General features: G+C 43.2%; 50 protein-coding genes (1 of these 50 running past the window's edge). 35 read left to right on the top strand and 15 right to left on the bottom strand.

Annotated elements, in window-relative coordinates; translation table 11 throughout:
- The 4 genes from hemF to ABWV45_RS14605 form a co-directional block, all read right to left on the bottom strand.
- On the bottom strand, nucleotides 1-557 hold the 5' portion of the coding sequence (gene hemF, locus ABWV45_RS14620; protein ID WP_502914686.1) for an oxygen-dependent coproporphyrinogen-III oxidase. It extends 349 nt beyond the left edge of the window; 557 of the gene's 906 nt are visible here — the first part of the coding sequence; the start codon lies at nucleotides 555-557; the stop codon falls past the left edge of the window.
- A 2-nt stretch (nucleotides 558-559) separates the two neighbouring features.
- On the bottom strand, nucleotides 560-1,168 hold the full coding sequence (tsaC, locus tag ABWV45_RS14615; RefSeq protein ID WP_353352462.1) for an L-threonylcarbamoyladenylate synthase type 1 TsaC: 609 nt from the start codon (nucleotides 1,166-1,168) through the stop codon (nucleotides 560-562).
- A gap of 8 nt (nucleotides 1,169-1,176) precedes the next feature.
- A complete protein-coding gene (gene dprA / locus ABWV45_RS14610) occupies nucleotides 1,177-2,298 on the bottom strand; it encodes a DNA-processing protein DprA (protein ID WP_353352461.1) in 1,122 nt (373 codons plus the stop codon).
- Nucleotides 2,299-2,388: 90 nt separating this feature from the next.
- Complete coding sequence (locus tag ABWV45_RS14605) at nucleotides 2,389-3,438, bottom strand: LysM peptidoglycan-binding domain-containing protein (RefSeq protein WP_353352460.1); 1,050 nt, start codon at nucleotides 3,436-3,438, stop codon at nucleotides 2,389-2,391.
- Between the two features lie 371 nt (nucleotides 3,439-3,809).
- On the opposite strand from ABWV45_RS14605, the gene def reads away from it, so the two are divergent.
- The 6 genes from def (at nucleotide 3,810) to ABWV45_RS14575 (ending at nucleotide 10,305) form a co-directional block, all read left to right on the top strand.
- Nucleotides 3,810-4,325, top strand: coding sequence for a peptide deformylase (gene def / locus ABWV45_RS14600; protein WP_353352459.1), 516 nt, complete (start codon nucleotides 3,810-3,812; stop codon nucleotides 4,323-4,325).
- Between the two features lie 51 nt (nucleotides 4,326-4,376).
- Entirely contained in the window at nucleotides 4,377-5,318 is a 942-nt protein-coding gene (gene fmt, locus ABWV45_RS14595) for a methionyl-tRNA formyltransferase (protein WP_353352458.1), read from the top strand.
- Nucleotides 5,319-5,324: 6 nt separating this feature from the next.
- Nucleotides 5,325-6,626, top strand: coding sequence for a 16S rRNA (cytosine(967)-C(5))-methyltransferase RsmB (rsmB, locus tag ABWV45_RS14590; protein WP_353352457.1), 1,302 nt, complete (start codon nucleotides 5,325-5,327; stop codon nucleotides 6,624-6,626).
- A gap of 2 nt (nucleotides 6,627-6,628) precedes the next feature.
- Nucleotides 6,629-7,237 (top strand): hypothetical protein, encoded by a 609-nt coding sequence (locus ABWV45_RS14585; RefSeq protein WP_353352456.1) that lies wholly within the window; start codon nucleotides 6,629-6,631, stop codon nucleotides 7,235-7,237.
- A 182-nt stretch (nucleotides 7,238-7,419) separates the two neighbouring features.
- The gene (gene trkA, locus ABWV45_RS14580) at nucleotides 7,420-8,799 is read left to right on the top strand and encodes a Trk system potassium transporter TrkA (RefSeq protein ID WP_353352455.1); all 1,380 of its coding nucleotides are present in this window, start codon (nucleotides 7,420-7,422) and stop codon (nucleotides 8,797-8,799) included.
- 57 nt (nucleotides 8,800-8,856) lie between these two features.
- Nucleotides 8,857-10,305, top strand: coding sequence for a TrkH family potassium uptake protein (locus ABWV45_RS14575; RefSeq protein WP_353352454.1), 1,449 nt, complete (start codon nucleotides 8,857-8,859; stop codon nucleotides 10,303-10,305).
- Nucleotides 10,306-10,361: 56 nt separating this feature from the next.
- On the opposite strand, the gene ABWV45_RS14570 is transcribed toward ABWV45_RS14575, so the two are convergent.
- Nucleotides 10,362-11,252 carry a lysophospholipid acyltransferase family protein gene (locus ABWV45_RS14570; RefSeq protein WP_353352453.1) on the bottom strand — a complete coding sequence of 297 codons (891 nt, stop codon included), beginning with the start codon at nucleotides 11,250-11,252 and terminating at the stop codon, nucleotides 10,362-10,364.
- 118 nt (nucleotides 11,253-11,370) lie between these two features.
- Between ABWV45_RS14570 and ABWV45_RS14565 the strand changes: the two genes are divergently transcribed.
- The 5 genes from ABWV45_RS14565 (at nucleotide 11,371) to gmhB (ending at nucleotide 17,488) form a co-directional block, all read left to right on the top strand.
- A complete protein-coding gene (locus ABWV45_RS14565) occupies nucleotides 11,371-13,005 on the top strand; it encodes a response regulator (protein ID WP_353352452.1) in 1,635 nt (544 codons plus the stop codon).
- A gap of 7 nt (nucleotides 13,006-13,012) precedes the next feature.
- The gene (locus ABWV45_RS14560) at nucleotides 13,013-13,666 is read left to right on the top strand and encodes a sensor histidine kinase (protein ID WP_353352451.1); all 654 of its coding nucleotides are present in this window, start codon (nucleotides 13,013-13,015) and stop codon (nucleotides 13,664-13,666) included.
- 116 nt (nucleotides 13,667-13,782) lie between these two features.
- A complete protein-coding gene (glyQ, locus tag ABWV45_RS14555; RefSeq protein WP_353352450.1) occupies nucleotides 13,783-14,793 on the top strand; it encodes a glycine--tRNA ligase subunit alpha in 1,011 nt (336 codons plus the stop codon).
- 1 nt (nucleotide 14,794) lies between these two features.
- Nucleotides 14,795-16,864: a glycine--tRNA ligase subunit beta gene (gene glyS / locus ABWV45_RS14550; protein ID WP_353352449.1), complete on the top strand. Its 2,070-nt coding sequence runs from the start codon at nucleotides 14,795-14,797 to the stop codon at nucleotides 16,862-16,864.
- 75 nt (nucleotides 16,865-16,939) lie between these two features.
- On the top strand, nucleotides 16,940-17,488 hold the full coding sequence (gene gmhB, locus ABWV45_RS14545; RefSeq protein WP_353352448.1) for a D-glycero-beta-D-manno-heptose 1,7-bisphosphate 7-phosphatase: 549 nt from the start codon (nucleotides 16,940-16,942) through the stop codon (nucleotides 17,486-17,488).
- Nucleotides 17,489-17,502: 14 nt separating this feature from the next.
- Here gmhB and ABWV45_RS14540 read toward each other — a convergent pair whose 3' ends face one another.
- Complete coding sequence (locus ABWV45_RS14540; protein ID WP_353352447.1) at nucleotides 17,503-17,703, bottom strand: YegP family protein; 201 nt, start codon at nucleotides 17,701-17,703, stop codon at nucleotides 17,503-17,505.
- Between the two features lie 341 nt (nucleotides 17,704-18,044).
- On the opposite strand from ABWV45_RS14540, the gene ABWV45_RS14535 reads away from it, so the two are divergent.
- Entirely contained in the window at nucleotides 18,045-22,013 is a 3,969-nt protein-coding gene (locus ABWV45_RS14535; RefSeq protein ID WP_353352446.1) for a hypothetical protein, read from the top strand.
- A gap of 70 nt (nucleotides 22,014-22,083) precedes the next feature.
- Here the strand turns inward: ABWV45_RS14535 and gyrB are convergent, their stop codons facing one another.
- From gyrB to dnaA, 4 genes are all read right to left on the bottom strand, one after another.
- Nucleotides 22,084-24,513, bottom strand: a complete 2,430-nt coding sequence (gene gyrB / locus ABWV45_RS14530) for a DNA topoisomerase (ATP-hydrolyzing) subunit B (RefSeq protein ID WP_353352445.1) — start codon at nucleotides 24,511-24,513, stop codon at nucleotides 22,084-22,086.
- A 26-nt stretch (nucleotides 24,514-24,539) separates the two neighbouring features.
- The gene (gene recF / locus ABWV45_RS14525) at nucleotides 24,540-25,631 is read right to left on the bottom strand and encodes a DNA replication/repair protein RecF (RefSeq protein ID WP_353352444.1); all 1,092 of its coding nucleotides are present in this window, start codon (nucleotides 25,629-25,631) and stop codon (nucleotides 24,540-24,542) included.
- Nucleotides 25,632-25,898: 267 nt separating this feature from the next.
- Nucleotides 25,899-27,002, bottom strand: coding sequence for a DNA polymerase III subunit beta (dnaN, locus tag ABWV45_RS14520; RefSeq protein ID WP_353352443.1), 1,104 nt, complete (start codon nucleotides 27,000-27,002; stop codon nucleotides 25,899-25,901).
- A 13-nt stretch (nucleotides 27,003-27,015) separates the two neighbouring features.
- Nucleotides 27,016-28,449, bottom strand: coding sequence for a chromosomal replication initiator protein DnaA (gene dnaA, locus ABWV45_RS14515; RefSeq protein WP_353352442.1), 1,434 nt, complete (start codon nucleotides 28,447-28,449; stop codon nucleotides 27,016-27,018).
- Between the two features lie 478 nt (nucleotides 28,450-28,927).
- Here dnaA and rpmH point away from each other — a divergent pair, with 478 nt between their 5' ends.
- The 5 genes from rpmH (at nucleotide 28,928) to mnmE (ending at nucleotide 32,824) form a co-directional block, all read left to right on the top strand.
- Nucleotides 28,928-29,062, top strand: a complete 135-nt coding sequence (rpmH, locus tag ABWV45_RS14510) for a 50S ribosomal protein L34 (protein ID WP_353352441.1) — start codon at nucleotides 28,928-28,930, stop codon at nucleotides 29,060-29,062.
- Between the two features lie 6 nt (nucleotides 29,063-29,068).
- Nucleotides 29,069-29,458: a ribonuclease P protein component gene (rnpA, locus tag ABWV45_RS14505; protein WP_353352440.1), complete on the top strand. Its 390-nt coding sequence runs from the start codon at nucleotides 29,069-29,071 to the stop codon at nucleotides 29,456-29,458.
- Nucleotides 29,421-29,699, top strand: coding sequence for a membrane protein insertion efficiency factor YidD (gene yidD / locus ABWV45_RS14500; RefSeq protein ID WP_353352439.1), 279 nt, complete (start codon nucleotides 29,421-29,423; stop codon nucleotides 29,697-29,699). Before rnpA ends, yidD begins: the two co-directional genes overlap by 38 nt.
- Nucleotides 29,700-29,705: 6 nt before the next feature.
- Nucleotides 29,706-31,367 (top strand): membrane protein insertase YidC, encoded by a 1,662-nt coding sequence (yidC, locus tag ABWV45_RS14495; protein ID WP_353352438.1) that lies wholly within the window; start codon nucleotides 29,706-29,708, stop codon nucleotides 31,365-31,367.
- 95 nt (nucleotides 31,368-31,462) lie between these two features.
- Nucleotides 31,463-32,824 (top strand): tRNA uridine-5-carboxymethylaminomethyl(34) synthesis GTPase MnmE, encoded by a 1,362-nt coding sequence (mnmE, locus tag ABWV45_RS14490; RefSeq protein ID WP_353352437.1) that lies wholly within the window; start codon nucleotides 31,463-31,465, stop codon nucleotides 32,822-32,824.
- Nucleotides 32,825-32,902: 78 nt separating this feature from the next.
- Here the strand turns inward: mnmE and ABWV45_RS14485 are convergent, their stop codons facing one another.
- Both ABWV45_RS14485 and ABWV45_RS14480 read right to left on the bottom strand, forming a co-directional pair.
- Complete coding sequence (locus ABWV45_RS14485) at nucleotides 32,903-33,730, bottom strand: N-acyl homoserine lactonase family protein (protein ID WP_353352436.1); 828 nt, start codon at nucleotides 33,728-33,730, stop codon at nucleotides 32,903-32,905.
- A gap of 406 nt (nucleotides 33,731-34,136) precedes the next feature.
- Complete coding sequence (locus ABWV45_RS14480) at nucleotides 34,137-34,481, bottom strand: tRNA modification GTPase (RefSeq protein WP_353352435.1); 345 nt, start codon at nucleotides 34,479-34,481, stop codon at nucleotides 34,137-34,139.
- Nucleotides 34,482-34,689: 208 nt separating this feature from the next.
- On the opposite strand from ABWV45_RS14480, the gene mnmG reads away from it, so the two are divergent.
- From mnmG to ABWV45_RS14415, 13 genes are all read left to right on the top strand, one after another.
- Nucleotides 34,690-36,576, top strand: coding sequence for a tRNA uridine-5-carboxymethylaminomethyl(34) synthesis enzyme MnmG (mnmG, locus tag ABWV45_RS14475; RefSeq protein ID WP_353352434.1), 1,887 nt, complete (start codon nucleotides 34,690-34,692; stop codon nucleotides 36,574-36,576).
- A gap of 137 nt (nucleotides 36,577-36,713) precedes the next feature.
- A complete protein-coding gene (gene rsmG / locus ABWV45_RS14470; protein WP_353352433.1) occupies nucleotides 36,714-37,331 on the top strand; it encodes a 16S rRNA (guanine(527)-N(7))-methyltransferase RsmG in 618 nt (205 codons plus the stop codon).
- A 146-nt stretch (nucleotides 37,332-37,477) separates the two neighbouring features.
- On the top strand, nucleotides 37,478-38,251 hold the full coding sequence (locus tag ABWV45_RS14465; protein ID WP_353352432.1) for a ParA family protein: 774 nt from the start codon (nucleotides 37,478-37,480) through the stop codon (nucleotides 38,249-38,251).
- A 27-nt stretch (nucleotides 38,252-38,278) separates the two neighbouring features.
- Nucleotides 38,279-39,187, top strand: a complete 909-nt coding sequence (locus ABWV45_RS14460) for a ParB/RepB/Spo0J family partition protein (protein WP_353352431.1) — start codon at nucleotides 38,279-38,281, stop codon at nucleotides 39,185-39,187.
- 264 nt (nucleotides 39,188-39,451) lie between these two features.
- Nucleotides 39,452-39,823 carry an ATP synthase subunit I gene (locus tag ABWV45_RS14455; RefSeq protein ID WP_353352430.1) on the top strand — a complete coding sequence of 124 codons (372 nt, stop codon included), beginning with the start codon at nucleotides 39,452-39,454 and terminating at the stop codon, nucleotides 39,821-39,823.
- Nucleotides 39,824-39,845: 22 nt separating this feature from the next.
- On the top strand, nucleotides 39,846-40,757 hold the full coding sequence (gene atpB, locus ABWV45_RS14450; protein ID WP_353352429.1) for a F0F1 ATP synthase subunit A: 912 nt from the start codon (nucleotides 39,846-39,848) through the stop codon (nucleotides 40,755-40,757).
- 65 nt (nucleotides 40,758-40,822) lie between these two features.
- Complete coding sequence (gene atpE / locus ABWV45_RS14445) at nucleotides 40,823-41,050, top strand: F0F1 ATP synthase subunit C (RefSeq protein WP_353352428.1); 228 nt, start codon at nucleotides 40,823-40,825, stop codon at nucleotides 41,048-41,050.
- 44 nt (nucleotides 41,051-41,094) lie between these two features.
- A complete protein-coding gene (locus tag ABWV45_RS14440) occupies nucleotides 41,095-41,565 on the top strand; it encodes a F0F1 ATP synthase subunit B (RefSeq protein ID WP_353352427.1) in 471 nt (156 codons plus the stop codon).
- A 12-nt stretch (nucleotides 41,566-41,577) separates the two neighbouring features.
- Nucleotides 41,578-42,114, top strand: coding sequence for a F0F1 ATP synthase subunit delta (locus tag ABWV45_RS14435; RefSeq protein ID WP_353352426.1), 537 nt, complete (start codon nucleotides 41,578-41,580; stop codon nucleotides 42,112-42,114).
- 16 nt (nucleotides 42,115-42,130) lie between these two features.
- Nucleotides 42,131-43,675: a F0F1 ATP synthase subunit alpha gene (gene atpA, locus ABWV45_RS14430; RefSeq protein ID WP_353352425.1), complete on the top strand. Its 1,545-nt coding sequence runs from the start codon at nucleotides 42,131-42,133 to the stop codon at nucleotides 43,673-43,675.
- A 45-nt stretch (nucleotides 43,676-43,720) separates the two neighbouring features.
- The gene (gene atpG, locus ABWV45_RS14425; protein WP_353352424.1) at nucleotides 43,721-44,581 is read left to right on the top strand and encodes a F0F1 ATP synthase subunit gamma; all 861 of its coding nucleotides are present in this window, start codon (nucleotides 43,721-43,723) and stop codon (nucleotides 44,579-44,581) included.
- Nucleotides 44,582-44,616: 35 nt separating this feature from the next.
- Nucleotides 44,617-46,014, top strand: a complete 1,398-nt coding sequence (gene atpD / locus ABWV45_RS14420; RefSeq protein WP_353352423.1) for a F0F1 ATP synthase subunit beta — start codon at nucleotides 44,617-44,619, stop codon at nucleotides 46,012-46,014.
- Between the two features lie 14 nt (nucleotides 46,015-46,028).
- Nucleotides 46,029-46,457, top strand: a complete 429-nt coding sequence (locus ABWV45_RS14415) for a F0F1 ATP synthase subunit epsilon (RefSeq protein ID WP_353352422.1) — start codon at nucleotides 46,029-46,031, stop codon at nucleotides 46,455-46,457.
- Between the two features lie 417 nt (nucleotides 46,458-46,874).
- Here ABWV45_RS14415 and ABWV45_RS14410 read toward each other — a convergent pair whose 3' ends face one another.
- Together ABWV45_RS14410 and ABWV45_RS14405 are read right to left on the bottom strand one after the other, a co-directional pair.
- Nucleotides 46,875-47,495 carry a hypothetical protein gene (locus tag ABWV45_RS14410; RefSeq protein WP_353352421.1) on the bottom strand — a complete coding sequence of 207 codons (621 nt, stop codon included), beginning with the start codon at nucleotides 47,493-47,495 and terminating at the stop codon, nucleotides 46,875-46,877.
- 444 nt (nucleotides 47,496-47,939) lie between these two features.
- Nucleotides 47,940-48,680, bottom strand: a complete 741-nt coding sequence (locus ABWV45_RS14405; protein ID WP_353352420.1) for a hypothetical protein — start codon at nucleotides 48,678-48,680, stop codon at nucleotides 47,940-47,942.
- 489 nt (nucleotides 48,681-49,169) lie between these two features.
- On the opposite strand from ABWV45_RS14405, the gene ABWV45_RS14400 reads away from it, so the two are divergent.
- From ABWV45_RS14400 to ABWV45_RS14390, 3 genes are all read left to right on the top strand, one after another.
- Nucleotides 49,170-49,838, top strand: a complete 669-nt coding sequence (locus tag ABWV45_RS14400; protein WP_353352419.1) for an SGNH/GDSL hydrolase family protein — start codon at nucleotides 49,170-49,172, stop codon at nucleotides 49,836-49,838.
- Nucleotides 49,839-49,929: 91 nt separating this feature from the next.
- Entirely contained in the window at nucleotides 49,930-50,697 is a 768-nt protein-coding gene (locus tag ABWV45_RS14395; protein WP_353352418.1) for a formylglycine-generating enzyme family protein, read from the top strand.
- A gap of 687 nt (nucleotides 50,698-51,384) precedes the next feature.
- On the top strand, nucleotides 51,385-52,986 hold the full coding sequence (locus tag ABWV45_RS14390) for a phosphoethanolamine transferase (RefSeq protein WP_353352417.1): 1,602 nt from the start codon (nucleotides 51,385-51,387) through the stop codon (nucleotides 52,984-52,986).
- A gap of 151 nt (nucleotides 52,987-53,137) precedes the next feature.
- Here ABWV45_RS14390 and ABWV45_RS14385 read toward each other — a convergent pair whose 3' ends face one another.
- Complete coding sequence (locus ABWV45_RS14385; RefSeq protein ID WP_353352416.1) at nucleotides 53,138-53,872, bottom strand: TrmB family transcriptional regulator; 735 nt, start codon at nucleotides 53,870-53,872, stop codon at nucleotides 53,138-53,140.
- A gap of 157 nt (nucleotides 53,873-54,029) precedes the next feature.
- Here ABWV45_RS14385 and glmU point away from each other — a divergent pair, with 157 nt between their 5' ends.
- The gene (glmU, locus tag ABWV45_RS14380) at nucleotides 54,030-55,400 is read left to right on the top strand and encodes a bifunctional UDP-N-acetylglucosamine diphosphorylase/glucosamine-1-phosphate N-acetyltransferase GlmU (protein WP_353352415.1); all 1,371 of its coding nucleotides are present in this window, start codon (nucleotides 54,030-54,032) and stop codon (nucleotides 55,398-55,400) included.
- Nucleotides 55,401-55,550: 150 nt separating this feature from the next.
- The gene (gene glmS / locus ABWV45_RS14375) at nucleotides 55,551-57,383 is read left to right on the top strand and encodes a glutamine--fructose-6-phosphate transaminase (isomerizing) (RefSeq protein ID WP_353352414.1); all 1,833 of its coding nucleotides are present in this window, start codon (nucleotides 55,551-55,553) and stop codon (nucleotides 57,381-57,383) included.
- Nucleotides 57,384-57,671 lie beyond the last annotated feature (288 nt).

Here is a 57,671-nt window from a genome sequence, read left to right as displayed (position 1 = left end):
AATAAACCGCCCACACCACGGGGTTCATCCCGGTGTTTTAAATGAAAGTAATCGTCGCACCAGTTTTTGTATTTTTCATACACCCCTGCACCAAATGGATCGCAGGCATCTTTAGCGGTTTGATGCCAAGCTTGTACATCTTCTTCAAAACCGTAATACGGAGTTAAATCAAATCCGCCGCCAAACCACCAAACCGGTTCTTCCCCTTCTTTTTCTGCTACAAAAAAGCGCACATTTGCGTGACTGGTTGGCACATATGGATTGTACGGGTGAATCACTAGACTCACACCCATGGCTTGGAAACTACGACCGGCTAATTCAGGGCGATTTGCCGTGGCACTGGCAGGCAATTGGGTTCCAAACACATGAGAAAAGTTTACGCCGCCTTTTTCAATGACTTTTCCGTTTGCCATAACCCGTGTGCGACCTCCACCCCCTTGCTCGCGAGTCCAGTTTTCTTCAACAAATTCTGCCCCGCCATCTTCTGCGGCTAATTGCTGACAAATGTCATCTTGTAGAGCCAATAAATAGGTTTTTACGGCTTCAATATTGATCATGATTATCCTCGAATAACGCGCCCAGAGCGTAAATCAATAATACGACTAGGAGCATTTGCCAAACCCACTGGGCCTTGCAATATAAAATCTAAATAAGGGCCTAATACGGCTCTGGCTTGAACGGCACATCTAACGGTTGGTTTACCAGAAAAATTGGCCGATGTAGAAACTATGGGGCCACCAAATTCAGTACACAGTTGTTGCACCAAAGGGTGGGAACTTACTCTAATGGCCACGGTATCAAATTGCCCGTGCACCAATTGCGGGACACGATGTTGATGGGGCACAAGCCATGTGACCGCGCCGGGCCAGCTGTCGGACATTTTTTGAATATCTTCAGCACAACAAGTAGATAACAAAAATTCAAACTGTTTGATGTCGGCGGCCACTAGGATTAAACCCTTGTGGGCATCGCGGCGTTTTATTTGAATGATGCGCTCTAACGCTTCAATATTAAATGGGTCACAGCCAAGCCCCCACACGGTTTCAGTTGGGTAGGCGATTACCCCTGAGGCTTTTAAAATATGACTTGCTTGATAGATTGGCCAGCGCATGTTGATTGTTTTATACAAAAGAGTGCGCAAGGTACTGCAGCTTTCCTTTTCTTGCAAGTATACACCTAGCTCTTCATGTACATGCCTTGCTCTTGATTCAATAAACCAGCTAACTCCATTTCCATTAGCACCATACTCAATTCACTGACGTTCAACTGGGTCTTACTTACCAAGCTATCCATATCTAGGCCGTCATAATCCAGCGCATTGAACACTTTTAGCTGATCACCTTGCAGGTTAGATTGCACACTATTAAATTGCTCTATTGATTTACTCCCCTTGGAACCCCCGTCATGACTGACCATGGGGTTGAGTTCTTCTAAAACTTGCTCGGAAGTTTCAATTAATCGTGCCCCTTGGCGAATTAAATAATGACACCCAGCTTTTTGCGGATTGTGAATGGCACCGGGTACCGCCATCACCTCTCGGTTTTGCTCAAGTGCCTGCCTTGCTGTGATCAACGAGCCGCTTTTAAGCGTAGCCTCGATCACTAATACTCCTAAACTCATACCACTAACAATTCGGTTACGCCTAGGAAAGTGCCCCTTCATGGCAGGAGCTCCTAATGGAAATTCGCTGACCAACGCGCCATTTTGAGCAATATCTTCAGCTAAACGGGCATGGGATTTTGGGTATATTTTGTCGATGCCTGTTCCTAACACCGCGATGGTAGCCCCTTGTGCATCTAACGCCCCTTGATGGGCTAATGCGTCCACCCCTTTTGCTAAACCACTGGTGATCACCAGTCCCGCTGTAGCTAATTCGTTGGCAAAATCATAAGCCTGTTGTCCTCCACTGGAAGTTGGGTAACGGCTGCCCACCAATGCTACTTGCTCCAAAGAGAGAATATCTATATTTCCTTTTACAAATAACAAAGGCGGTACTGAAGCAATTTGTTTTAATTTCTCTGGATAAGCTTCGTCTTCCGACGTCAGTAAATATTGATTTGCTTGCAGCTGCCAATTAAGTGCTTGCTCAACTGCTTTGGCGGGTTTATTGGGTGGGTGCTGTAACAAGAACTCCCGACAGGACTTATTAATACCCAACTCGGTCTGCTGCTCTTGAGTGTATTGGTAAACCATTTGCGCCGTGACATTTTGCTCAAACAGTTTTTGAAAGAATTTGGGGCCTAAACCGGGCACCAAGGCTAGGTTGATCCAAGCCTCTTTTTGCGTTGTTCTATCCATGAACTGACCGCTTCATTTTCTTGAGTAATAAAAAAAGCCTTTGGTTACTTTAACCAAAGGCTTTCAACGGGACATCAGAAAATGGTCTGATTATTGAGGGCTACGCACCTCATCACCCACACTTAACGCCACTTTGGCACGCAAAATTAAACCATAACTCACTTTATCAAAAACTCTGAACAGCATCATTAGGCCTGCGCGCTCAGACGGCAGCTTCACTTTTTGACGGGTCACGCGGTCAATAATAGTGTCGCCTTCCTTATAAATTGCTAATACATTACCCTCGGTTACACCATCGCGCTTCCCTTGGTTAACCACCACCACTTGATACTGACCAATTTGGCTCACACCATTCATCACTGCAATCATGCGACCATAGATATTGTCAGGTGGAGAGCTAGGCACAAAGTTAGCAATCACTTGGCGATCATCAGTGGCGAGTAAACGGTCACCAGATAATACCTCTTCACGGGTTGAACCTAATGACAATGTAGCCACATCACCATCCCAAGCTTGTACCCGACCTACACCCACTTCACGGGCTTCAAGGCCCAGTACTTCAGATGTATCTGGGTCTACAAAAAATTGGCCTTTACGATAAATACCGTAGGCGTTTTCTGGTTTTTCATTTTTATCAAATCCACGGGCATAAACCTTGCCACCGCCACCGGCTAAAATACGGTTATCATCGCCAGCTACCACATAAGGGGCTTTTTGCAGTTGTTTGCTTTTTACAATACGGCTGTTGCTCATGAAGCTTGATATGGCTGTCATGGGAATGGGGGGAATAGCACTGGCTAACGCACTGACGCGGGCAGAAGGAGTCAATTTAATCACCCCATTTGATGCCGCCGAGCGCTCTTTTACCGTCACTTTAACTTTTTTCCCTTTGTATACCAAACCAATGGTGTCACCTGGATAAATGAGGTGAGGATTGTTAATTTGCTCATTAACTTGCCAGATTTCTGGCCACAACCAAGCATCATCAAGGAATTTTTGCGATAGATCCCACAGGGTATCGCCCTCTTTGACCACGTATTCCACCGGATGACCGGGCTTTAAATCAACAGCGTGGGCAAAGCTTAAACATCCCGCAGCGAAAAAAGCCAAGGTGATACGTTGCAGCAAGGGTTTGAACATGGATTAATCCCTTATTTTTATTGTTAGTGGTCGGATTTGAGACATTCGGCCACCACATTGGATATAATAGTAGTAGGAATCACTGATTAACTCGGTGCCCACTCTGGGCTATAAGAAAAATCTGAATCGCGAAAGCCTATTGAAGACATAACGGGTTATGTGAATACAGGCTGACAAAAAGTCAGGTTTTTCTTATAGCCCCCAAAGGGCGGAGGTTTTCAAACAACATAGCGGCGCAGTCAACTTCGCCATACCCTACGTTGCCTGCCTTTCTCTGTATGCTCAAACACACATGTGTAGAGCTAGTCAGGGTTCCTACCGTAATATTAGCAGGGCCTATACCCTGATGACTACTAAGGCTTCACAAGTTTATGGCTATATTAGAAATTTTAGAGTTTCCTGACCCTCGATTGCGCAAAATTGCCAAGCCAGTTGAGACTGTTACCGATGAACATCGCCAATTAATTAAAGACATGTTTGAAACCATGTACGACGCCCCGGGTATTGGACTTGCGGCAACTCAGATAGATGTTCACGAGCAAATTATCGTAATGGACTTAAGTGAAGACAAGTCCGAACCCCGAGTATTTATTAATCCAAGCCTGACCATCCTTGAAGGCAACAAAGAAAAAATGCAAGAAGGCTGCTTAAGTGTGCCGGGCTTTTATGAAGACATTGAACGAGTGGAGCACTGCTTGATCAACGCTACCGATGAAAACGGCAAAGCATATGAATTAGAAGCCGAAGGTCTATTAGCTGTGTGCATTCAACACGAGATGGATCACCTTAACGGTAAGCTGTTTGTGGACTACCTATCCAATATGAAGCGTGATCGCATTCGCAAAAAACTAGAAAAACAACACCGCATCGCGGCTAAAAACGCTTAATTAACAGGCCGGATATATTCGGCCTGTATGCTCTATCTAAAGGACAACCCCTTGAGAATTGTATTTGCTGGCACCCCAGATTTTGCCGCCCGCCACTTAGAAGCCTTACTGAAAACCTCAGCCAACATTGTTGGGGTATATACACAACCGGATCGCCCAGCTGGTCGAGGCAAAAAACTGCAACCTAGTGCTGTGAAAAAAGTGGCCTTAGAGCATGGTATCGAGGTGTATCAGCCGTTAAATTTTAAAGACCCTGCCGATATTGAACAGCTCGCCCAATTAAAACCCGACTTATTCATCGTCGTAGCCTATGGCTTATTGTTACCACAAGCTGTTTTAGATATTCCCACACTTGCTTGTATTAATAGCCACGCCTCATTATTGCCAAGATGGCGTGGTGCCGCCCCCATTCAGCGCGCTATTGAAGCCGGCGACGCACAATCCGGTGTTACCGTCATGCAAATGGAACTGGGGCTAGACACTGGCCCAATGCTGCATAAAGTTGAAACTCCCATTATGCCCAACGACACTGGGGGCAGCTTACATGACCGCCTTGCCAAATTAGGCAGCCAAGCCATTGTGGATGTGGTCGCCAAATATCAAACAGGGCCGGTATTAGGAGAGGTGCAAGACGATACCCTTACCACTTATGCTCACAAACTTTCTAAAAATGAAGCCTTAATCGACTGGCGCTTAGATGCTCAAGAGGTAGTCCAAAAAATACGGGCATTTAACCCTGCACCCATGTGTTACACCTTATTAGGTGATAATCGTATTCGCGTGTTACAAGCTCAGGTTTACCCAAAAGTCCATACAGCCATTGCAGGCACTGTATTATCAGTAAATGAAATGGGCATCATCATCGCTTGTGGCAATATGGCAGTGGCCTTAGAGCAAGTTCAATTACCGGGGAAAAAGCCCCAATTAGTATCCGACATTCTTAATGGTAAACACCCATTCAACGAACATTATGTATTGGCCAGCGAGCTATAAAACCCTATGCAATTAAATAGCCGTGCCCTAGCTGCCCTAGCTTTATTAGATGTAGTGGATGAACAAAAAAGCTTAACTTCTGCGTTGGCGTATTTCTCCAAACAGGTGGCCGAGCAAGACAAAGGGTTGCTGCAGCACATTTGTTTTGGCTGCTGCCGACACTTTTTCTCTATCAATGCATTGAGCAAAATATTATTGGACAAACCCTTGCCAGAATCCGCGCGCCCAGTTCAGGCATTATTATGGGTAGGCCTTTACCAATTAGCTCACAGTGACATTTCAGAACACGCGGCCATTAATGAAACCGTACAAGCCTGCGAACAGCTCAAATTGGGTAAATTCAAAGGGGTACTTAACGCCATATTAAGACGCTTTCAGCGAGAAAAAGGCGAGCTACTGGCCAACCTTGAAAACAGTGAAGTACCCCACTATGAACACCCAAAATGGTTCATTAAATTGCTTAAAAAAAGCTGGCCACAATCATGGCAAAGTATATGTGCGCAAGGCAACCTTCAGGCCCCTATGTGCCTGCGTAACAATCAGCAACTTCAAGATACTAGCAAGTACTTACAAACCCTTTCTTGCAGTGATATAGATGCTATAAAAGGTAAGTCAGCGCTTACATCCATCTATTTGGATAAACCTTGCGACGTAAATCTTTTACCCGATTTTCAACAAGGCAGTTGCAGCGTACAAGACGAAGCCGCACAGTTAGCGGCAGCCCTTTTAGACCCGCAAGCCGGTGATAATATCCTTGATGCCTGTAGTGCCCCCGGTGGTAAAACCTGCCATTTACTCGAGCACTCAAATAACCAAGCCAACGTCACCGCCTTAGACGCAGACGCCAAGCGCTTAACCCGAGTGACAGAAAACTTAGAGCGTCTAAAGCTCAATGCCAACGTGTTACAAGGGGAAGCGCAACACCCAGACACATGGTGGAATGGTATCCTCTATGATCGAATTTTATTAGACGTGCCTTGCAGCGCCACAGGTGTAATAAGACGCCACCCAGACATTAAGTTGCTGCGCAAAAAAGAAGATATTGATAACCTTGCCCAATTACAGGGTGAAATACTCAGAAAAGCATGGGCTTTATTAAAACCCGGCGGCACATTGCTCTATGCCACCTGCTCTATATTACCCATAGAAAACAGCAATAATATTGAAGCTTTTTTACTAGAATATACCGATGCCAACTTAGCGCCTATGAACCTTAACACCGGCATAAATACGGGTTTTGGCTGGCAGCTGTTTCCTCAGCAAAACAGCCACGATGGCTTTTTTTATGCACTGTTGAGAAAACAATAATTATGGCGACATTACTAAGAGGCGAAGAGAGTCTTGCTACTGCATTTTGGTTGGTTGGACTTGCTTATATCCTAGTTGCAGTGGGGTTAGTGGCCCTAGGAATACTATCTCAAAGTATTTTTTTTCTAATTTTATGTTTCGTGTGTATTTTGGCGTTTTTTATTTTCTATCAGGTTTCGATATGGAAATGTGCTAATAATACATCTTGGATTGGCTGGACGAATCTAGCGAGAACTATCGTTATTTTGAGAGCTTTAGTATTCCCAATTTCATTTTTTATTAAATTTTTTATTTCAACAGATTTAGGTAACACCATTGATTTATTTGCTTTAGGGGTTGAAGCAGTATTGGCAATAACTACTCTGCTTATTTTTGCAGCAAAGAAGTTAAATAAATCTGAGTTATCGCAACCTTTAACATTAAAAAGCAATCAAAATCTTGATAATGAAAGCTTTTTAAAAGATGCAAAAACTAAATTTTTATCGGGTGATTACGATGGCGCATTGGTTTTATTTAGAACTGCGGAATCAATTCAGCCATTGGATGAAAACTCAAATAGCTTTAAAACAATGTGCATGAGACGCTTAGCGAAAGCAAAACCTTTAAGCTAAGAAATTATTCGTTTTCAAATATACTTTATGACTGCCCTGAACCGTTTTCGAGGCAGGCAAGACAAGGCGAAAAGAGACATTTAGTGAGGCGCATAGCTGGCCTATGTAACGAACTCAATGTCTCTTTTCAACGCAGTATTGGCAACGCAGATAGGTTCCACACTAATAGGTTCCAAAACTAAATGAAGATAATAATACTAGGTGCAGGTCAAGTAGGCGGCACCCTCGCCGAGCACCTCGTCACCGAAGGCAACGACATCACGGTTGTGGATACCGATGCTGAGCGTTTGAAAGAACTGCAAAATCGCTTGGATATTCGTACTGTGCGTGGCAAGGCTTCTTACCCCCATATTCTTGAACAAGCTGGTGGCGATGATGCCGACATGCTTGTGGCTGTCACCAACAGTGATGAAGTGAATATGGTGGCCTGTCAGGTGGCGCATTCATTATTTAAAACTCCCACTAAAATCAGCCGAATTCGTGCACAAGAATACAGCCAAACTGAAGAGCTCTTTGGCAACCACGGGGTGCCCATTGATGTATTTATCAGCCCAGAGCAAGTGGTTACCAACTACATTAAACGCTTGCTGGAATTCCCCGGAGCCCTTCAAGTACTGGACTTTGCAGATAACCGAGTGAAGTTAGTGGGCACTAAGGCCTATTATGGCGGCCCATTGGTTGGGCAAGAGTTGCGTTACTTGCGTGAACATTTAAAAAGCGGCATTGATACACGAGTCGCGGCCATTTATCGTAAAGGCCAAGCCATCTTACCAGTGGCTAATACCGTGATTGAAGTGGACGACGAAGTATTCTTCATTGCCGCCACTAAAGATATTCGTATAGTCATGGCGGAAATGCGTCGCAGTGAGCAAGCCTATAAACGCATTATTATTGCCGGTGGTGGTAATATCGGCGCGCGTTTAGCCCAAGCATTAGAACCCCATTACAACGTAAAATTGATCGATCACAACCGCAGCCGCTGCGAACGCCTAAGCGAAAAAGTCAAAAGCAAAACCATCATCATGAACGGCAGTGCCACCGATAAAGAGTTACTGCTAGAGTCCAATATCGAAAACTGCGATGTATTTTGCGCCCTGACCAATGACGATGAAGTTAACGTCATGTCCTCTATGCTGGCTAAGCAATTAGGTGCGCGTAAGGTGATGACCCTTATCAACAAAGCTCAATATGTAGATTTAGTTCAAGGACAAAACATCGATATTGCCATTAGCCCAAGTCAAACCACCATTGGCAGTTTGCTTACCCATGTTCGTCGTGGCGATGTAGCTAATGTACACAGCTTACGTCGCGGTGCTGCCGAAGCCATTGAAGCCATTGCCCATGGTGATAAAAGTACATCTAAAGTTGTAGGGCGTCGTTTGGACCAAATTGATTTACCTGAAGGTTCAACCATTGGTGCCATAGTGCGAAATGAATTGGTATTAATTGCCCACGGGGATGTGGTGATTGAAAGTGAAGACCATGTAATTCTTTTTGTGCTGGATAAAAAACGTATTCCTGAAATTGAGCGTTTATTCCAAGTGGAACTGGGTTTCTTTTAAAGCAAAATAATAAAGTCGGCCTTTGCCATCAGGTCAACACAAAGAGTTTATGACAATATGCATTTAGCCATCATTTTTCGTATTTTGGGCATTTTGCTCATGGTGTTCAGCATTGCCTTGCTGCCTCCTATGGTGGTCAGTGTCATCTATCAAGATGGTGCCTTAATTGCGTTTGCCAGTGCATTAGGTATTAACTTTGGTGTTGGTGCCGCATGTTGGCTGCCAGTTCGAAACCAGCATAAAGATTTAAAAACCCGTGATGGTTTCGTGGTAACGGTTTTATTCTGGCTGGTGCTAGGGGTTTCTGGGGCACTGCCTTTAATGCTGGCAGAAAGTCCGGGGTTGAGTTTTACCGATGCTTTTTTTGAGTCGCTCTCCGGTTGGACCACCACAGGTGCCACCGTCATGACAGGCATTGACCACCTGCCGCAGTCCATTTTATTTTATCGTCAATCCTTACAATGGCTTGGCGGTATGGGGATCATTGTATTAGCGGTGGCTATTCTGCCTATGCTGGGTATCGGGGGCATGCAGCTCTATCGCACCGAAACCCCTGGACCCATGAAAGACAGCAAGCTAACCCCGCGCATTACTGAAACCGCCAAAACCCTTTGGTACATCTATTTGGCCCTAACCATTGCTTGCGGCCTAGGGTTTTACATATCTGGAATGAATGCATTTGATGCCATTTGCCATGCCTTTAGTACCGTCGCCATTGGCGGCTTTAGTACCCATGATGACAGTATCGGATTTTTTGATAGCCCACTTATAGAAGGGGTGGCCATCTTCTTTATGATCATCAGTGCGTTTAATTTTGCTCTGCATTTTTATGCTTGGCGATTTAAATCCATTAGCCATTACTTCCAAGACTCTGAGGTAAAAGTACTGCTTACGGTATTGGCGCTTGCCGCCCTTGTGACGTTTACCACCTTGGTGGCCAGTGAGAGTTACAACCCTAACGAAGCCCTACGCTTTGGTTTGTTTGAACTTGTGAGTATTGCCACTACCACAGGCTTTGCCACCGCAGACTTTTCATTATGGCCTGCTTTTTTACCTTTCTTTTTATTCTTTTTAGCCTTTATGGGTGGCTGTGCGGGAAGTACTGGCGGCGGCTTAAAGGTTATTCGCGTATTGCTGATATATAAACAAGGCTCGCGAGAAATGAAACGCCTGATTCACCCTAACGCTATTATTCCTATTCGCATCGGTGGCCGTCCCATTGATGACCGTGTAGTAGAAGCGGTATGGGGATTTTTCAGCGTTTACTTAATGCTATATATCATCATGACGTTATTGCTACTGGCCACAGGCATGGACTTTGTATCGGCGTTTTCAGCAGTTGGAGCATGTATTAATAACCTCGGTCCGGGTTTAGGTGAAGTTGCCGCTAACTATGAAAATATCAGTGACTTTGCCAAATGGGTGTTAAGTTTTGCCATGTTGTTAGGCCGCTTAGAGATTTTCACCTTATTGGTGTTGTTTACCCCTACGTTTTGGCGACAGTAAGCCAGACGGGAGACGCAGTGAAATTTTTCACTGCGTTTTGGTCAGTAGTTTTTCCTTCACAGCCCTTTGTAATACTTTGCAGGGTGCTGTTTAAAGCGTTTGTAATCCCACTGATATTGGGCTGGCGCATCTGCAATGCATTCTTCGATACCTTTATTCATGGCTTGAGCACTAATGTTTACATCTTCATTGTAAATATCATCAGACAACCCTCTAAAGATCAATTCAAAGCCGTTTTTGGTACGAATCACATAAGCAAATAATACGGTACCTTGTGGATTCTTTTTAATCATAGAGTGCACTACTTTTGGTGTTAACGTGCTAACACCAAAGAAGTCGGCCCACACCCCTGATTTAGGCGCAGGCTCTTGGTCAGGCAAAATCATAATGACTTTTTTATTTTTATAGTGATCAAACAAACCTTTTACGCCTCGGGCAGTACCTGCAACTAAGGTAGCACCACTGTCTTCCCTTGCCTTGAGCATGGCTTTTTCGAATCCGGGCATTTTCGCGGTTTTATAAAGCGCCATTAAATCGCAGCGCTGCGGCAACCACGAAGAGATAAATTCCCAGTTACCAAGATGAGGGGTTAGAATCATGATGCCATCCCCTTTGGCTAAGGCTTCATCAAATAAGTCTTGGTTACGCACATGTTCAATCATGGCGGCATTGCGGGCGAACTTTTCTTTGCTTCCTCCCCACGCAATACCAATCTCAGTAATGGCCTTAGTGGTTTCTTTGACACTTTGCTTAACCAGTGATTGCTGCCCAGCCTTAGGTAAATCTGGGTAACATAGCTCAATATTCCTTTGCGTTACCTTATACATACGGGAATGAGTCAAGCACAATAAAGAACCTATGGCGCTACCCATGGCCCTAGCCCCTTTCAAATTAAGCGCACCAAGTGAGTGAATTAAACCAAGAGCGATTGCCGATTTGATATCCATAAACAATATTTACTGCTGTTAAGAAAAAACGGGACTTTGCACTATTTAGATAATTTTCTCTAGCCCAAGCGAAAGTTTCATCTTTGTCTATTCTGTAATAAGGGATAAAGGATGATTTATGGCAAATATCGAAGCCATGCTGGCAGGCAAGCGGATTCTCGCAGTGGATGATTTGGTCGAATCGCGCAGTGCCATGAAAAAAATGCTCATCATTTTAGGCGCCACTAACGTGGATATCGCCATGGATGGTGATGAAGCCACTGAGTATATTCTCAATAACGATTACGATATCGTCATCAGTGATTATAATCTTGGCCGTGGTCGTGATGGTCAACAGATCCTTGAAGAAGCACGCTTTATTCGCCGTTTAAAAGCCACCTCTACCTTTATCATGCTCACCGGTGAAAATGCCATGGATATGGTAATGGGTGCCATTGAGTACGAGCCCGACGACTACGTCACTAAGCCATTTACTATTGATATTATGCGCCAACGATTAACCCGCATTTTGACCACCAAAGAACAACTTAAGCCCATTAATCAAGCCATAGATCGACAAGCGAAAAAAGAAGTTCTTCAGCTATGTAAACACTACATAGAACATAAACCCCGCCTAAAAATACGGGTAGAGCGCATTATGGGTCGCACTCTTATGTCTATGAAGCGCAATGAAGAGGCCTTAGCCTTGTATGACAGCATTCTTGCCGACAGGGAAATTAACTGGGCGCTCTTGGGTAAAGCCACCTGTTTGTTTCACTTAGGTAATATTGATGAATCAAAAAAACTGCTGGAATACACCATAAAAATGCACCCAAAGTATGTCCAATGTTATGACTTACTTTGCAAAATTCATATAAAAAACAAAGACTTAAAATCAGCACAAAATGTACTTTTACAGGGCACTAATGTCTCCCCCAAACAAGTATTAAGACAAATGGAACTAGGTCGAATTGCCTTTGCCAATAAAGATATGGAAGTAGCAGAAGGGGCATTTAGGCAATCGGTGAAACTGGCTCGTCACAGCTGTTATTGCTCAGCAAAAAACTACTTATACTTTGCAAAATCATTACAACGTAAAATCTCTACCAATAATAATCGTGAAGCCCGTTCAGGCAGTGGCGATGCCTTAAAAGCCATAGATGAAGTGAAAACTATCTATTCCGATACCCCTGAATACCTGCTAGAAGCCAATCTAATAGAAAGCACCACCTATACCAACTTAGGCAAAGAAGCCGATGCAAAAGTAGCTGCCGAAAAAGCAGAAAACCTTTTAGACACTATAAATAAACCCAGTAATAACCAGCTGTTATCCATGGTTAATGTATTTATTGCCACTAAGCAACACGCTAAAGCTCAGGATTTATTAGGCACAGTATCCGCCAAAGATGACCTTACTCGCTCTGAAATGAAAGAGCTTGAGCGCACTAAAGGGGAAATCAACGAACATGTGGTGCGTCAGTACACTACCGATATTAACGACAAAGCCATCAGCTTTTTTGAGCAAGGTCAATTATCTCAAGCCATTGAGTTACTTGATCAAGCCACGTCTTATAAAGAAGCTGGTTTGGCGGTGCTGCTCAATGCCATTCAAGTTAAAATTACTTATATGGATCAGCGCGAAGTCTCTCGCAAATTAGTAGATGAAGTGAATGATTTATTACGCCGCGTAGGGGACATTCCTTCTAACGATGAACGCCACCAGCGTTGGCAATTGTTGAAAAAAAGCCAAGAACGCTTAGTGCGTATGTTGTAGGGATATTATGGCATTTGATATTAACACTCTATTAAGCGCCCAATTGCATGATCTAAAAAACCAGATGCAATCCTTATTTGGTGCTCAATCTGAACTAGAAGAGGCGCTGGAGCTCAACCCAGAACAACAAACTCTGCTAAACAACCTACAAAATCACAGCAACGCCCTAAGTCTTCGTTTGGTTGAGTTGCTTTCGGTACTTAAACTTCAAAATCAATCGTTTCAGCCAAATATTGATGAAGGCTGGCTTATGGATACCCTAAGTCCAATCGCCCATGAATTCCATGAACTTCACGGCATGGTCATTTCGTTAGATTTTGACGAGGACTTTAATCAGTTCTATGACGAGCAATTACTCACCATTGCGGCCCACAATGCTTGTTTAAACGCTTATCAAGCCGGTGCTAATACCATCGCTTTTACCGTCATCGAACACGAAAAAGGCCGCTGGCAACTTGATATTACGGATAACGGCCCTGGCTTTGACAACGACCTCCTCAACGACAAAAATACGTTTTCACCCAGCGGGGTTCAAAATGGCCTTGGCTTATATTTAATAGACCAAGCTCTCAAGGCCCACAAAAGAAATAACCTTACGGGCAAAGTTGAGATCAGAAATAACCTAAATTGTGGCGCGCAAATTAGTCTCATTTTCCCTTAATCCATGTACAAATAAACCCATAATATCCCGGCTAAACTAAGGCCCATCCCTAGTAACGAGGGGCCTAGGCCCGTATAATCTTGTCCTTTTTCTGTATCCAGACTCGGTAGGCCACAGTGTCCGACAATAATTACGACGTAAAAACCTTTCAGGGGCTCATTGCAACCCTGCAAAACTTTTGGTCACAGCAAGGCTGTGTGATTAACCAACCGATCGATTTAGAAGTGGGTGCAGGCACCTTTCATACCTCCACTTTCTTACGTGCCGTAGGCCCAGAGACGTGGAACGCAGCCTACGTGCAGCCATGTCGTCGCCCAACTGACGGCCGCTATGGTGAAAACCCAAACCGCTTACAGCATTATTACCAGTTCCAAGTGGTGATGAAACCTTCACCATTGGACATTCAAGACAAATACCTTCAAAGCCTTAAAATGATCGGAATCGACACCGACATCCATGACGTACGCTTTGTTGAAGACAACTGGGAAAGCCCAACCCTAGGTGCTTGGGGTCTTGGTTGGGAAGTTTGGTTAAACGGCATGGAGGTCACTCAATTTACTTACTTTCAACAAGTGGGTGGCCTTGAATGCTATCCCGTTACTGGCGAAATTACTTACGGCCTTGAGCGTATCGCCATGTATCTGCAAGACGTCGACAGCATTTTTGATTTGGTTTGGTGTTACGGCCCAGACGGCTCTAAAGTCACTTACGGTGATGTGTTCCATCAAAACGAAGTAGAGCAATCCGCTTACAACTTCGAACACGCCGATGTGGACTTTTTATTCCAAGCGTTCAACCAACACGAAAAAGACTGCGCCCGTTTAATTGAAGCGGGCCTTGCCTTGCCGGCTTACGAGCAAGTATTAAAAGCCTCCCATGCATTCAACATGTTAGATGCTCGTCATGCTATTTCGGTTACCGAACGTCAGGGTTATATCTTGCGTGTGCGTACCTTGGCGCGCTCTGTGGCTGAGGCGTATTTTCAGTCTCGCCGTAAACTCGAGTTTCCTCTGGCCCCTGCTGCCCTTCGTGATGAAGTGTTAGCCAATGTCGCAGCAGAAGAAAAAGCCGCTGCCGATGCCGCCGCTAAAAAAGCTGCAAAAGCCGCCAAAAAGGGAGCCAAATAATATGAGCACACATGATTTTCTAGTTGAAATTGGCACCGAAGAGCTGCCACCAAAAGCATTAAAAAGTTTAGCCGCCGCCTTTCAACAAGGTATTGAAGCACACCTAAACGCCAAAGAAATTGGCTTTGCTTCAAGTAAACTATTTGCTGCGCCACGCCGCTTAGCGTTACGCATTGAAGGCTTACAAGCCCAAGGCAAAGACAGCAAAGTTGAAAAATTTGGCCCTTATGTGAATGTCGCCATTGGAAGCGATGGCAAACCGACAAAAGCCGCTGAAGGATTTGCCCGTTCTAACGGCATTGAGTTTGATGAAGTCGGTCGCATCACAGATGAAAAAGGCGAACGCCTGTATTTTGCACAAGACATCGCCGGTGCCACTGCCACCGACGAATTACCCGTGGCCATTCAAAGCTCACTGAATAAATTACCTATTCCAAAGCGCATGCGTTGGGGTTCAAGCCGCATTGAATTTGTGCGCCCTGTGCATTGGATTATTATGCTGCTGGATAACAAGGTTATCGAAGCGGATATTCTGGGTGTGAAGTCTAATTACTTTACCAAGGGCCACCGTTTTCACGCCAATCGTGAAATCGCTATCACCAGCCCAGCCGCTTACGAAAGCATCTTAAAAGAGCAAGGCAAGGTTCTAGCCGATTACGAAGAGCGTAAAGCCATGATTCGCACCCAAGTTGAAGCCGAAGGCACAAAACTGGGCGGCACCGCGGTGATTGATGAAGACCTGCTAGACGAAGTGGCTTCTCTTAATGAATGGCCTACCGCCCTTGCGGGTAAATTCGATACGGAATTTTTACAAGTCCCTGCCGAAGCCTTGGTTAGCTCCATGAAAGAGCACCAAAAATATTTCCATGTGGTAGATAAAGCAGGCAAATTAATGCCGAACTTCATCACCGTTTGTAATATTGAATCGAAAGATCCACAGCAAGTAATCGAAGGTAACGAAAAAGTTATTCGTCCGCGCTTAAGTGATGCGAAATTCTTCTGGGATACCGACCGCAAGAAAACCCTAGAAAGCCGTTTTGAAAAACTCGACACGGTTTTATGGGTACAAAAACTGGGCACACTTAAAGATAAATCTGAGCGCCTAATGAAACTGGCCGCACAAATTGCCAGTGCTATGGGTGGCGATGTAACACTGGCCGAACGTGCTGCCAAGCTCGCCAAAACCGATTTACTCTCTGACATGGTATACGAATTCACCGACCTACAAGGTCTAGCGGGTTCATACTATGCACAACACGACGGCGAGCACGCTGAAGTGTGCGCCGCCATGAACGAGCAATACATGCCAGCGTTTTCAGGTGATGATTTACCCACAACCGTTACTGGTACCGCCCTTGCCTTGGCCGATCGCTTAGACAGCCTTGTGGGTTTATTTGGCATTGGCCAAATCCCAACGGGTGGTAAAGACCCATTCGCTTTGCGTCGTGCCTCTTTAGGTGTGCTGCGCTTATTGGTCGAAAAACAAATTAACATCGATTTATCCGACTTAATCGATTGGGCCATTGATAATAACTGGCCCACGGAATTAAAAACCGAGAGCAAATCGAAACTGGTTGAATACATGCTGGATCGCTTTAGTGCCATGTATCAAGACCAAAACATTCCAACGGTTGTCTTCCAAGCAGTACGTGCCAAAGGGATTACTCAACCATTGGATGTAAATAAGCGCGTACAAGCGGTTTATGAATTCTCTAAACTGGACAGCGCCGAAGCCTTAGCCGCGGCCAACAAACGTGTATCGAATATTCTTGCGAAAAACGATGCCTTCATTGATGCACCGCAAATAAACGAAGCGTTGTTACAAGAAGACGCCGAAAAAGAATTGGCCAATGCTTTAAGTGAAAAAGCCAAAGAAGCAACGCCATTGTTTGAACAAGGCCAGTACGCTGAATACCTCACCAGCCTAACCACTTTACGTGGCTGCATCGATAATTTCTTCGATAACGTCATGGTCATGGCCGACGACGAAGCAGTAAAACAAAACCGTTTAGCGCTGCTGAATCAATTGCGTAATGTGTTCTTAAAGGTCGCGGATATTTCAACACTTTAATAACGGAACAGTTAGAAAGGAGAAGCTTGCTTCTCCTTTTTTTTGCCTAAAACAATTTTAACTTTGGAACATGCCATGGCAGAAAAACTCATCATTCTCGATCGCGATGGCGTCATCAACTACGACAGCGACGACTACATTAAAACCGTGGACGAATGGCAACCTCTGCCCGGCTCCATGGAAGCCATTGGCAAGCTCACACAAGCGGGTTACACCATTGCCGTGGCCACTAATCAATCTGGCATTGCCCGCGGCTATTTCAGTGTTGATACCCTTAATGCCATGCATGAGAAAATGATCAAACTGGCTGCGGAACACGGTGGCAAGTTTGCCCACATCGCCTACTGCCCCCACGGCCCAGACGACCACTGTGATTGCCGCAAACCTTTACCGGGTTTAATCCATCAAATCGAAAGCGCATTAAATGTCAGCGCTAAAGACTGCTACATGGTAGGTGATAGTTATCGGGACTTAGAAGCCGGCATAGCTGCAGGTATGAAACCTGTATTGGTGCGTACTGGCAAAGGGAAACGGACCATTGAAAAGCACCCTGAATTAAAAGAAGGGTTGGTGTTTAAGAATTTAGATTCTTTTGTCTTATCTAATTTTAAATCTCTTTATTGATAAACCCACTTAGATCAGAGCTTAAGCAAACTTTTTATTTGTATATAAAATTTCGCTAAATCATACAAGCTTGATATTAATCCATTAGCCTTCACCGACTTCTTTTCTTTATTGATGTCTTGTTTTGAATGGTACATCTGGCTGGTACCAATCACTTCGTGATTATCAGCACACAATACAAAATTATAGTGTTCGTCTTTAGAGGTTTTATCCATATAGTCGCCATCAAACTGGCTGTTCACTCTAACTAATTCAATAGCTTTTTCTGCATTATGTTTTTGTAAAATGATTTCACCATTAGCCTCATTTAAATAAAAATATCTCGTGCCTCCCTGACATAACACACCCTTTTAATATCATTGGTATTTCACAGAAAACTAACTCCGTTACGCTAACGTTACAATCACCCTTACTATCAAATCATCGCTTCATACAAGTATATTGTATAAATTAAAGCCAAATAGATTCATATAGCGACTAGTATCTTGATATTAATTCGTTGAGCAATAATGCCCCAGCCGATACAATCCATGGTAAAAATTACAAGGACTTAGTCATGGATCTAAGGAAAGCGCTGATTAGCAGTCTGCTAATCAGCTCACCCGCGTTTGCAGCTGTTGAAAATAATATTATTCAATCAGAAGAGGCTGTTTCAACAACGCTCGCAGGGCGTATTGGTGAAGCCGCTATCTTTGCGGTACAAGCAGATGATGACGACACCGCGGAAATTTTTGCCACAGCGTCCAGTAACATAGATGAACTAAACGATCATTGGTTATTGCTTAATTGGACAGGTAGCGACTACGAAGTGGTTGAACGTGGTAACTTACAGTCCAGTAGCCAACAATATACCTCTGCTTATCAAGTTGACTTCAGCAAAATTATCTTAGGCCATGAACAAGGCATTATAACCACCATTGAATTTACAGATGACGCCAGTGCCAGTGATCACATCATTACTGAAACCAGTGTGTCTTTAACCGACTTACCAAATAATGTCGATATTGATTTAATCCATAATATTAAAGCCATTGTTCCTTTACAGGGAACAGATACTAACGACTACATTGCCATTTGTACGGTTGCTTACATACACATTTTAGAAGGTAACGCCCTTATCGCCTCGGAGAATGTAGGCGGTTATTGCCAAAGCGGTAATATTGACTATGAAACATTGGCCAGTGATCCAAACACCTATGATCAAGAATTAGTCACCCAGGATGGTTTATATTTTAACTTTGATGGCGTTAACTGGGTTCAAAAGTTCTTAGTATCATCTGAATTAGGCGACAACTTTAAGTTAGCCAATATTGATGATGACGATGCCGATGAAATTTTGTCTCAGTTAGTTGGTCAAATTCAGGTGTTTTCACCATTAACGGTTGGCTCTTGGTTGTATATCTCGGCGTTAACCAACGCCAATTTAATGTTTAATACCTTTGATATTGATTCTGATGGCATTGATGAAATATTTTTTGATTATCAGGATACCAATGCGATCCCAGTTCAACGTTATTTAAACCAAGTTCAATGGAATACCGTGGCCGACACCCATAGAAGAGTAGCCTCACTTAATGTCGATTACGCCTTAACGAACGCTCATTATTTACCAACCAGCCTTGCAGCTGGTACGGCTTCAGCTTATCAAGTATTTTTCTCCAATAATGCAGAAACAGACCCTCAACAGGCTATCTTACATACCGCTGATCCAAGTACGTTAGCCACTACATGGTCCGGCCTAACCGCTACCGCTCAACGCAGTGCAGAAACACTGGTTAAAACCGCAAGTTCGAATACCATTAACGATTATAAAATCGCGCAATTAGAGCAAGACGAATTTGATCATTTATTTTTAATTAAATATTTCGACTCAATTAATCTTCAACTTGAATCCAGTTTAATCCCAGATTTTGCTGATGATGAAATAAACGAAATTTCCTCCATTAGTGCTTATGACTTCTCAGATGACGGTATTGATGAATTACATTTTGGTGGTAGTGCTAACTACACCGTCTCTTTAGGTGTTGTGTTGTCGTCAAATCTAGATGGCACAGATTACGCCCGTTTAGATACGCCTTTCATTACCGAAGTATCGTCGTTGTTTGCTGGAAACATCAATAATTCAGGGTCAGCCGATATTATGGCTACCGGCCCAGATGTGAATGGTAATGGTATTGGCTTTCACTCCCAACTTGATTCAGCCGCTGAACGTGATTTCTGGTTTGCACCAGGATCCGGTGATATCAACTTTAATTACATGATCGCCGCGAATATTAAAGGCACTGATGAACCTGAGATTCTCGGCCTTCATACTCAATTAGCTTCAGTTGATTTAAATGCCGGTTTTCTTGATTCACTTGTTTATAACCTAAGTAATTTAGCGTTTGATCACTTCACGACCATTTCGCTGCATGACCGGGATTACGACTACGCTTTCACCGCAGATAGCACAGGCACCCTTTACTTTATTGAACCCAAAGACTTTGACATTCTAGCCACCAATGACGTTTGTAATGGCTCGATTAATGGTTTACACACATTAACCCTCAATAATAATTTAAATGCTATTGCAGCTATATGCGATCAAACCTTAATGAGTTGGATTTTAGAATACGAAACTGACAACCTTGATCACGGTTATAGCCTTTACCCATTAGCAAGCTATGACTTAGGCAACTTGGATACATCCGAAACTCAGTTAATTTCAAAGACCACCGATGATGACAACTTACACCTATTTTTATTGGCAAAAAATCAATATAAGCGCTTCTTGATAGATAAAACTATCAGCGAGGATAGTGACTCCGATGGCTATGTTAATTATAAAGATGCGTTTCCTGCTGTTATATCACAATGGGAAGATCTTGATTTAGACGGCTTAGGTGATAACCAAGCTGGGGATAATCCAGACCCATCTTTAAATGATATAGATAATGACGGTATCCTCGATGAAGTTGACGTCGATAACCAGCCAGAAAATGATTTAGACCCCTCTAACGATTCCGACCAAGGTAATCCAAGTTTCGTCGGTTCACTAGCAGTTGTCACTGCTTCATCTATCAGCGAAGAAACCCTAGTAAGCCTTGCAAGGCCAGATGTAGCCGACGTATTTGATGACTATTATGGACATGGCCCACTAACAGTTAATGGCTCTGTGAATAACACCCCACTAGTTGTGAATGATGATGAATTTGAAGCAACTTTAACCCCGGGAGCCCACTCTGTTATTTGGAACGTAACCGATTTAGCAGGTAACTCTGCGTTTACAACTCAGTCTGTTCAGGTTTACCCACAAATTCAATTTAGCCAAACCACAACCACAATTGGTGAAACACAAACAGCCGTGATTGAGGTTTCATTATCTGGCGAATCACCTGTTTATCCATTTGATGTTCAGGTTGAGGTGACAGCAGGAAGTGCCGTGAATTCAGACATTGCAGAGAATATAAACACACCAATAACCGTGACATTTGAGTCAGGTCAAACCGAGCAATTAATTCAATTAACCGCAATTAATGATAATGTGGAAGAGTCTGATGAGACCCTATCATTATCCTTTATTGATGCATTTGATGCGGATACTTGGACAATAAACCCTGAACAAGATAACCACACCCTTCAAATTATCGACGTGAACCAAGCCCCTACTATCAGCTTTACAGTTGAACAAGGCGGTGTGATTAACAGCACCCCTACCAATATCGGTGGCGCTATTAACTTAAATGCTAGCATTTCAGATGTTAATAACTCAGACACGCACACCTATAGTTGGAACCTTACAACTCTGGGGCTTGGCACAAGTTTATTGGAAGATGTTCAGTTTAACCCTGCGGATATTGAACCTGCCTTATATGCCGTTACCCTGACCGTTACTGACAACGGCCTACCTAATTTAGCCACCACAGAAACCTTATTAATCAATTTGATTTACGGTGACTCAGATGGCGATGGTGTAGCTGACGATGTAGACGCTTTCCCAAGCAACCCACTGGAATCTTCCGACCGTGACGGTGATGGTGTTGGCGATAACTCTGATGTATTCCCTGATGATCCTAGTGAAAACCAAGATTCGGATAACGATGGCACAGGCGATAATGCAGACCCTTTTGATGATGATCCGACTGAAACACAAGACTCCGACAATGATGGTGTTGGCGATAACTCTGATGTGTTCCCTGATGATCCTAGTGAACAAGTAGACACAGATGGAGACGGCGTAGGTGATAACTCTGATGCCTTCCCTGATAACGCAGACGAGCAATTAGATTCTGACAGAGACGGTACAGGCGATAACTCTGATGCTTTCCCGTTTAACTCCAGTGAAACACTGGATACCGACGAAGATGGCGTAGGCGATAATGCAGACATATTCCCTAACGATCCATCAAGAAGTAGTCGCAGTACAGAGACCGATTCAGAAGAGGATGAAGAAGAAGGATTTGGCTCTAGTGGTTCGTTAGGCTTATTTTGGATCCTCTTGATTTTACCTTTAATAAGTATAAGACGCTCTAAAAGAGCTGCTTAGCGTTTTATTCTAAACAAAAAAGCCCGCTTAAATAAATATTTAAGCGGGCTTTTTTATGTTCGTAATTTGATTAAAAATCCAAATTCTCAACCAACAGCGCATTACTTTCGATAAACGCACGGCGAGGTTCTACTTCGTCACCCATTAGGGTGGTAAAGATCTGATCCGCCGCTACAGCATCTTCGATAGTCACGCGCAGCATACGGCGAGCATCTGGGTCCATGGTGGTTTCCCAAAGTTGTTCTGGGTTCATTTCACCTAGCCCTTTATAGCGCTGGATGCTGTAACCACGACGTGCTTCGTTCATTAACCAAGCTAGAACGTCTTCGAAGCTCTTCACTTCTGATTTACGCTCACCACGTTGGATATAAGCACCGTCTTCAACTAGATCTTGCAGACGTTCACCTAGTGCACAAATATTTTTATAAATACCCGAATCGAAGAAATCATGGCTCAACACGTAATCGGTTGGAATACTGTGGTTGATTACTTTGATATCCGGTAGGTATAGGTGGCGCTCATTGTCTTCGACAATTTCCAAAACCACTTGTGAGTCGTTGCCTTTAGGGTCGTCAAATTTGTCCTGTAGTTGCTTGTTCCACGCTTCAACCTTAGTGCGATCTTTAAGGTCTTCTTGGGACAATTTTGGCATATAAATCATAGCCTTAAGTACACGCTCAGGATAAACGCGGCCAAGACGGTCTATATTGGCCAGTACGCCACGGTAGTTATTTACCAAGTCTTCTAGCTTCTCACCATTGATGCCCGGAGCCTGTGCATTTACATACAGAGCAGCACCATCTAACGCAGTATTGGTTAGGTATTCTTCTAAAGCTGGGTCATCTTTAATGTATTGCTCGTGCTTACCACGCTTGATTTTATAAAGTGGTGGTTGGGCAATAAAGATGTGGCCACGTTCGATGATTTCCGGCATTTGACGGAAGAAGAAAGTCAAAAGCAGTGTACGAATGTGAGATCCATCCACGTCCGCATCGGTCATGATGATGATGCTGTGGTAACGAAGTTTGTCAGGGTTGAATTCTTCACGGCCAATACCACAACCTAGCGCAGTAATCAGGGTTCCTACTTCTGCCGAAGACAGCATCTTATCAAAACGCGCTTTTTCTACGTTTAAGATTTTACCTTTAAGCGGAAGAATGGCTTGAGTGCGACGGTCTCGGCCCTGTTTGGCGCTACCGCCGGCCGAGTCACCCTCCACTAGGTAAATTTCAGAGTGGGCTGGGTCTTTCTCTTGGCAGTCTGCCAATTTACCCGGCAAACCTGCAATATCTAATGCACCTTTACGACGAGTCATTTCACGGGCTTTACGAGCGGCTTCACGGGCGCGGGCTGCGTCCATCATTTTGCCAACTATTTCTTTAGCTTGTTGTGGTTGCTCTAATAGGAAGTCGTTAAAACAACGGGCCATTTCTTGTTCTACTGCGGTTTTCACCTCAGAAGAGACTAACTTATCTTTGGTTTGTGAGCTAAATTTAGGATCTGGCACTTTAACCGAAACTATCGCAGTTAAACCTTCACGGGCATCATCACCAGTGGTATTCACCTTGGCTTTTTTAGCCAAACCTTCACGTTCAATATAACTATTTAGTGAACGGGTTAATGCACCACGGAACCCCGCTAAGTGGGTACCACCATCCCGTTGAGGGATGTTATTGGTAAAGCAGTAGATGTTCTCAGAGAAGCTGTCATTCCACTGCATAGCTACTTCAACACCAATGCCGTCTTCACGGGTATCGCCATCTAGTTGAAAGTGAAAAATATCATTTACGGCCGTTTTATTAGTATTTAGATACTCAACAAAACTTTTTAAGCCACCTTCAAATTCAAATACTTCTTCGCGGTCAGTACGCTCATCTTTTAATACAATACGCACACCAGAGTTCAAAAAACTTAATTCACGGACACGTTTGGCAAGCTGATCAAAATTAAATTGGATATTGGTAAACGTAGCTGGGCTTGGGTGGAAATGAATGGTTGTACCCGTGGTATCGGTATCACCCACAGTTGCCATTGGTGCATCTGGCACACCATGGGTATAACTTTGCTCCCAGATTTTACCTGCACGTCGAATTATCAGCTTAAGCTTATCTGATAATGCGTTTACAACCGAGACACCTACACCGTGTAAACCACCAGATACTTTATAGCTGTTATCGTCGAACTTACCACCAGCATGAAGTACTGTCATGATGACTTCCGCAGCCGACACCCCTTCTTCTTCATGGATATCAACTGGAATACCACGGCCGTTATCACTAACGCTAATAGATTCATCCGGGTGAATGATCACTTTAATTTCACTACAGTGCCCAGCTAGTGCTTCATCGATAGAGTTATCGACAACCTCAAACACCATGTGATGTAAACCGGTGCCATCATCGGTATCGCCTATATACATACCTGGGCGCTTACGTACGGCATCCAAGCCTTTCAGCACTTTTATACTGGAAGAATCATATGTGTTTTCATCAGTGCTCATGGATCAAACTCCTGGCAGAACGGTGTTTATTCTAGATTTATGGCCCCGTGTTCCACGTGGAACGTACTCATGTTACTTCGACTTTCTTGGGACCAGCAATCCGCTATTTGCTCTGCTTCAACAGCGGTTACAAAGACCTGACATTCTAATTCTTCTAGCAGGCTACATAAAGCTTTTCTGTGGTTTAAATCCAATTCTGCGCACAAATCGTCAACTAGGAATATACAGGGACGATTTGAGACATCTCGATAGATTTGTGCCTGAGCCAGTTTAAGCGCGCACACAACCATTTTCTGCTGACCACGGGATAAAACTTCCATTGCAGGCAATCCATTGGCTTTAATGCGCAAATCAGCTCGCTGTGGCCCTAGTTGTGTGAACCCCATTTTAAGGTCACTGGGCCAGCTTTCTTCGAGTAATTCTAGATAATCTCTATCTTTTCCCCAGCCTTGATAAAAACTCATGGTAATGCCCAACTTAGGATTAAGCCTTTCCATGAATTCATCAAATACCGGTTTTAAGCGTTTGATATATTCTTGCCGGTAATTATTTATTTGGTTTGCAAATTTAGCCAAAGACTCATGCCATATCTTTCGCTCACCTTCGCTGGCACTACCAGATCGTAATAATGCATTTCTAGTTTTGTGAGCTTTTTTGAAGTTGCGCCAAAGATGAATGAAATTTGGTTCCACGTGGAACACACCCCAATCTAAATATTCCCGTCGAAGTTGTGGTGAACCTTCTAATAAACGAAACATAGTTGGGTCTAACAGTTGTATAGGCAGTACCGAAGCTAATTCCGCCGCACTTTGTAGCCACTCACCGTTTAGCTTAATTCGGCGCTCCCCTTTAATATTACGCTCCACACCTAATTGATAACGGCCTTTATCTAAGGTTAATTTACAAAATGCGGTTAAAGACTCGTTACCGTGCTGAATTAAGTTCTTTTGTTTATGGGTGCGAAAGCTTTTACAGTAGGCAAGATAGTAGATAGCTTCAAGTAAACTGGTTTTACCAGAGCCGTTTTCACCATAGATAAGATTGATCTGACGACTAGGGTTGATATTTAAAGGCTCGAGATTGCGAACCCCTTGTAACATCAGACTTTCAATCGCCATAAGTTATTGATTCTATTTGATTTCCTAAAAACTGGATCATCATATGATTCCATCAAAAAATCGTGATTTAAAAGATTATAAGCATCAGCAAAAAAGCAAATTCAAGGCACAAAAAAGGGACTAAAAGCCCCTTTGTCTGTAATTATTTAAAAGCGTAATCGAGGCAGGCAAGGCGCGACAAAGATTAATTTAGGCGAGGCGCATAGCAGCGCTATGTAACGAGTTTAAATTAATCTTTAACAAAGCATTGCCAACGCAGATAGCTTTTTACAGTCTCATTGGCATAACAACATAGAGCGAATCCCCACTCTCTACCTCTTCCATTACCGCTGAAGAGTTAGCATCTGCTAGGGTCATCTTCATGTCATCACCATCCAATACTGACAATACATCTTGCAGGTAGCTCACATTGAAACCAATTTCTAATGCATCGTTTTGGTATTCAACACCGATACTTTCTTCCGCTTGCTCTTGCTCTGGGTTATTGGCCACAACTTGTAATGTGCCTTCATCAAGAAGTAAGCGTACACCACGGTATTTCTCGTTAGAAAGAATCGCAGTACGTTGGAAAACCTGACGCAAAGCCTGACGATCGGCAATTAATACCTTGTTACCATTGCGCGGAATAACACGTTCGTAGTCTGGGAACTTACCGTCAACCAACTTAGAGGTAAATGTGTATTCACCTACTTTGGCACGTACGTGATTATTACTTAACATCAATTCAACAGTAGATTCAGGGTCTGTCATCAGTTTAGCCAGCTCTAAAACGGCTTTACGCGGTACGATAACCTGAGTTTTGCCTTCCATTTCCAATGAAACAGGCACACCACATGTGGCCAAACGGTGTCCATCAGTGGCAACTGCACGTAGTTGATCCGCTTTTACTTCTAGTAATAAGCCGTTTAGGTAATAACGAACATCCTGTTGCGCCATGGCAAAGGCTGTACGATCAATTACTCGACGTAGCTGAGCTTGAGGTACATTCACCGTAATAGTGGCCTCTATGTCGTCTACATTAGGGAATTCGTTGGCTGGCAAGCTGGATAATACAAACTTACTACGCCCTGCTTGCAGTTGTACGCGGTGCTCGTCCTGACTAATAACAATAGTGCTTTGATCAGGTAAAGACTTACAAATATCCATCAATTTTTTTGCAGGAACGGTTATTTCACCGTCTGTACCTGGTTCTAGTAATTGAGCATTACCGACCATTTCCACTTCTAAGTCCGTACCTGTTAGTGAAAGCTGGTCGCCTCTCACTTCAAGTAATACATTGGATAGCACAGGTAGAGTCTGGCGACGTTCAACAACGCCGGCAACTAACTGAAGTGGCTTTAATAGGGCTTCCCTAGTGATTGTGAATTTCATGCCTTTCCCACTCTTAACTGGTCAGTGACCGCAATAGGTTTTTATAATCTTCGCTGATGTCTGCGTTAGTTTCACGCAGTTCTTTAATTTTGCGACAGCCGTGTAGAACCGTTGTATGGTCCCGACCCCCAAATGCATCGCCTATTTCTGGCAAGCTATGGTTGGTTAATTCTTTACTTAATGCCATGGCCACTTGTCTTGGTCGAGCCACAGAGCGCGAGCGTCGCTTAGATAATAAGTCAGAGACCTTAATTTTATAATACTCAGCAACGATACGTTGAATATTATCAATACTGACCTGCTTATCAGATAAAGCCAATAAATCTTTTAAGCTTTCTTTAATAAATGGTAACGTGATCTTAGAACCTGTAAATGCTGCGTTAGCAATCACCCGTTTAAGCGCCCCTTCTAACTCACGTACATTTGATCTTATCTTTTGCGCTACAAAAAAAGCCGCTTCATGAGGAAGGTCGATACCCTCTTCTTCAGCTTTTTTCATTAATATAGCCACACGAGTCTCAAGTTCAGGTGGTTCAACCGCCACGGTTAATCCCCAACCAAAACGACTTTTAAGACGATCTTCTAGCCCATCTATTTCTTTTGGGTAGCGATCACAAGTTAATATCATTTGTTGGCCACCCTCTAATAACGCATTAAAGGTATGGAAGAATTCTTCTTGGCTACGCTCTTTACCAGCAAAGAATTGGATATCATCGATCAATAAAGCATCAACACTACGGTAATAACGCTTGAATTCATTAATGGCATTTAACTGTAGAGCTTTAACCATGTCTGCTACAAATCGCTCAGAATGCAAATAAACCACCTTGGCATTAGGGTTTTGGTTCTGAATATGGTTGCCCACAGCGTGCATCAAGTGGGTTTTACCAAGACCCACACCCCCATATATAAATAGCGGGTTATAAGAGCCACCTGCATTTTGTGAAACTTGCTGAGCAGCTGCGTGAGCTAATTGGTTGGACTTACCTTCAACAAAGGTATCAAAGGTAAACCGCTTATTTAAGCTGCTTTGGTGTTGAATACTGCCTTCAACCTGCACTTTACGGGTCTTTTCAGCCACAGGTGCAATAACTTTCGCAGGGGCAGAGGTTATCACCTCTGGCGTGAACGAAGCAGGTTCAGGTTCAACCTTAGGCTTAGGTGCAGGTTTTATTGGCGCAGGTGCTATAAAAGCAGGCGTACTGGCATTAGAGCCAATACCCAATTCAAACGATAAAACCTGCCCACCATTGAGTTCTTCCAAAAGTGATTGAATACGATTTGAGAATTTGTCTTTAACCCAGTCTTTAACAAAACGGTTAGGCGCAGACACCACTAAGCCAGATTCTGACTGCTCAGCTCTTAATGGGCGTATCCAAGTATTAAATTGTTGTGCAGGCAGCTCATCTTGTAAGCAACGTACACATTCATCCCATAATGCCAGCACGGCTGGACTCCATCTTTAAACAGTTGTGCATTGTACCAATATTGTCAGAGTTATCCACAGATAACTCTGTTAATCAGCTGTGGATTAGATATGTGTATAAACGGGAGGAAAATGTGAATAACTTAGATTTTATTCACCCTTGTGCATAACCCCCTATTTCATCCCCAAGTTATCTTGGCCTTTTACTCAGCTTTTACGTGAAGTATACAGGATTTATCATCTCTGGAATCCCTTGTATTTAAAGGCTTTTAATTGGTTATCCACAGAAAATAGCGTTACTATTAACAATAACAAATCATAAAAAACATATATTCAATACATATATATTTTATTTAATTATCTAATCTCTTAAAAATCGTAAAAAATAATAAAAACGTAATTAAATAATAAATAAGTAAAAGATTGATTGAATACATTGGCTGTTTTCAATACAATCCGCTCCCTTATTTTTATTGTTAACAGTTTTGAGAGACAAGGCATGAAACGTACTTTTCAACCTAGCGTCCTAAAGCGCAAGCGTACCCACGGCTTCCGCGCACGTATGGCAACCAAATCAGGTCGTCAAATTTTGGCTCGTCGTCGTGCCAAAGGTCGCAGTAAACTTTCTGCATAATTCGAAATGACCAGCACGGTATTCCCGCGCCACGTTAGACTTCTGACGGCAGGGGATTATCGACGGGTATTCGATCAAGCAGATGCCAAAGCCCAGTCTAAGCAAATCTTAATTCTTGCTCGTCGCAATGAATTAGGGATTGCCAGAATGGGCTTAGTTGTGGCGAAGAAGCATGCTAAACGAGCAGTTGATCGCAATGAGATCAAACGCATTATTCGCGAAAGCTTTCGTCATCATCAGTTCGAGTTAGAAAACTTTGATTGTGTAGTACTGTCGCGAGCCGGTGCTAAAGATTTGGATAAAACCGAATTGAGACACATGGTGGACCAACTTTGGACACGGTTAAGGCAAAAACCAAATGGCAACCGTTCCAGAAAAAAAACACGTCAGCAATAGCTCAGTTTTAACTAACTTTATTGCCCTGCCGATTCGTTTTTACCGCATTGGTATCAGTCCTTTGTTACCAAGTCGTTGCCGACACATCCCAACTTGTTCAGAATACGCCCTCGAAGCACTAGAAATGCATGGTCCTTTGTCTGGTCTGTGGCTAAGTATTAAGCGAATTGGACGCTGTCATCCTTGGGGTTCCCATGGATACGATCCAGTTCCCCATAAAAAATTATCGAATAAGAGCTAATTACCAATGGATGCAAGAAGAGCAATCATTCTGATCGGTCTAGCAGTGATTTCCTACATGCTGGTACTACAGTGGAATGAAGATTACGGCAAAGCCCCTATATCTCAGTCAGTGATGACATCTCAGTCTATGACGAGTTCGTCCTCTGCTCCTAATGTTATGGCTGAGCAGTCCGCAACAGCAGATGTGCCTGATGTCAGCGAAGATGAACCACAAGTTGAAAGCAACATAGTGGTATCCACAGATCTGATTGAAGTACAAACCGATGTATTAGATATCCGAATTGATCCTCAAGGTGGTGACATTGTTTATGCCGCTTTGAAAGCGTTTCCACAGTCTCTTTCTGATAAAAATATTCCATTTGTTCTATTAGAACAAAGCCCAATGCGAACTTATGTGGCGCAAAGCGGTTTAGTAGGTGCTAACGGTATTGATAAAAAAGGCCGTGCATTATTTAGTACTGAAAAAACTCAATACTTATTAGATGAAACCAGTGATGAGTTAGTGGTTAAACTTAGCTTTAATCAAGATCAAGTAGTCATTGATAAAGTATTTAAGTTCAAACGTGGCAATTACTTGGTAGATGTGGGTTATGAAGTAAATAACACCTCCCAAGCCCCTTGGAAAGCCAACTTCTATGCGCAATTTAAGCGTGACAGAAGCCCAGACCCATCCAGTATGGAGTCTATGGGAATGGCATCTTACCTAGGTGGTGCTGTTACTCGCCCATCTGAGCGTTATCATAAAATTGATTTTGACGACATTGATGAAGGTCGCTTTAAAGAAACTATTCAAGGGGGTTGGGTTGCATTTTTACAGCATTACTTCTTAAGTGCATGGGTGCCAAACCCTGAAGCAGCTCATACTTACAACACACGTAAAGCGGGTAATAGCTACATCATTGGTTACTACGATGAAGCGTTAAATGTGAATGCTGGAGAGCAAGCATCGACCTTCACCAGCCTTTATCTTGGCCCTAAAGATCAAGATTTATTAGCAGAAACTTCTGAAAACTTAGAGTTAACTGTAGATTACGGTTGGTTATGGTGGGTAGCACAACCGTTATTCTGGCTACTAACCCTTATTCACTCAATTTTAGGCAACTGGGGTTGGGCCATTATTTTCTTAACTATTTTGGTTAAGTTAGCCTTCTTCCCATTATCCGCTACTAGCTATCGTTCAATGGCTAACATGCGTCGTGTGGCACCTAAACTGGCTGCTCTTCGTGAACAGTTTGGTGAAGATCGTCAAAAACTTAGCCAAGAAATGATGGGTTTATACAAGAAAGAAAAGATAAACCCATTAGGTGGTTGTTTACCGATTCTTGTGCAAATGCCGGTATTCATCGCATTGTATTGGGTATTAATGGAGTCTGTAGAATTGCGCCAAGCGCCGTTCATGCTGTGGATTCAAGATTTATCATTGAAAGATCCATACTTCATTTTGCCGTTAATCATGGGTGTGAGCATGTTTGTTCAAATGCAACTTAACCCAACGCCGCCAGACCCAATGCAAGCAAAAGTTATGAAGCTTATGCCAGTGGTTTTCACCGTATTCTTCTTGTTCTTCCCATCAGGTCTTGTACTGTACTGGGTAGTGAATAACCTGTTGTCTATTGCGCAGCAGTACTACATCACTAAGCAAATAGAAAACGAAAGCAAAAGCTAGCTGGTTTACGTTAGATGGGAGATGAGAAGCGTTAGATGTTTCTTATCTTCTTTCTTTTTTCTCATCTAACCTCTTACGTCTCACATCTTACTTCTATGATGCAACTCAACACAGACACCATTGCCGCTATTGCCACCGCCCCGGGTCGAGGTGGCGTGGGTATCGTGCGTGTGTCTGGGCCTAAAGCTAACGCCATCGCAAATGCGATGCTGGGATTTGTTCCCAAACCCCGTTACGCCCATTACTGTCCGTTTAAAGATGAATCCGATGAAACCCTAGACGAAGGCCTCGCCTTATACTTTGAAGGGCCTAATTCCTTCACAGGTGAAGATGTACTGGAGCTGCAAGGTCATGGTGGCCCAGTGGTGTTGGATTTCATCTTAAAGCGCGTGTGTGAGCTAGGTGCGCGAACAGCTCGCCCTGGAGAATTCTCTGAGCGTGCTTTCTTAAACGACAAAATGGATTTAACTCAAGCAGAAGCCATCGCCGATTTAATCGATTCTGCCTCTGAGCAAGCGGCCCGCTGTGCGGTGCGTTCGTTACAAGGGGCATTCAGCAAGCGAGTCCATGAATTGGTAGAAAGCCTGATTAATCTTCGAATTTATGTGGAAGCCGCCATTGATTTTCCTGAAGAAGAAATCGATTTTCTTAGCGATGGCAAAGTAGAAGCGGACTTAAAAGCAGTAATGGTCAATCTTGCCACTGTCATGCAAGAAGCCAATCAAGGTACCTTGTTGCGTGAAGGCATGAACGTAGTCATTGCAGGTCGGCCCAACGCAGGCAAATCTTCTTTGTTAAACGCCCTTTCTGGACGTGACACTGCTATTGTCACGCACATTGCTGGTACTACCCGCGATGTACTGCGCGAACATATTCATATTGATGGCATGCCACTGCACATTATTGATACCGCTGGGTTACGTGATACCCCAGACGAAGTAGAAAGCATCGGCATTGAGCGCGCTTGGAATGAAATAGAACAAGCGGATCGTGTATTGCTCATGGTTGACGGCACCGAAACCCAATCTACGAAACCCGATGAAATTTGGCCGGATTTTGTAGGCCGCTTGCCTCACCCTGAACGCATCACTGTCATTCGCAACAAAGCGGATTTAACCGGTGAAGTTTCTGGTTTTGTAAAAGATTCACAAGCCATTTGTATATCCGCCAAAGACGGAATAGGTGTGCAAGTACTGCGTGAGCACCTTAAAGCGGTGATGGGGTTTGATGCCGCCAGCGAAGGTGGCTTCATAGCCCGTCGTCGTCACATAGATGCACTCAATCAAGCTAAAGAATTTTTAGATAACGGTTTAGATCAGCTGTTAGGTGCCAGCGCCGGTGAATTGTTAGCTGAAGATTTACGCATGGCGCAAAACGCACTTAATGAAATCACCGGTGAGTTCACCAGTGATGACTTATTGGGTAAAATTTTTGGCAGTTTTTGTATTGGTAAGTAATGTTTTTTTGAATCACTCAAAGTACAAACAAATAACGCAGCCTAAGCTGCGTTTTTTAATGTCTGATATTTGATGAAACTATTTATAAAACTCAGGGGAATGCTTAATCGTCGCATTCTGTTCTTTATCGTGCTGAATCCAAAACTGCGCATTTTCATCTTTTACAAAATTCTCAATGGCTTCCATCGCAACTAAGGTTTGTTCTTTATTAAAGTTAAATGAAGGGACCCGCTTGTGGGTTCTATTTTTAGTGAAGTGGTATAAGTCACCAGATAATACGATTGGACCAGATTCTGGCAAGTTGATGTATAGCATTTGATGGCCCGGTGTGTGTCCTGGTGCGGATTTGATGACAACATTGCCATCACCAAATACATCATGGTCGCCATTAAGTATTTTGAATTTAGATTTATCCAGTTGGGCATAGCTTGGTGGGTTGAAACCAAATTTTTCTGGTGCTGGGCCAAATGCCGCATTGTATTCCGCTTGTTGAATCAATAATGCGGCATTGCTAAATAAGTTAGTGTTACCCGTATGATCTCCATGAAAGTGTGAAATGCCAATATAATCGATATCGGCGGGGTTAATATTGATCTCAGCCAGTTGCTTAGATAGAGGATTTGTCACTGTCATTTTTATCATTCCGCCAAACCCTTCTGCGCCGTTCTCGCCTATGGCGTCTATAAATCCTGTATCCCAAATCATGGTGCCTTTTTCGTGACGAATGAGGTAGCAGCTGTTTGTGAGCTCCTTGGTGACCCCTTTATCAATGCCCGGTGAGAACATAGAGATATCTCGAACTTCGATATTGCCACATTCAAATACATGTAGGGTTAGGTTGGGTTTGGCAAAACCGATTGTAGGGAAAGCCAATAAAGCGATTAAAAGTAAAATAGGGGTCTTCATCCAAGTATTTCCTTAATTAGATGTCAGGATTGCCATTACTTTAACGAATTTTTATAACAATAAGGTAGAGCTTTATTTTTCTCCTTTTGCGTTAATTGGTTTTTTAAAGGAGTTGTGGGTAACACTGTGGTTAATATGTTGATTTACTTGTTTTATGTTGTGGAAAACCTTCCATATCGTGCCATATTATTCGGTTATTTAATTGAGTCTGGTCGTTGAAATTCAGTGGAATTAACCTGTTAATAAACTGTGATTATTTGTGGGTAAGGAATAACTAACGTGTGAGTACCTGTCTTCAGCCCTTTATTTATAGTGGGTAGCAAGGTTGTGGATAAAGTAGAATGATTGAACAAATTGTGAATGGTTTTAAATCCACAAGGTGGTGGCATCATCTTGTGGATGAAATTTATAGTTGAAAGGAAGAGCTAGGATGGTTATCCACAGGGTCTTTGGATATCTTTTCTCTGTTGTGAGTGATACGCCCATTAATGGTGGTGTAATCAATACCAATTATGCGATTGAGCACCCCAATAAAGCTGGTGGTATCGTTTGGTGAGCTAATCAGCGTATCAATTTGGGCATGCTCAGGAACTAATGCCATGGCCCTTTGTTGGCTATCCCCACCTGGAATTTGCATAAACAACAAGTTGAAGTTCTCGGCGTGGGCCATGAAGGTTTGATCTGTGGTTCTGAGGCCAGAGCATCCAGATACCAAAAATAGGCTTAATATAGATAAGGGTATTAGTCTCATTGTATTTATTATGCCGTGAAGTGAGTTTGGGTCATCCTTAAATTTGCCTGTAAGCCAGTTAAAATGCCAGTTTTATGGGCAAGAATCGTGATCAGTTGCCCGTTGTGTCTAGCGTATAAAGCGCCCTATCTATATAATGCCCGCCCTGGTGAATTTTTGAGCAATAAATAATCAAGTTTATTGCATTTCTATGTGCAGAGGTGATTGCGTGGATTTTCCAAAGCGTTATGACGTAATTGTAGTAGGCGGTGGCCATGCTGGTACCGAGGCCTGCTTGGCCGCTGCGCGTATGGGGTGTAAAACCCTGTTGATTACTCACAGTATTGAAACCGTGGGTGTTATGTCCTGTAACCCTGCCATTGGCGGTATTGGTAAATCTCATTTAGTGAAAGAGATCGACGCTTTTGATGGGGCCATGGCTCGCGCCACCGATAAAGGGGGCATTCAATTTCGTACCCTTAATAGCCGCAAAGGCCCAGCCGTGCGCGCTACCCGTGCTCAGGCTGATCGTGCTTTATATAAAGCGGCGATACGTGACATTGTGGAAAACCAGCCTAATTTAGAATTCTTCCAACAGGCCTGTGACGATTTAATCGTTGAAGGGGATACCGTTAAAGGGGTTGTTACCCAAGCAGGTATTCGCATACATGCGGATTCTGTCGTGTTAACCACAGGTACTTTTTTAGGTGGGGTTATTCACATAGGTTTGGATAATTACCAAGGTGGTCGTGCTGGTGATCCACCATCTAATAACCTAGCCAAGCGTTTGCGTGAATTACCGTTTAATGTTGGCCGCTTAAAAACCGGAACCCCTGCCCGTATTGATGCACGCAGTGTGGATTTTTCAGTGATGCAACGTCAGCCCGGTGATGCCGTGACACCCGTGATGTCATTCATGGGTTCTCAGGCCGATCATCCAGAACAAATTGATTGCTTTATTACCCATACCAATGAAAAAACCCACAACATTATTCGTGGTGGTTTAGATCGAAGCCCAATGTATTCAGGGGTTATTGAAGGGGTCGGTCCACGCTACTGCCCATCAATTGAAGACAAGGTCATGCGCTTTGCTGACAAAAACTCACACCAGATTTTTGTTGAGCCTGAAGGGTTAAGCACCCACGAGTTATACCCAAATGGCATCAGTACTAGTTTGCCATTTGACGTACAAATTGAGCTTATCCACAGTATGAAGGGTTTCGAAAACGCCCATATTACGCGTCCGGGTTACGCCATCGAATACGATTATTTTAATCCGCAAGATTTGAAACACAGTTTAGAAACCAAGTTCATGAATGGCTTGTTTTTCGCGGGGCAAATCAATGGCACAACCGGTTATGAAGAAGCCGGAGCGCAAGGCTTATTAGCCGGAACCAACGCGGCCCTGCGTAGCATGGAAAAAGACGCGTGGTATCCACGTCGTGATGAAGCCTATTTAGGTGTATTAGTGGATGACTTGATCACCATGGGTACTAACGAGCCTTACCGCATGTTCACCTCCCGTGCGGAATACCGTTTGATTCTGCGTGAAGACAACGCTGATTTACGCCTAACTGAAATCGGTCGCGAGCTAGGATTGGTAGGCGATGAACGCTGGGCTGCATTCTGTGAAAAACGTGAAGCCATTGAATTAGAGACACAGCGTTTAAAAAGCACATGGATTCAGGCGGGCTCTGATGAAAGCAAGCAACTAGAACCAAAGTTAAAGCAGCCATTAACCCGTGAATACAGTTTGATGGATTTACTTAAGCGACCTGAAATTGAATACAAGGATTTGGCCCATTTGAAAGGCGAAGCCGTTGCCGACCCGCAAGTGTCTGAACAGGTTCAAATTGCTGCTAAGTATGAAGGTTACATAACACGCCAGCTTGAAGAAATTGAGCAAATGCGCCGTTATGAAAATACCCAGCTGCCAAAAGATTTGGACTATTCAAAAGTAGGTGGTTTGAGTAACGAGATCCTGCAAAAATTATCGACCTTGCAGCCGGAAACCTTGGGAACGGCAAGCCGTATTCAAGGGGTGACGCCAGCGGCATTAAGCCAGCTGCTGATTTATTTGAAAAAGCATCACAGTGTGCAAAAACAATCAGCTTAAAATATTGTTGGGTTACGCCGTAAGCGTTTTAATTAACAGTTTCAGTTTTTTGGCTAACCCACCCTACTTAAACCAAAGCTTGTAGGATGGGTTAGCTTTGAGTCACACGAAAAGCGTAACCCATCAATGGACCCCCAATGTACGACGCACTACTCAAAACTGGCTTAATCAAACAAGGCCTAGAACTTAGCGAAGATAAAATCCAGCTACTACTGGATTACCATGCTTTGTTGGTAAAGTGGAATAAAGCCTACAACCTAACCGCGGTACGTGATCCAAAAGAAATGATCAGCCGCCACTTGTTAGATAGCCTCAGTATTATCCCTCATATTACTGGTGAGCGTATTTTAGACGTGGGCACAGGGCCGGGTTTGCCGGGCATTCCCATGTCCATTTGTTTTCCAGAAAAACAATTTACCTTGCTTGATAGTAATGGCAAAAAAACTCGCTTTTTAACTCAAAGCAAAATTGAGCTAAAGCTTGGGAATATGACTCCTGTGCAATCCCGTATAGAGTCCTTTGAAGCACCCTTGTTTGATGCCATTACTTCCCGCGCCTTTGCTACTTTAAAAGATATGGTAGATGGTAGTATTCATTTACTTAAGGAAGGTGGCTTCTTTTACGCCATGAAAGGGATATACCCACAGGCGGAAATTGATGAATTGGATGATCGAGTGACTGTGGTAGACTGTTTTGCTTTGCACGTTCCCGGTGAAGATGGAGAGCGTCATTTGGTTAAAATCAAGAAAGCCTGACGTCCAATGACTGGGGTCTGGTGCTTAACAAAAAGAAATAGACTTTAAGCTCGTATTTATTTTCTCGAATATCGGATAGTCTTTTTGTGTAATGGAATTTTTTGCGTGCGACGTGTGACGTCGACGCCTGATAAAAAAGGTGTTTTGTGGGTCGAATCATTGCGGTAGCCAATCAAAAAGGCGGAGTGGGTAAAACCACCACCACTGTTAATTTATCTGCGTCTTTGGTGGCGACAAAACGTAAAGTATTGGTCATCGACTTGGACCCACAAGGAAATGCCACCATGGGCAGCGGCGTGAATAAGCATGAACTGGAGCAATCTGTTTATGATGTTTTGGTTGAAAGTGCAGCGGTTAATGATGTGAAAGTTGCCACAGACCCAGCTGGTTACGACATGATTCCTGCCAACGGTGATTTAACCGCCGCCGAAGTGGCGCTAATGGATTTAGACCACAAAGAACGCCGATTAAAAATGGCGCTGGATGCGGTGAAAGATCAATACGACTATATCCTAATTGACTGTCCACCATCACTTAACATGTTAACCGTGAATGCCTTTGTGGCTGCTGACGGTATCATTATCCCCATGCAATGCGAGTATTATGCACTTGAAGGCTTAACAGCATTAATGAATACCATTGAGCGTATTAAACAAATAAACCCGAAATTAGAAATCGACGGCTTATTGCGCACCATGTATGACCCAAGGGCCAGTTTAACCACCGACGTATCAGCACAATTGATTAATCACTTTGGTGACAAAGTCTATGGCACCGTGATTCCCCGTAATATTCGTTTAGCGGAAGCCCCTAGTTATGGCATCCCTGCTCTGTGTTATGATAAAAACTCACGAGGGGCTGTGTCTTATTTAGCTCTAGCTGGTGAAGTGAATCGCAAAAACCAATCTGTACAACATTAATTACTTTATTTAAGCGGCATCAAGAACATGGCAAAAAAACGTGGATTAGGTGGAATGGGGTTGGATGCCCTACTGGCAGGAGCAGCCAGTCAAAAAGGCAATCAAAATCAAGATGTGCCAGAGCAAGCCGAATCTGAAACCGTTAGTAGTAAAGATGTACTAAAGAACTTACCTGTAGAATTTTTGCAACCGGGCCAGTATCAGCCGCGCAAAGACATGCACCCAGAAGCACTGGAAGAGCTGGCCGCATCCATCAAAGTACAGGGCATTATGCAGCCCATCGTCGTACGTGCCATCGCCCCTTCCGCTAAAAATACCAAATACGAAATCATCGCCGGTGAACGTCGCTGGCGCGCTGCGCAAATGGCTGGGCTGCATGAAGTGCCTGCTATTATCCGCGAAGTAGCCGACGAAGCGGCCATCGCCATGGCGCTGATTGAAAATATCCAAAGGGAGAATCTCAACCCAATGGAAGAAGCGGTGGCCTTGTCTCGATTACAACAAGAGTTTGAATTAACTCAGCAGCAAGTAGCCGAAGCGGTAGGTAAAAGTCGTGTGACCGTAACAAACCTACTACGCTTGATGAATTTAAATGATGATGTGCGCATATTACTAGAGCATGGTGATATTGAAATGGGCCATGCCCGCGCCCTGCTTGGCTTACAAGATGAGCATCAAAGTGAAGCGGCTCGACATGTGGTAGCTAAAAGCTTTACGGTTCGCCAAACCGAAGCCTTAGTGCGCACTTGGCATGAGCAAAAATCCAATATAGCTAAACCAAAATCGGATCCTAACATCCAGCGTTTAGAGACAAGCTTGGGTGATCGTCTTGGCGCAAAAGTAGAGCTCAAACATAACGCCAAAGGCAAAGGCAAGTTGGTGATCAACTATGCTAGCTTAGATGAGTTAGACGGCATTTTAAGCCACATCAAATAATCCTCCTCTATATCAGCCAACTTTGCATAGTTGGCTGATAGTTTCATTGTTATCTGTTATTAACACAACTACACTCGCGTTCGTTTGTATGAAAAACAAACAGTGGTTACCCTGTGTCACTGTAAATGCTTAATTTAAATGAGAATAAAGTGAATGGCTGGTTGAAGCTAACTCCTATAGCCAATATAATTCGGCGCGCCTTATTTAAGGCGATGTTAGTGGATGATCGCTGTTGATGTTGGTAAGTGACAGTCGGAGATACCTTTGAGACAAACCATTTCTAGGCCTCCGGTTTATCGTATTACGCTGATTCAGTTAGCCTTAACACTGGTTTGCACAGGCCTGTTTTTGATTCGCAGCCAAGATGCCGCCATATCCGCCCTAGCCGGTGGATTAATATGCGCTATCCCCAACGCTTACTTTATACATAAAGCGTTTTTGTACACAGGGGCGCGCCAAGTACAACCTATGCTGCAATCGTTTTATCAGGGTGGCACATGGAAAATGGTACTCACAGCGATTGGGTTCGCTGCAGCATTTAAGCTGATACAACCCTTGGATTTTCTCGCATTGATGACAACCTTTGTGTTGGTATTAAGCGTAAACGTATTTGTTTCTAAGATTGCAAAAATATAAACCTTTTAGACGAGAGTGACTTATGGCGGGTAATTCGACCGAATACATAAAACACCACCTCACTAACTTAACCTACGGTAAATTACCGGAAGGCACTGAGCGAGTAGATGGTACAGTACTAACTGAAGATACGTGGACACTAGCACAAAGTGCTGCTGAAGCGGGTCAAATGGGCTTCATGGCACTGCATGTTGACTCATTAGCTTGGTCGATAGGCCTTGGCGCATTGATCATGTTCTTGTTCTATCGCGCAGCTCGTAAAGCCACTACAGGTGTGCCAACGGGCTTCCAGAACTTCGTAGAAGTAATGGTTGAATTCATTGACAACACAGTGAAAGAATCTTTCCACGGTCGTAACCCTCTGGTTGCACCATTGGCGTTAACTATTTTCTGTTGGGTTTTCATGATGAACTTCATGGATTTAATCCCAGTAGACGTATTACCTAAGCTGTTCGAACTAGGCTTTGCCGCAGCAGGCAATGATCCACACCATGCATTCATGAAAGTGGTACCTTCAACTGACCCTAACATTACCATGGGTATGTCCATTACCGTATTTGCCTTGATGATCTTCTACAGCATTAAAGTAAAAGGTTTCGGCGGCTTCCTTGGTGAGCTAACCCTACACCCATTTAACGTTAAGAACCCATTTGTTCAGGCGTTATTTGTACCTGTGAACTTCTTCTTAGAGTCCATTGCCTTGATCGCTAAGCCGATCTCACTGGCATTGCGTTTGTTCGGTAACATGTATGCAGGTGAGATGATCTTCATCCTTATCGCACTACTGTTCTCGGCTGGCTTAGCGCTTGGTTTACTTGGTGGCGTACTACAATGGGCGTGGGCAGTTTTCCACATTCTTGTAATCACGTTGCAAGCATTCATCTTTATGATGTTGACCATAGTGTATTTGTCTATGGCTCACGAAGACCATTAAACGATTTTTTAACCCTTTAACTTAACCGTTAATTTTAACTTAACTTTAAAAAACTGGAGTAAATTATGGAAATGATCTACATCGCAGCCGCTCTTATGATCGGTCTAGGTGCACTAGGTACGGCTATCGGTTTCGGTATCCTTGGTGGTCGTCTACTTGAAGGTTCTGCTCGTCAGCCTGAACTAGCGCCAATGCTACAAGGTAAAATGTTCCTTATCGCTGGTCTATTAGATGCCGTACCTATGATCGGTGTTGGTCTTGGTCTATACCTAATGTTCGCAGTTGCAGGTTAATCTTTAACTTTCATACGTAACACAACGAACTAGAGGACTAAGGCGTGAATATTAATTTGACTCTGATTGGCCAAATCATCGCCTTTGCTGTTTTCGTTGCATTCTGCATGAAGTTTGTTTGGCCTCCGCTAATCAATGCAATGCAAGAACGTGCAAAGAAAATCGCAGATGGTTTGGACGCAGCGAATCGTGCTGAACGTGATTTAAAATTGGCGCAAGAAAAAGCCGGTTCTCAATTACGTGAAGCAAAAGAACAAGCTGCCCAGATCATTGAGCAAGCCAACAAGCGCGCTAGCCAAATCATTGATGAAGCCAAAGAAACGGCTCACAAAGAAGGCGACCGCATTAAAGTTGCAGCTCAAGCAGAAATTGATCAAGAAGTTAACCGCGCGAAAGAAACTTTACGTAGTAAGGTTTCAGCACTAGCAGTAGCCGGCGCTTCTAAAATCCTGGAAACCTCAATTGATGTTGAGAAGCACAATGCGCTTCTTGATAAATTGGCAGAAGAGCTATAAGCGAGGTTTACCATGGCTGAACTTTCAACATTGGCACGTCCATACGCGAAAGCAGCCTTCCAAGCCGCTGTTGACGCTGGTGAATTGCAAGCATGGTCAACCATGCTTTCAGTAGCCAGCCAAGTAGCCGATCAAGATCAGGTAGAAGAAGTACTTTCTAATCCTGGCCTAACCGGCACACAGCAGGCTCAAACATTTATTGATGTTTGTGGTGAAATATTGAACGAAGCAGGTCAAAACCTAGTTTCAGTTCTAGCAGAAAACAAACGTATTTCTCTGCTACCACAAATTTCTGAACAGTTTGAGCACTTGAAGGCCGAGCTAGAAAAAGCCGTAGATGTAGAAATCATCTCCGCTTTCGAAGTAACGGACGATACTAAGCAAAAATTGACTCAAGCTCTCAAAGCCAAACTTGATAAAGACGTACGTGTAACCACTACTGTTGATTCAACATTAGTAGGTGGTGCCATCATCCGAGCGGGTGATTTGGTAATTGACGGTACGCTTAAAGGCAAGTTGGCCAAGTTAGCCGAAGCGATGAACTCCTGAGTTTGAGGGATAAAGCATGCAGCAACTAAATCCTAGCGAAATTAGCGATGTGATCAAAAGCCGTATCGAGAAACTTGATACGTCTTCTGAAGCTCGCACCGAAGGTACCATAGTATCCGTCGCTGACGGTATCGTGCGTATCCACGGACTAGCCGACGTAATGTACGGCGAAATGATTGAATTTGACGGTGGCCTATACGGCATGGCGCTTAACTTAGAGCGCGATTCTGTCGGTGCAATCGTATTGGGTGATTACCTACCACTACAAGAAGGCCAAAAGGCTCGTTGTACTGGTCGTATCCTTGAAGTACCTACTGGCCCAGAACTACTTGGCCGTGTGGTTGACGCTCTTGGTAACCCAATTGACGGGAAAGGCCCAATCGAAGCAAAAGTATCTACTCCTGTAGAACGTATTGCTCCGGGCGTAATCTCTCGTAAATCAGTAGATCAACCTGTGCAAACTGGTTATAAATCAGTCGATGCCATGGTTCCTGTTGGCCGTGGCCAGCGTGAACTTATCATCGGTGACCGTCAGACTGGTAAAACAGCGATGGCAATCGATGCGATCATCAACCAAAAAGACTCTGGCATTAAGTGTGTATACGTAGCCATCGGTCAGAAGCAATCTTCAATTGCGAACGTTGTTCGTAAACTTGAAGAACACGGCGCAATGGAAAACACCATTATCGTAGCCGCTTCTGCATCTGATCCAGCTTCTATGCAGTTCTTGTCTGCGTACTCTGGTTGTGCAATGGGTGAATACTTCCGTGACCGCGGTGAAGACGCACTAATCGTATATGATGATTTGACTAAACAAGCTTGGGCTTACCGTCAAATTTCATTGCTATTGAAACGTCCTCCTGGTCGTGAAGCATACCCTGGTGACGTATTCTATTTGCACTCTCGCTTACTAGAGCGTGCATCTCGCGTAAATGCGAACTACGTTGAGCAATTCACCAATGGTGAAGTGAAAGGTCAAACCGGTTCTTTAACCGCTCTGCCTATCATCGAAACTCAAGGTGGTGACGTATCTGCGTTCGTACCAACTAACGTTATCTCCATTACAGATGGTCAGATCTTCTTAGAAACTAACCTATTCAATGCGGGTATTCGCCCAGCAATGAACGCCGGTATTTCGGTATCGCGTGTTGGTGGTTCTGCACAAACTAAGATCATCTCTAAATTAGGTGGTGGTATCCGTCTAGCCTTGGCTCAGTACCGTGAACTAGCAGCGTTTGCTGCCTTCGCATCTGACCTAGATGACGCGACTCGTGAGCAGTTAGAGCACGGTAAAGCTGTTACTGAACTAATGAAGCAGAAACAGTACGCGCCTATGTCTGTAGCAGAAATGGCTATCATGCTATTCGCTGCTAACGAAGGTTATCTAAAAGACGTAGCCGTAGAAAAAATTGGTGACTTTGAAGCATCACTTCTTTCTTACGCCCACGCTGAGTTCAAAGACCTAGTAAATCTGATTAACGGTGCCGGTAAATACGGTGACGACGAGAAGAATGGTCTGAAAGACTTACTTGAGAAATTTAAGGCAACTCAAACCTACTAAGCTTCGGCTTAGTCGGTTCGCCGAGTAGATAATAGGGGCAGTCATATGGCAGTCGGAAAAGAGATTAAGCAGAAAATCGGCAGTATTAACAATACGCGTAAGATTACATCTGCTATGGAAATGGTAGCCGCCTCGAAGATGCGTAAAGCGCAGACTCGTATGGAAGCTGGCCGTCCATATGCGGAAAAAATCCGCGCGGTAGTGGGCCATATGGCCAACGCTACCAGTGAATACCGTCATGCCTATCTGCAAGAGCGAGAAGTAAAACGCGTTGGTTACATCGTCGTGACTTCTGACCGTGGTTTATGTGGTGGCTTAAACACCAACTTGCTACGTAGCTTGATGAAAGAAATGCAACAGTTCAACGAAGATAAAGTTGAAGTGGATATTTGTGCCATTGGCCAAAAAGGCGTTTCATTCTTCAAAAGCTTCGGCGGCAATGTGGTTGCAGCTAAAACTCACATGGGTGACGTACCAGAAATCAACGATTTAATCGGTAGTGTTAAGGTGATGCTAGATAAGTTTGATAACGGCGAAATCGACCGTTTGTATCTAGTGGGCAACAAGTTTGTTAACACCATGACGCAAAAACCAACCGTTGAACAACTTCTACCGCTTGAAGCTGAACAAGACGAAGCACTAAGTGGCCACTGGGACTACATCTACGAACCAGATGCGCAAGCATTATTAAACGAAATGTTGGTTCGTTACATTGAGTCTCAGGTATATCAAGCCGTTGTTGAAAACACAGCGTGTGAGATGGCAGCACGGATGTTGGCGATGAAAGCCGCAACCGACAATGCAGGTGACTTCATTAAAGAGCTGAACTTGTTATACAACAAGGCTCGTCAGGCAGCGATTACACAAGAGATCTCCGAGATCTGTAGTGGCGCAGCAGCGGTATAGGCTTGCAGATTAAAGGTTTATAAGAGGATTTAACAATGAGTAGCGGAAAGGTCGTACAGATCATCGGCGCTGTAATCGATGTGGAATTCCCACGCGATTCAGTACCAAAAGTATATGACGCGCTTAAAGTTGAAGGCGGAGAAATCACGCTAGAAGTTCAACAACAGCTGGGTGACGGTATCGTACGTACCATCGCCATGGGTTCTACAGAAGGCCTAAAGCGCGGTTTAGTAGCTGAAAACACAAACGGTCCAATTCAAGTACCAGTTGGTACTGAAACACTTGGCCGTATCATGGACGTTCTTGGACGTCCTATCGATGAATGTGGCGAAATTGGTGAGAAAGAAGTTTCTTCTATTCACCGTAAAGCCCCAACTTTCGATGAGCAAGCAAACTCTACAGATTTGCTAGAGACTGGTATCAAAGTAATCGATCTAGTTTGTCCATTCGCTAAGGGTGGTAAAGTTGGTCTATTCGGTGGTGCCGGTGTTGGTAAAACTGTAAACATGATGGAATTAATCAACAACATCGCAAAAGCGCACTCAGGTTTATCTGTATTCGCTGGTGTTGGTGAGCGTACTCGTGAAGGTAACGATTTCTACTACGAAATGGCTGAGTCTGGTGTTGTAAACCTAGACGACAAAACCAAATCTAAAGTAGCCATGGTTTACGGACAAATGAATGAGCCACCGGGTAACCGTTTACGCGTAGCGTTGACTGGTCTAACCATGGCTGAGAAATTCCGTGACGAAGGTAAAGACGTACTACTTTTCGTAGATAACATCTACCGTTACACACTTGCGGGTACTGAGGTATCTGCACTTCTAGGTCGTATGCCTTCTGCGGTAGGTTACCAGCCAACTCTTGCTGAAGAGATGGGTGTACTGCAAGAGCGTATTACCTCGACTAAAACTGGTTCGATCACCTCTATCCAAGCGGTATACGTACCTGCGGATGATATGACGGATCCAAGCCCAGCAACTACGTTTGCTCACTTGGACTCAACTGTATCTCTGTCTCGTGAAATCGCTTCAAAAGGTATCTACCCTGCAATCGACCCACTAGACTCTACCTCTCGTCAGTTAGATCCTCTAGTAATCGGTCAAGAGCACTACGACGTAGCTCGTGGCGTTCAAACTGTATTGCAGCGTTATAAAGAACTGAAAGACATCATCGCCATCCTTGGTATGGACGAACTGTCTGAAGAAGATAAGCAAACTGTATCTCGTGCACGTAAGATCGAGCGTTTCTTATCTCAACCTTTCCACGTTGCTGAAATCTTCACTGGCGCGCCTGGTAAGTACGTATCGCTTAAAGAGACGATCCGTGGCTTCAAAGGTTTGTTAGATGGTGAATTCGATGCTCTACCAGAACAAGCGTTCTACATGGTAGGTACAATCGAAGAAGCAATCGAGAAAGCGAAAACCTTCTAATAGGAGAGAAAGCTATGGCAATGACGGTTCACTGCGATATCGTTAGCGCTGAAGAGGCTATCTTCTCCGGCTTGGTTGAGCTGCTAGTTGCGGCAGGTGAGCAGGGTGATGTAGGTGTAATGCCTGGTCACGCTGCCCTTGTGACTTCACTAAAACCAGGCCCCGTTCGCATTATTAAGCAGAACGGTGAAGAGGAAATCTTCTACGTATCAGGTGGCTTTTTAGAAGTTCAGCCTAACTCAGTAACAGTTTTGGCTGATACTGCGTTACGCGCTGATAACATCGACGAAGCAGCCGCGCTTGAAGCGAAAAAACACGCTGAGCAAGCACTAGAAAATCAAAACGGTGATTTTGATTACTCTCGTGCCGCGTCTCAGCTTGCGGAATCAATGGCTCAGATTCGCACCCTGCAGCAAATCCGCGAAAAACTAGGTAAGCGTTAATTTCTTAAACCATTACCTAAATGAAAAGACCTGCTTTTGCGGGTTTTTTTATATCTGATGTTTATGAATTAAGTAAGCTGATCAGCTTGCCCTATTAAACTCACATGGCTTATGTTTGCACTGAGCAGCAAATCCGCGAAAAACTGGGTAAGCGTTAATTTCTTAATTAACCATTACCTAAATGAAAAGACCCGCTTTTGCGGGTTTTTTTATGTCTGTTGTATCTGAATTAAGTAAGCTCATTAGCTTGCCTTATTCAGAATTTAAATGACTTCTATGGGGTAGGTCTGTGAAAAAGTGGCTAGGCGATAATTTGTAAGTGGTGACTAATTAAATGAAAAAAACCGCTTATGCGGTTTTATTGGTTTTAATTTTAGTTATTTAATTCTGGGTAATTTAGATTGTTTGAAGCGCAGGTCACACATTATTGCTGGTTAGTTTCTTAATAATCTTAGTAATAGAAAGTGCATTTTGATATAAAAGATAAGTGGCAGATTGGGTGTTGTAATCAATTAATGATGATTTCATGAAGTCCAATTTTGCTTGAATTCTACGAAGTTGGATAAACGCGGCTTCGGATAATTTAGACGTTTGAAGAAATTCTAAATCCAACTGTATTTGTTTGAATACTTCTGCTTGATCTAATAAAAAATCATGCTGTGTAAACATAGTTGTACCGTATATCGTACTGTCTACATCCAGTGCTCTAGCTGAAAGTAAAAAGGTATTGAGCTGAATTCGGCCCAAAGCTTCAACTGTATTAAGGGATTTTTTTTGCCTATTTTTATGTTCTAGAAATAAATCAACGGCATATTTTCTGAAATTCCCTCGAATATTCTCATTCAAAGATGCACCCATACCGACCATTTGCTCATATTTTAATGTTGGGAGCAATTCCTGCCATTTCTGAGAGAATTGCTTATCAACGGGGTCGCTTGATTGTGATATATGGGAAGTAGCTTCTTTGAAATAGCGATTAAAATCTTGATTAAATCGTTTGTCTTCACTGGATAGCAAGTACATATAAAATGCTGACATGCCCTTGGTAACAGAAAGATAGTGTTTATCAAATGAGGATAAAGCATTTACGGAGATGCTTAAAAAAACGAGAATTATGCTAATTGCAGCTCTAAACATCAGAGAATACCTGTCATTTTAATTATTATTTATTACAAAAATAACCTATATATGAGATATATTGTGTAACATAGGTGACATAATTCACCTAAAGATCTAATCATGCGACGGCATACAAGCTGAATTGGTAGTTTGGACGGGCTTAAAAAAGAAGAGCCTAGTTACTGCTCTGTTGCTATACCAGCAGAGCAGTAAAACAAGCGTTATTTATATACCTTTCGAATCTGACGGTTTCAAGTTGACGACTCTGTAATAGGGGCGGTTTATAACTTTCAAGCCATTCCATTTTGATACAAAGACCCCCGTTAAGTTGGTAAATAGCCATAGTACCAGTGCTCACAATAATTAAAGCAGGCTGCTGGCAATAACATTTTGGTCTTGTTGTTGCTCAGTCATGATTTTATCGATGGCCAATGCGTTTTGGTATAACAAATATGTGGCTGAGCGAGTGTCATAATCAACCAAAGATGGCTTCATAAAACGGAATTTTGCTTCTATTCTTCTTAGTTGTTTTTGATAGCTTTTTGGTAGGCCTGAACCAAGTAGAGCTTTAAGGTCTGCTTCTACTTGATTAGCCACCTCAACTTGATCCAATAAACGGTCGTGATCGTTAAACAGGTTGGTGCCGTAAATTGAACTGTCTAAGTCTAGTGATCGTGCAGATAATAATGAGCTGAAAATCTGAATGCGTTCATAGGCATTAATAGCGTATTTACTTCCCTTTGGATTTTTTTGAAACTCTAAATATAAATCCACTACATAGGCTCTAAAACCTAAACGTGCAGACTGAGGAAGTAATAAGCCCATCCCCTTACTTTTGTCATAAGCCAATGTTGGTTTTAATTCCATCCAGCGTTTTAGAATATTTTGCTTGCTCGGGTCTTTCGATTCAATAATGAACTCGGTGGCCAGATCGAATTGCTTTTCGTACGCTACTTTGAATTTCTTATCTTCATTTGATAACAGATACATGTAAAAAGATGACATGCCTTGGGTAACAGCAAGGAAGTGTCTTTCAAATGGGGTAAGTGCCATGCTAGAGAGGCTAACTAGCATTAAGCTTAAGGATAATGCAACTCTTAACATAAGAGATAACCTGTTTTTTATTTTTTTGAGACTCATAACTTAATCTATCTGTTGATAATTTTCAGCTACCCAATTGATCAAAATGTCATTTTTATTAAGAATATGTCGCTTTATTACTGACTAATTGTCTTTTTAGTCAAAAAAAGACCTAAAAACCACGGGTCAGACCAATAATGGAATGAAAGAACTTAAACTATTTTGTTTTTATTTGAAATTATTCTAACAAATTTGGAAGTTGATCATGCACTTTTTGGTCATTACAGGCCATTACTTATTTTTTGATAAATTCTATCTAGCACTTAAGTAAGATTTGTTTAGCTAGATTTGTAAGTTGTCACTAGTGTTACACTTTTTAAAAAAATTAGTCGGTTAAAATTGCCACCTAATTTCCTGTTGTTTAATATTTAATCAGCGAGAAATGATAAGAATAAAGAAAAGATCGCACACAATAATAATTAAATATAACAAAAACTATGAAGGTTCCCTCTCATGCTTAGCCTAAAAAATGTAATGCTAGCCGCTTTCTCTTTTGCTCTTGTTTCTGGTGCTAATGCCATCGGTGGTGGTGGCGGTGGTAGCAATGGCCCATCAAAAATGATTGTGGGCGATTCAATATTCGCACTGTCTGGTGATATCCACTCTTACCTTGAAGATGACCTAAACGAAGAAATTGACACTCATGCACGTAGTGGCTGCCAAATGCTGGGTGGTAACTTGATCTGCTCTAGTTATTACCGTATTCCTCGTCAATACGACCGAGCTTCTAAGACGGGTATTGATACAGTGATCTTTAACGGTGGTGGTAACGACTTCCTATTAGGCGACGGCGGTGATTGCTCAACTTCAGCTTGTGTTTCTGGTGTATTGGCTGATGTGGAAGAAGCCATTGCAGGTATGGTTTCTGATATGCAAGACGATGGTATGGATCAAATTATCTTCCTTGGTTACTACTACACTGAAGATGAAAACAACAATGCAATTAACCTAGAGTCAGCAAATTATAAAGCGGCTAACTACCCAGCTATGGGCATTGATTTCATCGATACTCGTGCAAGCTTCCAAGGTAACGAATGGCGTTATATCAGTAGCGATGGCATTCACCCAACTGCAGCGGGTTCACGTGTGCTGGCTGATCTAATTAAAGCTGAACTTAACTAAGATTCCGCTTTATTGAAAAGAAAACACCGTGATAGCCTCACGGTGTTTTTTTTTGCTTTAATGATTACTTCAATTACGTTGGTTGGTTGCTATGAATGTCTTGTTAGGTCTTATTTTAGTTGGTGTGTCTTTTGGTGCGATGGCACAAGATAAGATAAGTAACTTTTTAGGAATGGAGTTTGTTCAAATTAAGGCAGGTGAATTCTTGATGGGTAGTCCAGAGGTTGAGCTTGGTCGCAGAGAAGATGAACGTCAGCATCCTGTTCTTATAAGCAAAAATTTCTGGTTGCAAACCACAGAGGTCACACGAAAGCAATGGGTCACTCTAATGCAGGGGGATCCATCCAGCCATCGAAACTGTGGGCAGCAATGCCCTGTCAATCGAGTTAAATTTGAATGGATTCAAGCATTCATCGAAAAGCTCAACCAACAAGATACTCAATACAGTTATCATCTACCCACAGAAGCGCAGTGGGAATATGCAGCAAGGGCGGGAACGAAGACGCCGTTTTCAACAGGTAAATGTTTAAAAGCTTCACACGCAAATTTTAAGGCACTTGATCCTTACGGAGAATGTGAGGTGGGGGCGCGAGCTAAGGGACCAAAACCTGTAGCCAGTTATCAAGCTAATCACTGGGGGTTGTTTGATATGCATGGTAATGTTTGGGAAATGGTTAGTGACTACTATGGTGAGTATCCAACAACTAAAGTCACAGATCCAGAAGGACCAAAAGTGGGTGAGCGCCGTGTATTACGTGGCTCAAGCTGGTTCAGTGGCCAAACCATGGCACGCTCAGCGAGTCGCTTGAATGCAAAAAATGATATTGCAGGGTTCCGCTTGGTGGCTAAGGCTAAATAAGTGCAAACCACGGAATATCGTCTTATTTCTACTTTAGTGTGTGCATTGCAAAAAGAGAGCACAGTATTCGACTCAGATATTTACCCTATTAAAGAGGAGATTGCGATCTCAACTTGAGTGATGCAAACGCTCAAGTTAAGCAAATCAAGGTGGGGTCTTGACCTTTGCTTCCGATCAAGCGGTATTATCCTCCGCAACCAACTTCAAACAGTAGTGACTAATGTGCGTTATCGTTTTAATTGATCATATGAAATGTTGTAATGGATCAAAGCTAAGTAAGCATAATTAATGATGTTAGTAACACGGACAGTGCTTTTGATTACTTGTATCAAATTATCAAAAACGTATCGTTTTCCTTTGTGGTATATGCTGGCCTAGGGTTCGTTATTAAAAGCAGGGTTTGAAATCAATTGAAAGTGCTTCTTTACATCGCAGTGAATTGAAATAGGGATGCATTAATATGGCCGACATTCGTACATGATCTCTAAAGCGCCTCATGTGTTTTGAGTGCCACTTATTATTCATATTAAAGTCGATTAATACCTCTTTTCGTATAGAGCTGTACATTTACACCTGTCACATCGGTTAGAAGGATTATGCGCTTAGATATTTTGCTAAGCATAAAGCGGGATGTTTTGTAACATTTTCTTTATAATAGCCGCGTTAAGTTAATATCGAGAATGGCTTGTGCTCAAACTGAAAAATACTCTTTTAGTACTCTTGTCCTTGTGGGCGTTGGTTATTCTTCCTGACCTTATTTACGGCGTATTCAATAAAAATTATTTAGCGGGATATGATTTTAAGAGTATTTTGATTACTTTGGTGTTAATGGTATCCATGTTATTGAGCCCAACACCTCGGTTTAATCAAGTGGTATTACTTGCTTTAGCATTGATGCAAGCTACGCAGCTTATGTACTTCCAATACTTTGGAGGCTTTTACAGTGCGTTTGATATAGTGTTAATGATGGGAGAGGTGCATGATACGATCATTGGCTTTACCGATAGCCTAAAATTTTTACTGCCAGTGTTTGGTTTGACCCTGTTTTTTTATGGAGTCGCGTTTTATACCTATAAAAAGTACCACTTAGAGAGTTACACTTTTCGCTATAGCTGGGCTGTATTTGTACTTATTTTAATCTTGCCATTTATACAATCTTTAAATGCGAAAGCATCACAAAAGTTCCAACCGAATATCGCTCACTCGGCGGTTAAAAATGGCCTGTACAGTGTGTCATTTTTTACTGCGCGACAGTTAAAAATATTGGTAGGTTTGCGTAAAGAGATGCCTGTATATCAACCTTATGAGATCACTAAAACGTTAACTGATAAGGCAAATATAGTCATTCTCATGGGAGAGAGCCTGAGTGATCTCAATATGGAGCTTTTTGGTTATGCTCGGAAAACCACCCCTGATTTGATGCCTTATGCATCTGATCCGGCCTTCTTTTACATCCCAGCGATATCCAGTGCAGTTTCCACTCGGGTATCCCTCACATTATTTTATAATGGTGTTTATGAGCCTGATAATGCTGCTCATATTAGTAAGATGGATGCGGCGCTTTACCGTTTAGCCAAACAATCAGGTTATGAAACACATTATATAACCACTCAAAAAAATGCAGGAGGCTTAACATATGCATTTTCATTGGCGGATATTGATACATGGAAAGAAAACAAACATTTAAGCCACTATGATAGTAAGTATGATGATCGCCTACTTATGGAGTTAAAATCACTAAACCTAAACTATGACCAACCTCAATTTATAACTCTACATATGCGGAGCACTCATGTACCGTATGTTGATAACTACCCCGAATCACAGACGGTATTCCCTGTTGAAGGGCAGTCATATGCAGAATATACATTAAACAGTTACGATAATTCTGTGCTATATACACAAAAAGTCATTGCAGACATATATGAGTTCTTCCAAAAATCAGGTAAGCCAACCTATATCTTCTTTGTCCCTGATCATGGGGAACTTACGGGCCAAGGGGGGCGTTTTGGCCACAATGCCGTAGATATAGATATGGCGCGAGTCCCCTTTTTATTTTACGGCCCGAATTTACCAGAAGGTGAAGCTCAGCGATTAAAACAAGAGTTTGGTTGTATGAGTAATCATTATTTGATCAGTCATGAAATAGCTAAATTATTGGGTTACGAAATATTTAATCCAAATGAAAAGTCTGGGGTTTATTACCTAAATGGTACGGATGTTTTTGGGGAAGCAGGTTTTATGACATACAACTTAGAGTCAATGAAAAAAGAAATATGTGATAGTTGAAGAAGTTGTAGAAGATAGCTTTAGGCCTAAAAAATGAACATTATTTGCTAGGTGCCTGTGCTAGCACCACTACTAGCTACCACCATAAGATAGCGGTTATCAGCCAAGCAGGTCATAGTTGTGAACATAAAAGTGAGGGTATATCCGCTAACTAAAGCCCAGCCCACAAGGTGTCAAACATCATCTGTTGCGTGCCTGCAATGGCATCACTATCAATTACAACTACCACAGGGTAGTTGTTATCAGCTAACGAAATCATGGCGACTTTAGGCGGATAGATGGCAATATACGATGCATCTCCCTTTCCTTTTAGCCATTTACGTTCTGCTAGTTCGGCTTCGTCACCACCGTCACCTATGGCGATTACCCGCACATTGATATTTTTAGCCACACGTTGTTTGGTAAAATTAGGGAACGGCCGATACAAGTGCTCACGTAATGCCTGAGTGGAAATAACGGAATATCGTTTGGTTTTACTGCGATCTACACTGCTTAAAATATCTCTGAGCACCAGCTCTACACCATCATCTCCCTCATAAAAGCGTACATTGCCCGCGACCATATCCGTTTTTAAATGTTTTAACTCGGGAATGATGTCGGTTTTCAAATCAATTAGAGTTTGCTCTAAGTGCTGGCGTTTTTGTTCGGCTAAATCAATTAGTCGCTCGGGTGCTTCTGCTTGAAAAATACGACGCTTACCTTTTGGTAAATAATTCACCATGCCTTTGCTAACTAATACTTTTAATGTCTCGTAAGTGGTACCACGGTTTAAACCTGCTTTTGCTGCTAGGTCACGGATTGAAGTTGGACCTAGGATGACTAAGTTATGATAAAGCGTGATTTCTCGTTCGCTTAGGTCTAAGTGTTTCAAGGCATTTAAATTCATGGTTGTCATTTTTTTTGTGACAAAGTGGATTGTAAATTCTATCAAACTCAATAAACTGAGTAATCCCCTTTAATAACTGTCAGTGCAAAATTGACACATGGTCTCAAATTAATGGCCTATATGAAGGTACGACCATGCAAGGAGCAAAGAAAAAACAATGATAGATGTGGTTATCTTAGCAGCGGGACAAGGTTCCCGTATGAAATCCGACCTTCCCAAAGTATTACACCCAATTGCTGGCAAGCCCATGTTAGGCCATGTTATTGATGCCGCTGCACAGGTTCAGGCGGATGCCATGCACGTGGTGGTCGGTCATGGGGCTGATCAAGTAAAAACCCAGTTTAGCCAACAAGCAGGTATTCAATTTGCTTTGCAAACAGAGCAAAAAGGCACAGGTCATGCGGTTATGATGGCCCTAGATAACCTAGCACCTGCAGGCGTCACGTTAATTTTGTATGGTGATGTACCGCTAATACAACCCAACACGTTGGCGTCACTAATCGACATCTGCAAAAGTGGAAACGTGGGCTTATTAACCGTTAACATGGATGACCCAACGGGTTATGGCCGTATTGTCCGTGATGCCAATAACAAAGTGAAAGCCATCGTTGAGCACAAAGACGCAAACGAATCCGAGTTGACTATTCAAGAATGCAATACCGGCATTTTGTCTGTGCCGACTGAAAAACTACATGAATGGTTACCGCAATTATCGAACGATAACGCACAAGGTGAATATTATTTAACCGATGTTATTGCCATGTCGGTTAATGCAGGTATTGACGTACAAACTATTCAGCCTAAATATGCCGAAGAAACTTTTGGCGTGAATAACCGCGCACAACAAGCAGAACTCGAACGTTGGAATCAGGCACGTTTGGTATCCGATTTAATGGCCCAAGGGGTAACAGTATTAGACCCTGCCCGCTTGGACATTCGTCTAGGTAACTCAACTGGTGTTACCGTAGGGCGTGATGTAGTCATTGATGTGAATGTTATTTTAGAAGGTGATGTAATTATTGGTGATGGCGTCACGATTGAAGCTAACTGCATTATCAAAAATACATCCCTTGCAGCCGGTACAAAAGTAAAAGCCTTTAGTCATTTAGAAGACGCCTTAGTGAAAGATGGTTGTGATATTGGTCCTTATGCTCGCTTACGCCCTGGCGCGGTTTTAGAAAACGGTGCAAAAGTGGGCAACTTCTGCGAAGTGAAAAAATCCATCATTGGCGAAGGCAGCAAGGTGAATCACCTGACCTACATTGGTGATGCCATCATAGGTAAAAATGCCAATATTGGCGCAGGCACCATTACCTGTAATTATGATGGTGTGAATAAATTTAAAACCGAAATTGGCGACAACGCATTTGTAGGCTCTAATTCAGCACTAGTGGCACCAGTTAAAATTGGTGATGGCGCAACCGTAGCAGCAGGCTCCACCATTACCAAAGAAGTTGAAGCTGACAAACTAGCAGTGGCTCGTGGTAAGCAGGTTAATTTGAAATGGCAGCGACCAGCCAAAAAGTAAGACGCTGGATGGAATATGTGAGATGAGCAAAATGATTCACAAACTCCTAACAAATTACTGAATAAAAGAATAAAAAGGAAAACGAGGGAAAAAAGATGACTTTACAGAGTCTCACATCTCCCGTTTTCCAATAAGCAAGGAATTAAAGATATGTGCGGAATTGTCGGTGGTATCGCCCAGCGTGACGTAAACGAAATACTAGTCGAAGGTCTGCGACGTCTTGAATATCGCGGCTACGACAGCGCAGGTTTAGCTGTATTAAATACTGACAACCAAATTCAGCGTTGTCGTCGTATGGGTAAAGTAAAAGAACTAGAAGATGGCATAGCCGCGGACCCATTTGCTGGCAAAATCGGTATTGCTCACACTCGTTGGGCCACCCATGGTAAGCCATCACAAGATAACTCTCACCCGCACATGTCCGGTGAGCGTCTTGCTATTGTGCATAATGGCATCATCGAAAACTATGAAGAACTGCGTGAAGAATTAAAAGGGGATGGTTACAAATTCTTATCGCAAACCGACACCGAAGTGGTGGTGCACTTAATTCACCAAAATCTGCAAAAAACCTCATCGCTAACCGATGCGGTAAAAGAAACCATTCTTCGTTTAGATGGGGCCTATGCATTAGGAGTGATTAGTGCGGATCATCCGGGTAAATTAGTAGCCGCCCGACAAGGTTCTCCTTTAGTCATTGGTGTAGGCAGTGGTGAGCATTTCATTGCCTCTGACCAACTTGCCCTATTGCAAGTGACCGACCGTTTCATCTTCTTAAATGAAGGGGACGTAGCGGAACTCACAACCGACCATGTACACGTATGGGATAAAAGCAACGCTGAAGTGGTGCATGATGTTTCTGTGTTTGAACACAAAATGGATGCCGCTGATAAAGGTGAATTCCGTCATTACATGATGAAAGAAATTTACGAACAACCGCAAGTAATTCGTAACTGTCTTGAAGGTCGAATCAATAAAACCCGCTTATTAGAACAAGCCTTTGGCATAAAAGCCAAAGAAGTATTCGATCAAACTCAAGCGGTGCAAATTATTGCCTGCGGTACTTCTTACCACTCAGGTTTGGTTGCTAAATATTGGATTGAAAGTTTAGTGGGTATTCCTTGCCAAATCGAAGTGGCCAGTGAATACCGCTACCGTAAAACGGTTGCCTTACCTAACAGTTTATTCATTACCATTTCTCAATCAGGTGAAACCGCAGACACCCTAGCGGCCTTGCGTAAAGCCAAAGAGTTAGGCTTCACAGCCAGCTTAACCATTTGTAATGTACCCGGATCTTCGTTAGTACGGGAATCGGATTTAGCCATCATGACCAACGCCGGACCAGAAATCGGCGTGGCCTCCACCAAAGCATTTACGTCACAACTAGTAGCCCTCATGCTACTAACCATCGCTCTTGGTCGTCGTCACGGCATGGTAGATCAAGTTGAAGAGGAAATCGTGGCTGACCTTGCAAAACTGCCAGAGCTCATCGAACAAGCCATTGCCATGGATAACGACATCGAAGTCCTAGCCCAAGGCTTTGCCGAAAAACATAATGGCTTGTTCCTAGGTCGTGGCTCTATGTATCCGATTGCAATGGAAGGTGCGTTAAAACTGAAAGAAATTTCGTACATTCATGCTGAAGCTTACCCTGCCGGTGAATTAAAACACGGCCCATTGGCACTGGTGGATAAAGACACCCCAATCGTCACCGTTGCTCCGCAAAACGAATTGTTGGATAAACTGAAATCCAACCTAGAAGAAGTGCGCGCCCGTGGTGGCGAGTTGTATGTGTTCGCTGATGAAAAAGCAAAAGTGCAAAGCACAGATAATATGAAAGTACTTTCCATGCCATCATGCAGTGACTTAATGGAACCGATTTTGTACATCATTCCGTTGCAGTTGTTGAGTTATCATGTGGCGGTTCTTCGCGGGACGGATGTGGATCAGCCGAGGAACCTAGCCAAGTCCGTTACCGTGGAGTAAATCCCTATTGCGCTCGACTAGGCATTGTTGAAAAGATTGCTCAGCACCATCATGTATAACCACATACACTCAAGTGCTTCGCAATCTTTCCGCCTCCCCTAGTCATCGCTCATGACGGGATTTTTATAATCTCAATTGTTGATTAGGGCTCGTTACATAGGCGAGCTATGCGCCTCACTTAAAAATCTTTATGAGCTTCGCAGCCCTGCGGGTGCCTTGTCTGACTGGCGCTCGCTACGGGCTTTTATTTCCCTGATGCTAGCTACAAAAGTAGGTCGATGAGATGGT

The organism is Oceaniserpentilla sp. 4NH20-0058 (assembly GCF_040371755.1).
Taxonomy (GTDB): domain Bacteria; phylum Pseudomonadota; class Gammaproteobacteria; order Pseudomonadales; family Oceanobacteraceae; genus Bermanella.
Note: the sequence above shows the minus strand (reverse complement) of the source record. Positions and strands in the feature narration are given on the sequence as shown.

Excerpts from the sequence above, each read along its gene's own strand:
- dprA (WP_353352461.1), bottom strand. The coding sequence starts at position 2,298 with ATGGATAGAACAACGCAAAAAGAGGCTTGGATCAACCTAGCCTTGGTG.
- ABWV45_RS14605 (WP_353352460.1), bottom strand. The coding sequence starts at position 3,438 with ATGTTCAAACCCTTGCTGCAACGTATCACCTTGGCTTTTTTCGCTGCG.
- def (WP_353352459.1), top strand. The coding sequence starts at position 3,810 with ATGGCTATATTAGAAATTTTAGAGTTTCCTGACCCTCGATTGCGCAAA.
- rsmB (WP_353352457.1), top strand. The coding sequence starts at position 5,325 with ATGCAATTAAATAGCCGTGCCCTAGCTGCCCTAGCTTTATTAGATGTA.
- ABWV45_RS14585 (WP_353352456.1), top strand. The coding sequence starts at position 6,629 with ATGGCGACATTACTAAGAGGCGAAGAGAGTCTTGCTACTGCATTTTGG.
- trkA (WP_353352455.1), top strand. The coding sequence starts at position 7,420 with ATGAAGATAATAATACTAGGTGCAGGTCAAGTAGGCGGCACCCTCGCC.
- ABWV45_RS14575 (WP_353352454.1), top strand. The coding sequence starts at position 8,857 with ATGCATTTAGCCATCATTTTTCGTATTTTGGGCATTTTGCTCATGGTG.
- ABWV45_RS14570 (WP_353352453.1), bottom strand. The coding sequence starts at position 11,252 with ATGGATATCAAATCGGCAATCGCTCTTGGTTTAATTCACTCACTTGGT.
- ABWV45_RS14565 (WP_353352452.1), top strand. The coding sequence starts at position 11,371 with ATGGCAAATATCGAAGCCATGCTGGCAGGCAAGCGGATTCTCGCAGTG.
- ABWV45_RS14560 (WP_353352451.1), top strand. The coding sequence starts at position 13,013 with ATGGCATTTGATATTAACACTCTATTAAGCGCCCAATTGCATGATCTA.
- glyS (WP_353352449.1), top strand. The coding sequence starts at position 14,795 with ATGAGCACACATGATTTTCTAGTTGAAATTGGCACCGAAGAGCTGCCA.
- gmhB (WP_353352448.1), top strand. The coding sequence starts at position 16,940 with ATGGCAGAAAAACTCATCATTCTCGATCGCGATGGCGTCATCAACTAC.
- ABWV45_RS14540 (WP_353352447.1), bottom strand. The coding sequence starts at position 17,703 with ATGGATAAAACCTCTAAAGACGAACACTATAATTTTGTATTGTGTGCT.
- ABWV45_RS14535 (WP_353352446.1), top strand. The coding sequence starts at position 18,045 with ATGGATCTAAGGAAAGCGCTGATTAGCAGTCTGCTAATCAGCTCACCC.
- gyrB (WP_353352445.1), bottom strand. The coding sequence starts at position 24,513 with ATGAGCACTGATGAAAACACATATGATTCTTCCAGTATAAAAGTGCTG.
- recF (WP_353352444.1), bottom strand. The coding sequence starts at position 25,631 with ATGGCGATTGAAAGTCTGATGTTACAAGGGGTTCGCAATCTCGAGCCT.
- dnaN (WP_353352443.1), bottom strand. The coding sequence starts at position 27,002 with ATGAAATTCACAATCACTAGGGAAGCCCTATTAAAGCCACTTCAGTTA.
- rpmH (WP_353352441.1), top strand. The coding sequence starts at position 28,928 with ATGAAACGTACTTTTCAACCTAGCGTCCTAAAGCGCAAGCGTACCCAC.
- rnpA (WP_353352440.1), top strand. The coding sequence starts at position 29,069 with ATGACCAGCACGGTATTCCCGCGCCACGTTAGACTTCTGACGGCAGGG.
- yidD (WP_353352439.1), top strand. The coding sequence starts at position 29,421 with ATGGCAACCGTTCCAGAAAAAAAACACGTCAGCAATAGCTCAGTTTTA.
- yidC (WP_353352438.1), top strand. The coding sequence starts at position 29,706 with ATGGATGCAAGAAGAGCAATCATTCTGATCGGTCTAGCAGTGATTTCC.
- mnmE (WP_353352437.1), top strand. The coding sequence starts at position 31,463 with ATGATGCAACTCAACACAGACACCATTGCCGCTATTGCCACCGCCCCG.
- ABWV45_RS14485 (WP_353352436.1), bottom strand. The coding sequence starts at position 33,730 with ATGAAGACCCCTATTTTACTTTTAATCGCTTTATTGGCTTTCCCTACA.
- ABWV45_RS14480 (WP_353352435.1), bottom strand. The coding sequence starts at position 34,481 with ATGAGACTAATACCCTTATCTATATTAAGCCTATTTTTGGTATCTGGA.
- rsmG (WP_353352433.1), top strand. The coding sequence starts at position 36,714 with ATGTACGACGCACTACTCAAAACTGGCTTAATCAAACAAGGCCTAGAA.
- ABWV45_RS14460 (WP_353352431.1), top strand. The coding sequence starts at position 38,279 with ATGGCAAAAAAACGTGGATTAGGTGGAATGGGGTTGGATGCCCTACTG.
- atpB (WP_353352429.1), top strand. The coding sequence starts at position 39,846 with ATGGCGGGTAATTCGACCGAATACATAAAACACCACCTCACTAACTTA.
- atpE (WP_353352428.1), top strand. The coding sequence starts at position 40,823 with ATGGAAATGATCTACATCGCAGCCGCTCTTATGATCGGTCTAGGTGCA.
- ABWV45_RS14435 (WP_353352426.1), top strand. The coding sequence starts at position 41,578 with ATGGCTGAACTTTCAACATTGGCACGTCCATACGCGAAAGCAGCCTTC.
- atpA (WP_353352425.1), top strand. The coding sequence starts at position 42,131 with ATGCAGCAACTAAATCCTAGCGAAATTAGCGATGTGATCAAAAGCCGT.
- atpG (WP_353352424.1), top strand. The coding sequence starts at position 43,721 with ATGGCAGTCGGAAAAGAGATTAAGCAGAAAATCGGCAGTATTAACAAT.
- atpD (WP_353352423.1), top strand. The coding sequence starts at position 44,617 with ATGAGTAGCGGAAAGGTCGTACAGATCATCGGCGCTGTAATCGATGTG.
- ABWV45_RS14415 (WP_353352422.1), top strand. The coding sequence starts at position 46,029 with ATGGCAATGACGGTTCACTGCGATATCGTTAGCGCTGAAGAGGCTATC.
- ABWV45_RS14410 (WP_353352421.1), bottom strand. The coding sequence starts at position 47,495 with ATGTCAGCATTTTATATGTACTTGCTATCCAGTGAAGACAAACGATTT.
- ABWV45_RS14405 (WP_353352420.1), bottom strand. The coding sequence starts at position 48,680 with ATGTTAAGAGTTGCATTATCCTTAAGCTTAATGCTAGTTAGCCTCTCT.
- ABWV45_RS14400 (WP_353352419.1), top strand. The coding sequence starts at position 49,170 with ATGCTTAGCCTAAAAAATGTAATGCTAGCCGCTTTCTCTTTTGCTCTT.
- ABWV45_RS14395 (WP_353352418.1), top strand. The coding sequence starts at position 49,930 with ATGAATGTCTTGTTAGGTCTTATTTTAGTTGGTGTGTCTTTTGGTGCG.
- ABWV45_RS14385 (WP_353352416.1), bottom strand. The coding sequence starts at position 53,872 with ATGAATTTAAATGCCTTGAAACACTTAGACCTAAGCGAACGAGAAATC.
- glmU (WP_353352415.1), top strand. The coding sequence starts at position 54,030 with ATGATAGATGTGGTTATCTTAGCAGCGGGACAAGGTTCCCGTATGAAA.
- glmS (WP_353352414.1), top strand. The coding sequence starts at position 55,551 with ATGTGCGGAATTGTCGGTGGTATCGCCCAGCGTGACGTAAACGAAATA.